We start from the raw sequence: 42712 nt of genomic DNA, 5'->3' as shown, positions 1-42712 counted from the left end.
TCGGCCCGATGCGCGCGGCCCGCCGCACGGCGCTGGAGGACCTCGGCCTCACGGACCGGCGGAACGGTTACCCCCTCCAGATGGTGGTACGCGCCGCCGACGCCGGCTGGCGCGTCACCGAACGCGCCGTCCCCTACCTCCCGCGCACCGGCGCCTCGAAGGTCACCGGCACCTGGCGCGGCACCTGGCACGCCGTCCGCGACATGCGCGCCGTCCTCCGCGAACCCGCGCCGGCGCGCACCGCGCACGCCCCTCGCGACCGGTTCCCCACCTCGGAGGACAGGACGACCCCATGACCGACCCGCAGCCGGCGCACCCCCTCCCCGACGCTCCCCCTTCGGGCCCCACCACGCTCCTCGTCCTCGCCAAGGAGCCCGTGCCCGGCCGCGTCAAGACCCGCCTCACCCCGCCGTTCACACCCGAGCAGGCCGCCGTGCTCGCCCGAGCCGCTCTCGTCGACACCCTCCGCATCGCGCTCGCGGTCCCCGCCCGCCGACGCGTCCTCGTCCTCGAAGGAGAGCCGGGACGCTGGCCCGGCATCCCCGCCCCCCGGAGCGAACGCCCGCCGTCCCAGCCGCTGTTCGACGTCGTCCCGCAGTCCGAGGGCCGACTCGACGAACGCATCGCCGCCGCCTTCGCCTCCTGCACCGGGCCCGCGCTGCTGATCGGCATGGACACCCCGCAACTCACCGCGCCCCTCCTCGCCCCCGCCCTCAGCGACGACGCCTGGCGCCAGCACGACGCGTGGTTCGGACCGGCGCTCGACGGCGGCTTCTGGGCGCTCGGCCTCGCACGCCCGGACCCGGCCCTGCTGCTCGGCGTCCCCATGTCGAGCCCGCACACCGGTGCCGAACAACTGCGCCGGCTCGCCGAGTCCGAGCTGCGCACCGGCCGCCTCCCCCTGCTGCGGGACGTCGACACCGCAGCCGACGCGCGCTTCGTCGCGACCCAGTCCCCGCACAGCCGCTTCGCCCGCACCCTCGCGCGCCTCAACACCCCCCAGGGCACGGCCCGATGAGCACCACGGCCCCGCCCACGACGACGCACCCGTGGAGCGCCGACCCCTACGCCACCGCGCTGCGCACCGGCACGGGCCCCCTCTACCTCAGACGCTCCGACGGCTGGCTCCTCCCGCTGGAGGTCGAGCGCTGGTGCGGCGTCCCCGACCCCGCGGACCTCAGTGCACTCCGCCGCTGCGAGGGGCCCGTCCTCGACGTCGGCTGCGGCCCCGGCCGCCTCGCGCGCGCCCTCTCGACGTCCGGGACGTACGCGCTCGGCATCGACGTCAACGAGGCAGCCGTCGCCCACGCCTCCGGCCGCGGCGCCCACGCGCTGCACCGCTCCGTCTTCGACTCCCTGCCGTACGAGGGGAGTTGGCGCACCGGCCTCCTCCTCGACGGCAACATCGGTATCTCGGGCGACGCCGCCGCGCTCCTCGCCCGCCTCGCCTGCCTCGTGGCGCCCGGCGGTCTGCTGCTGGTGGAGACGGCCACCGTCGAGGTCGACGAGCGCGTGCTGGTCCGCTTCGACGACGGCCGCGGCGGCTGCGGAACGCCCTTCCCCTGGGCGCGCGTCGGGCCCCGTGCGCTCCATGCGTACGCAGGCGCAGCCGACTGGTCGGCCGTCGAGCAGTGGACTGCCTCGGGCCGTGCGTTCACCGCGCTGCGCCGCACCTGAACCGGCCGAACCGCGATGCCCGCCCGCTCCGAGGCCCGTGAGGCCCACCGCAGATGACCACCACAGGAACGACGCCCCCGGACCAGCGCCCGCAACCGCGGCGCACCTCGCCCCCACGCCCACGCCCGGGCGCACGCGACCTGTACGCCGTCGCAGCGGCCGCCGCCCTCGTACTCGCCGCGGCCCTCATCGGCGCCGAGATCCAGCGCCACGGCCAGATCCTCTACGTCGACGCGCCCCCGCTCTATGCCGAGTGGCTGCCCCACGTCGGCCCGGGGACCCCTGCCGCCCTCCTCGTCGCGGCGGCCGTCGTCGCCTACGGGCCGCCGCTCGCCGACCGACTCGGGCCGCGCGCCCTGCCGTTGGCGGTATGGGCGGCCTCCGCGGCGTGGTGCTGGTCGCTCGCGCTCGTCGACGGCTGGCAGCGGGGCGTGGCCGGGCGCCTCCTCCAGCGCCACGAGTACCTCCTCGGCACCGACAGGTTCGACCCTCTTCTCCCGGCCCTGCGCACCTTCACCGACCACATCCTCATCGACTCGGTCGACCACTGGCCCGCCCACATCGCCGGCCACCCGCCGGGCGCCGTCCTCACCTTCGTCGGCCTCGACAGGATCGGGCTCGGCGGAGGGGTCTGGGCCGCCGCCTGGTGCCTCACCGTGGGGAGTTCCGCCGCGGCCGCCGTCCTCTGCACCCTCCGCACCCTCGGCAGCGACGCGCTCGCCCGCCGCGCGGCGCCCTTCCTCGTCCTCACGCCGGCCGCCGTGTGGATCGGCGTCTCGGCCGACGGGTACTTCGCCGCCGTCGGCGCCTGGGCGCTCGCCCTCCTGGCCCGCGCCGCCACGGGCAGCACTCGGAGGCCGCGCCTCACGGCCGCAGCCTCGGGCATCCTTTTCGGCATCCTCTGCCATCTTTCATACGGACTCGTCCTCTTCGCCCTCCCCGCGCTCGCGGTGCTCCTCCTGGCACGCTCCGCGCGGCCGCTCGCGCCCGCGCTCGCCGGGGTCTGCGCCGTGGCACTGCCCTTCGCGCTCTGCGGGTTCAACTGGTGGGAGGCGTACCACCTCTTGACGGCCCGCTACTACCAGGGCGTCGCGGCCACCCGCCCGTACGCCTACTGGGTCTGGGCCAATCTCGCGTGCACCGTCCTCGCCACCGGGCCGGCCGCGGCGGCGGGCGTACGGAGGCTTCTGGCGCGCGCACCCCGCGCGGCGACGAGGCTCCGCGCCCGTCGCACGCGCGGCGCCGACCGCGCAACGCTCCTGGTCGCCGCGCTCCTCGTCGCACTCCTCCTCGCCGACGCCTCGGGCATGAGCAAGGGCGAGACGGAGCGCATCTGGCTGCCGTTCATGGTCTGGCTCCCCGCGGCCTGCGCCGCGCTCCACCGCAACCGGAGCTGGCTCGCCGCCCAGGCCGCGCTGGCGCTCCTCCTCAACCACCTGCTGCTGACCGGCTGGTGAACCGGAGCGGGTCGGACACTCTCGACCCTCTCGACGCAAAGCACCCATAAGCGTCATTCAGCAATCCGGAATCAAACGGCGCACCCCACCGGTTCTTTACCTGTACGCCCGTCCTCGCCGTGCGCCAACTCCCCTGGGCGGCCGGCTTGTTGTGATTCGTCCCGCACTGCCGTCCACGCAGGTACTGCTTTGGTAAACTAACTATTAACGTTTCTTTGATATCCCCTTGACCTAACCGTTCTTCCACGTCCCCTGGAAGCGCCCGGAGGAGACATCCGCTTGCCGCCGCACCCCCCTACAGCCCCAGCCCCCGACAACCGACGTCGCTTCGCCGCCGAGAGGGAGTGGTAACCCATGGGACACGCAGACACGTTGATCGCCATGGGCGGAGCGTTCGTCGCCGCCGCGATCCTCGCGCGGCTCGGCAACCGCATCGGCCTGCCCACCATCCCGCTCTTCATCCTCGCCGGCATCCTCCTGGGCTCCAACACCCCCGGCTTCGTCCTCCTCGACGACCCGCACGACCTGGAGATGCTCTCCGCGCTCGGCCTCGTGCTGCTGCTGTTCTACCTGGGTCTCGAGTTCCACATGGACGACCTCAAGAACGGCGGCAGGAAGATGGCCGCTGCCGGGGGCCTCTACCTCGCGCTCAACGTCGGCGCCGGTCTCGCCTTCGGCTTCCTCCTCGGCTGGGGCACCTCCGAGGCGCTCGTCCTCGCGGGAGTGCTCGGCATCTCCTCCTCGGCGATCGTGACGAAGACGCTCGTCGACCTCGGCCGCATCGGCAACGGGGAGACCAAGCCGATCCTCGGCATCATCGTCGTCGAGGACATCTTCCTCGCGCTCTACCTCGCAGCCCTCCAGCCGGTCCTCTCCGGCGCCGACGACCTCGCCGCCGCCTCGCTCCAGATCGGCAAGGCGTTCGCCTTCCTCCTCGTACTGGCGCTCCTCGCGCGGTTCGGCACCCGGATCGTCGGCCGCGTCTTCGCCATCAAGGACAACGAGTTGCTGGTGATCTCCTTCCTCGGCGCCGCCGTCCTCGTCGCGGGGATCGCCGAGGAGTTCGGGGTCGCCGACGCGATCGGCGCCTTCATGGTCGGCCTGATGCTGGGCAATACGGCCTCCGGGGAACGCATCAGGGAGCTCGTCCACCCGCTGCGCGACGCCTTCGCCGCGATCTTCTTCTTCGGCTTCGGGCTCTCCATCGACCCGGGCGACCTCCCGAGCGTCGTCTGGCCCGTGCTCGTCGCGGTGGCGCTCACCGTCGTCATGAACGTCCTCGCCGGCCTCGTCGCCGGACGTCTGTACGGCTTCGGTCGTCAGCAGGCGGCGAACGTCGCCACCACCCTGCTCGCCCGCGGCGAGTTCGCCCTGATCCTCGCGACCATGGCCGCGTCGGCCGGGCTCGACGACCGGCTCTCGCCGTTCATCGCCGGGTACGTCCTCATCCTCGCGATCGTCGCACCGCTCATGGCAGGGCGCTCGCACTGGCTCGCCAAGGTGCTCCCCACGAGTGCCGAGGCCACCGGCTCGCACGACGCCCTCCCGGCCCCCGAACCGGAGCCGGCCGAACGCTGATCCGTCGCACACGCTTCGGGCCCCGGCAGCTGCCGGGGCCCGAAGCGTTCTCCTGCGTCGTCAGCGCCGCGCGTGCCGCCCGCGCCCGTTGCGGTGCGGCGGAGGCGGCTCGGCCGGGGCGCCGCCGGCCTCCTGCGGCAGGGGCGCGGCGCCCTCGACGGCATCGACGGTCGGCACCGCTGACGCCTCCTTCTTGCCGGCCTTGCGCGCGCGCAGGTACTCGATGACGATCGGCAGGATCGAGAGCAGCACGATGCCGACGAGCATCAGCTCGATGTTCTCCCGCACCGCCTCGATCTGCCCGAGCGCCGCCCCGAGGAGCGTCACGCCCGCCCCCCAGAGCACACCGCCGATGATGTTGAAGATGACGAAGGAGCGGTACCGCATCCGGCTCACACCGGCGATGATCGGCGTGAAGGTCCGCACGACCGGCACGAACCGCGCGAGCACCAGCGACTTGGGGCCGTGCTTCTCGAAGAAGACGTGCGCCTTCTCGACGTTCTCCTGCTTGAAGAGCTTCGAGTCGGGTCGCTTGAAGAGCGCGGGCCCGACCTTCCGTCCGAAGAGGTAGCCGACCTGGTCGCCGACGACCGCCGCGACGACGATCAGCAGGCACACGAGCCAGAGCGGGAAGTGGAGGTACTGGTCGGTGGCGACGAGCAGCCCCGTGGTGAAGAGCAGCGAGTCACCCGGGAGGAAGAAGCCGATCAACAGGCCGGATTCGGCGAAGACGATCGTCAGAATCCCGATCAGCCCGAACTGCTGGATCAGATAGTCCGGGTCCAGCCAGCTGGGACCGAGGGCGAGATCAACCACGGAGTGCTCCTGATCAGGGATGCGGCGAGACGGCATGTCCACCGCAGCCACGGGCGGACGTCACACGCTACCAACGCCCTTGCTCACCTCCACCGTTCCCGTTCCGACGCGACGCCTACGGAGCAAGCCGGGACCGAGCGCTCCGCATGCACACCCGCACCCCGTGTCACCCCCTTCCCGCCCGGAGGTGAACGGCCGTCCGTTCACTGCTGTTTTGCGAGGGTTCCACTCCGACCGCGAGGCTGCATCCCCCGCTCGCGGCCCGGTAGGCTTTCCGTGTGATCTTCAAGCGAGTCGGAAACGGACGGCCGTACCCCGACCACGGCCGGGAGAGCACCCGGCAGTGGGCGGACGTCGCCCCACGCCCGGTGCGCCTGGATCAGCTCGTCACCACCAAGGGCCAGCTCGATCTGGAGACCCTCCTCGCGGAGGACTCCACCTTCTACGGCGACCTCTTCGCGCACGTCGTGAAGTGGCAGGGCGACCTCTACCTGGAGGACGGGCTCCACCGGGCCGTCCGGGCAGCGCTGCAGCAACGCCAGGTGCTCCACGCCCGCGTCCTCGAACTCGACTGAGTCCGGCCACCGCACAACCCCCGTGCGGCGCACCGCCGTTGAGCCTTTCGGGGACGGCGCGCTCCGGCCATTGATCATCTAGTACGCAGGCGCGGTCTTCGGCACTACGCTCTGCATATGAGCATGCTCACTCCCCCAGGCATGGGCGGGAAGTACCGCATCAAGGGCGACCGCTATCCGCGTATGCGCCGGCCGCGTGGGCGCCGCAGGCTGGTCCTCGGCACCGTCGCGGGGTTGGCTGCCGCCGGACTGCTGGGGTGGGGGACGCTCCAGCTCGTCGACGTCTTCTCCGGCGACGGCACTCCGGCCTCGGCCTCCGACTCCGACTCGCGGGCCTGTGCGACGCCGGCCGCCGCGAAGAACGGCGCCCCTTCCTCCGCCGCCCCCGCCGCTCCGCCGGGGAAGGGCGCGGCGGCGCCGAAGCCGAAGTCGATCACCGTCAACGTTCTCAACGCCACCGAGCGCAGCGGGCTCGCCCGTTCCACCGCCGACGAGTTGGAGAAGCGCGGCTTCAAGGTCGGCAAGGTGGGCAACGCGCCCGCGAGCCTCGACAAGAAGGTGAAGGCGGAGGGTGTCCTGCTCGCCGCCCCGGGCGCGGAGAACACCACGCGGCTCGAGGTCCTCGGCACGCAGCTCGAGGGCGCCGACACCAAGTACGACGACCGCGACGGCGACGAGGTCGACCTGGTACTCGGCGACGGCTTCAAGAAGCTGACGCCGCAGAAGGACGCGAAGGACGCCCTCGCCGCGCTCAGCGGTGCCGGGCCCACCGCCTCCGCCTCACCGCGCTGCTGAGCGGCGCGGCGCATGGCGTCAGGCGACGGTCCCGTACATCCGGTCCCCGGCGTCACCGAGGCCGGGAACGATGAACCCCTGCTCGTTGAGGTGCTCGTCGACGGAGGCGGTGACGACGGTGACCGGCGTCCCCGCCAGCTCGCGCTCCATCACCTCGACGCCCTCGGGCGCGGCGAGCAGGCAGATCGCGGTGACGTCGTCCGCACCGCGGCGGATCAGCTCGCGGATCCCGGCGACGAGGGTGCCGCCGGTCGCCAGCATCGGGTCGAGCACGTAGACCTGGCGGCCGGAGAGGTCGTCGGGCATCCGGTTCGCGTAGGTCGACGCCTGGAGGGTCTCCTCGTCGCGGATCATGCCGAGGAAGCCGACCTCCGCCGTGGGCAGGAGGCGGACCATGCCCTCGAGCATCCCGAGCCCGGCGCGGATGATCGGGACCACCAGCGGGCGCGGGTGCGAGAGCCGCACGCCGACCGTCTCCGTGACCGGAGTGCGGACGCCGACCTCCTCGACGCGGACGTCCCTCGTCGCCTCGTAGGCGAGGAGTGTCACCAGCTCGTCCGCGAGCCTGCGGAAGGTGGGGGAGTCGGTGCGCTCGTCGCGCAGCGTGGTGAGTTTGTGGGCCACCAGCGGGTGGTCGACGACGTGGGTCCGCATGGCTCGACCGTACCGTGACGGGCCGCCGCCACTCGCACTGGCGTACTGCCCCGGATCGGGGGAAGGACCCGAGTACGCCCGGAGGTGTGCGTATGCCAGAGCCGAAGAAGCCCGAACCGCCCGCGCGCGGGCAGGACTCCCGCAGCGACGAGCGCTTCGACGCGGACAGCGAGAGGCTGCGTCGCCGCGCCCGGTTTCTCCGAGAGCTGAACGAGGCGAAGGAGCTCCGCAACCGCGTCCAACCGCGGCGGGCACGCGCGGCACGGATGCGCGAAGCGATGCGGATGCGCACCTTCCGTTGGTGAGCGCACCGCACTGAGCCGAACGGGCCCCGCAACGGGACGTCACACGGCGTCACACCGGAACGCGCTGCCCTCACGGTGAGTTGCGTACCAGCGAGTTCGCGCCAAAGACGTGCCAAAGAGCTGCCCGACGCACTACCGAAGACTCTCCCCGGGCCGCCGGTATCTGCCACGATTCCGGTTGGGGCGGGGCGCGGACCCCGTCATCACTCGGGCACGTCTGGAACAAGTGGGAGAGTCACGGTGTATTTCGCCGCACTGCTCGCGCGCACCGAAGACGGGTGGGAAGCGAGCGACACAGAGCTCGACGATGTGGAGACCCTGGCCGATCTGGCCGACCTGGCCCGGGAGGCCGCAACCGACGACGAGACCGTGCTGGTCTGCATCGAGCAGGAAGGGGTGTGGTTCGGACTCGTCCGCGTCGACGGCGAGGACGATCCGCGCGTCTACGTCTCGGACGGGGCGGCCGCGATGCGCAGCTCCTACGGGGAGGTCCTCCTCTCCGACGAGCTCCTCGGACGCGAACCCGAGGACCTCGCCGCGCTCGACCAGCTCGTCGACCTCGACGGCACGGAGGAAGGCGAACCCGATCGCGAAGCGACCGAGGAAGCCCCGGAGGGCGAGGCGGAGGAGGACACCGCGCCGTCCGGGCCGCTCGGGGACGCGCAACTCCTCGCGGACCTCGGCCTGGAGGCCGCCGAACTCTTCTCGCTCACCCCCCAGGACGCCCTGAGCGAGGTCGCCGAAGCCCTCGGCGCCACCGACGTCCTGGAATCCGTCCGCTGAACGGGGCCCCGCGCGGGAGCCCTCTCCTCGCGCGGGGAGAGACTGTCCGCATGGAGAGCGAGCACACCGACCCGGTCCGCGACCCCTGGCGCGCCTCCATGCGCCTGGCGCTGGCCGAGGCCGTGCGCGCCCCCGCCGGTGGCGACGTACCGATCGGGGCCGTCCTCCTCGACCGCGACGGCACCGTCCTCGCCCGTGGCCACAACACCCGCGAGGCGACGGGTGATCCGACGGCGCACGCCGAACTCCTCGCCCTCCGCTCGGGCTCCGCGCTCCTCAACGACCGCCGCACGCCCCCGGACTGGCGACTCACCGGCTGCACCCTCGTCGCCACCCTCGAGCCCTGCACCATGTGCGCGGGCGCCGCCGTCCTCGCCCGGGTCGACCGCGTCGTCTACGGCGCCGCCGACCCGAAGGCCGGAGCCGCCGGCTCGCTCTGGGACGTCGTACGCGACCGCCGGCTCAACCACCGCCCCGAGGTGGTGCCCGGCGTCCTCGCCGAGGAGTGCGCCACCGTCCTCACGTCCTTCTTCCGCGACGCCGCCCAGTCGCCTGCTCCGGGACGTGGCACACCTCATGGGACCGCCCCCGGTACGGATTTCGACGCAGCGGGGGGTGTGGGCTAGAGTTCCTCTCGGTAGCGTGTCCGAGCGGCCGAAGGAGCTCGCCTCGAAAGCGAGTGAGGGGAAACTCTCCGTGGGTTCAAATCCCACCGCTACCGCAGGTGAATGAAGGGCCGGACCCCGCGGGGTCCGGCCCTTCGTCGTGCCCCGGGGACCGGCCGACCGCCGTCCACGCCTGATGCCACCTCAGCCTTGCACTTTCACGCCCCGGCGCCGCGCCCCGGGCGTCGTCCGGCAAGCGCTAACTGCCGTCGTTGTCAGACCCCTTGGCTACCGTCATGGGATGCGTCCGGTTTGACGCGTCCCGCCCGATGATCACCGAGGAGTCCCGTTGGCACAGGTTCGCGGTCACTACCGCAAGAACGGAAGTTACGTCCGCCCGCACACCCGCCGCAGCCGTCCTGCCGGCGTCCCGCCGGCCCGCTCGGTTCTCCGATCCCACCCGGCTCCCGCTCGGCGCTCCACCGGCCCGACGACGCACGTACGCGGGCACTACCGCAGCAACGGCTCCCGCGTACGACCGCACCGCCGCCGCCTCGGCAGCTCCGTCACGGCAAAGGCGGGAGGCAGCGCACTGGTGCTGTTCCTCTTGGCCCTGGCTCTCCTGAGCGTCTCCCGATAGCACTGGCGGCCCCGCGCCCTCACGTTCGGCTCCGCAGGGGCCAGGACGCGGAGCGGCGCGGAACTCGCCCGCGCGGCCCCGGCGTCCCGCGCTCAGCGGCGTCGGAGCACGCCCTTGACGTAGGCGGCCTGGCCCGCGTGCTCGAGGTCGTCGCCGAGGACGCTGACGAGGCGGACGCCGAGTGTGGTCGGCGGGTCCCAGGACTCGTCGACGACGCGGTCGAGGGAGGCGTCGTCGAGGCCCTGGAGGAAGGCCGTGGTGCGGGCGTGGACCGCGTCGTAGTAGTCGCGGAGGAGCGAGGGTCCGGCGAGGTGGACCTTCGCGACGTCGCGTGACGAGTGGCCGAAGCCGGTGGAGCCGGCGGGGAGGTCGAGAGCGAAGCGGTCGTCGAACGCCTCGCTCGTCCACACCTGTTCGTGGCCGGCGGCTTCGGCGAGGTGGTCGTCCTGGACGCGGGTGAGGTGCCAGACGAGCCAGGCGATCGAGTTGGCCCCGCTGTCCAGGCGCGCGTTGAGCTCCTCCTCGGTGAGGCCGTCGAGGACCTCGTGCACCTCCTCGCGGATGCGCTCGTAGCCGTCGAGAAGGAGTGCGCTGGTGTCCATGGGTGCTCCTCGCGTGCAGGGGGATGCCGTCGGGCACATCGTTCCGGGTAACCGCGCCCACGGGGCGCGAAACGGAGGACGGAGGGCGGACGGCCGTCCCGTCGTCCCCCGTGCGGCGCCAACGGCCGTCCCCCGTCTGCCGGTTCGGGCGCACCGGACTCGGCGAGAGCCCGGACGGGCGGCGGCGAGTACCCGTAAGGCCGCGCGCGCACTGCGGCGGCGTGGGCGTCGTCGTACGTTGGTCCAGCCGCCGTGTGCGGACCCGTACTTCCGGCGGGGGGAGCGAGGAGCAGCCTGATGCGAGCTGTGGCCGTGGCGGAGCTGAAGGCACCGCCCCAACTGATCGACGCACCCCGACCGGCCCCCGGCCGCAACGAGGTCCTGGTCAAGGTGGAGGCGGCCGGCCTCAACCCGCTCGACTGGCGCATCGCCGACGGCATGCTCGACGGCACCGTTCCGCACGAGTTCCCGTTGATCATGGGCGTGGACTTCGCCGGCCGCGTCGAGGAGGCGGGGCCGGGGGTGACGCGCTTCGCCGTCGAGGACGCCGTGTACGGGCAGCGGCTGAGCTCCCCCGTGGGCTCCGGGACGTACGCGGAGTACGTCGTCGTACCGCAGGACGCACCGATCGCGAAGGCGCCCGACTCGGTCCCCCTCGCTACCTCTGCGGGAGCGCCGACCGCGGGCATGACCGCACTGGAGATCATCGACGCCGCCGGCCTCCGCGAGTACGAGAGCCTCCTCGTGGTCGGGGCCGCCGGCGGCGTGGGCACCTTCCTCACCCAGCTCGCAGCCGCCCACGACCTGCGCGTCCTCGCCGCGACGCGGGGCCACGACCAGCGGCGCATGGGCACGTACGGCGCCGCCCTCGCGATCGACGTCCAGGAGCACCCGCTCGCCGAGCGGGTCCGCGACGAGTACCCGGACGGGGTCGACGCCCTCGTCGACCTCGCCTCGGGCCCCGAGGAGTTCGGCTCCCACGCCGAGCTCGTCCGCAACGGCGGCGTCGCGCTGAGCACGCTCCGCGCCGCGGACAAGGACGCCGTCTACGCCCGCACGGTCGAGGCGATCAACTTCGCGCACACCTCGACACCGGAGGTTCTGGAGAAGCTCGCCGCCGAGATCGACAGCGGACGCGTGATCGTCCCGATCACCACCGAGGTGCCCCTCGACCAGGCACCCGACGCAGTGGCCCGGAGCAAGGCCGGGGACGCCCGGGGGAAGACGGTCATCCTCGCCTGACGCGTCGCGCCCGCGCGGAGGCGGCTCATGGCGGGCGGGGGAAGCGGGCCGCGGGGAGCGCTCCGCCTCCCCCGGGACGACGCCGCCGGCCGGGCGCGGCCGGGGGTACCACGCTCTCGGCGCCGAGGACACGGCGCGTCCTGGGCGGGCGAACGTTCCTGCCGTTCCGCGGCCGCCCGACCCCGAGTGTGCATTTCCGGACATGCTCCGGTCACGGTCAAAAGACCCTGATCGTCGGGCCTTTGGTCCATCGCGGGCTGCCGTGAACCTCGATCACGGACGGCGCCTGCCGGATAGACTCGCACGCCTGCACAGGGGCAGGGCGCGAAGCAGTACGCGCACGCCGGGGGAGAGGCCGGACGATGGTGCAAGCAAAGAAGATCGCGCTGTACCTGCTGATCGTCTTCGTCCTCTACACGATCATCGCCTCCCCCGAGCGCGCCGCGGACCTGGTCCTGATCGGCTTCGAGGGGATATCCGACGCAGCACAGGCGGTCGGCCAGTTCATGACGGAGCTCGTCAACTGACGCCCGACGCCCGCCCGTCGAGCGCTTCCCGTCCACAGCCTGTGTCCTTCCTGCACCCCTCGCCCCTCACCGCCCTCAGCGACACCCCCTCTTTTCAGCCAACTTGAACTGAGCGATTTGCCCCAACTAGCAAGCAACACGGTGTTATACGGTGCTTGCACACGGTGCGCATGTCTTGTGATGCTATGACCGCTTTGGGTGGAGGAACGATCCACTCCCAGACGGCACGGAACCCGGCATCGCGAAGGGGTGGTGGCTGAGTGGACGGGGCCCAGACGCTCCCCCAGGCTTCGACGGAGACGGAACCTCCGCCCGAGCAAGCGGACCCCGAGCCCGCACCCGAGGCGCACAGAAGACGCGCGCCCCAGCCTCCCGCCACCCGCGACCCGGCGCACAGCACCCCGCCGAAGAGCGAGGCGGAAGGCAGCGGACGCACCCAGGACGCGCAGAAGGAGCGCGCGGCGCGCACCCGGGCACTCACCCAGTCCCTCTTCGACCAACTCGGGCGCCAGCAGCCCGGATCGGCGGAGCACGGACGGGTGCGTGCAGCCCTGATCGAGGCGAACCTCCCCCTTGTGCGGTACGTGGCGGCGCGCTTCCGGAGCCGAAACGAACCGATGGAGGACGTCGTCCAGGTCGGCACGATCGGCTTGATCAACGCGATCGACCGCTTCGACGCGTCACGCGGAGTACAGTTCCCGACCTTCGCCATGCCGACGATCGTCGGCGAGATCCGCCGGTACTTCCGCGACAACGTGCGCACCGTGCACGTACCGCGACGCCTCCACGAGCTGTGGGTCCAGGTCAGCGGCGCGACGGAGGACCTCACCACGCTCTACGGGCGCTCCCCGACGACAGCCGAGATCGCCGAGCGCCTGAAGATCACGGAGGAGGAGGTGCTCGCCTGCATCGAGGCGGGCCGCGCCTACCGCGCCACCTCCCTGGAGGCGGCCCAGGAGCGCGACGACGGGATGCCGGGCCTCCTCGACCGGCTCGGCTACGAGGACCCCGAACTCGACGGCGTGGAGCACCGCGACCTCGTACGCCACCTGCTCGTCCAACTGCCCGAGCGGGAGCAGCGCATCCTGCTGCTGCGCTACTACCGGAACCTGACGCAGTCGCAGATCAGCGCCGAGTTGGGCGTCTCCCAGATGCACGTCTCGCGACTGCTCTCCAGGAGCTTCGCGCGACTGCGGGCCGCCAACCCCATCGAGGCGTGAGGGTCGGCTGACGCGGCCTCAACTCGTTGCGCACGGTTGCGGAAACAGTTCGACAAGCCATCAGTTCAAGCCACCCTGTCCACCTTGCGCCATCCTCAGCAGTGCAGTTTTATCGATATGAGGCTACGTCGCGTTGCTGACTTGTGACATTCTGCAAGAGCTGCGTTTGCCGCTGCTGCGCGCCCGGTATGGAGGGGGAGGTGCCTCCCTCGCCGAGGGCGCCGCTGCGAACCGTCCGCGACCTCAAGGGGGTGGCATGTCCGTACAACTGGGCAGCTCGAAGGTGCTCACCGGAAACACTGCTGCGGAGACGCTTCCGGGAGCTCCGGAGTCGCCAGGGCTTCTCCCGGAGCCCACAGGGACCGCCGAAGCTGCCGAGGTCCCCGCACCGACCGAGGGCGCCGTCGACGGCGCGCTCGACACCCGCACCCTCTCGCGCTCGCTCTTCCTCCGGCTCGCCGCGCTCGACCGCGCGACGGAGTCGGGCCGTCCGGCCTCCTCGGCCGAGCGGACCTATGTGCGTGACACCCTCATCGAGCTGAACCTCCCGCTGGTGCGGTACGCGGCCGCGCGCTTCCGCAGCCGCAACGAGCCGATGGAGGACATCGTCCAGGTCGGCACGATCGGCCTGATCAAGGCGATCGACCGCTTCGACTGCGAACGCGGCGTCGAGTTCCCGACATTCGCGATGCCGACCGTGGTCGGGGAGATCAAGCGGTTCTTCCGCGACACCTCCTGGTCGGTCCGGGTGCCGCGACGGCTCCAGGAGCTCCGTCTCGCCCTCACCAAGGCGAGCGACGAGCTCTCCCAGACCCTCGACCGCTCCCCCACCGTCACCGAGCTCGCGACCTGCCTCGGCGTCTCGGAGGAGGACGTCGTCGACGGCCTCGCCGTCGGCAACGCGTACACCGCCTCCTCCCTCGACTCCCCCTCGCTGGAGGAGGACGGCGGCGAGGGCTCGCTCGCGGACCGCCTCGGCTACGAGGACACGGCGCTCGAGGGCGTGGAGTACCGCGAGTCGCTCAAGCCGCTGCTCGCCAAACTCCCGCCCAGGGAGCGGCAGATCATCATGCTCCGCTTCTTCGGCAACATGACCCAGTCGCAGATCGGCGAGGAGGTCGGCATCTCCCAGATGCACGTCTCACGCCTGCTGACCCGCACGCTCGCGCAGCTGCGGGAGGGTCTGATCGCCGAGGAGTGAGCAGCGGGGACGACGTGCGGAGGAAAGAGTGCCACGGGGGATACGCACCACGGGACCGACGGCCTTCGGGCCAGATCGGCGACGAAAGCGTCGCGGGCGCCGAGTAGCGCCCGAGGCGGAAGGCGGCGGAGCCGCCGGAGCGGGATGAGTCCGCTCCGGCGGCTCCTTGACTGCGCGGCTCGTGCCCGCTGAGCCGGGCTCGCTTCGCCGGGTGTCGGGTATGCGCCACAGGGTGGTGCCGCGTCCCCTGGGCGTCGGTCGGACGGTCGGTCGCGCCTCCGGCGAGGCGCGGACGGGCCTCAGGAAAAGGCGAGCCAGCCGGCGGCGGCGAGCACCACGATCACGGCGACGACGCCGACGATCAGGCCGACCCTGGGACCCGAGGAGGTCTGCGCCGGGGTCTGGCGCTGCGGTCCGGCCTCGTCCACGAAGGCGCGGAACATCTGAGTGTTGCCGGCAGGGTCGGGCTGCCCCTCGGGGCCCTGCGGTGCTTGGGGGTTGTGAGCCATGGGGCAGGACGATAGCGAACCCTGTGAGGCCCGGCACAGCCCCGGTCCCGGCTCTCTCCGCAACCGGCACTTGGTGCCCGGCACACCCAGGCTTTGACGATTGTTTGCCGCGCATGCCCGATATCAACTTGCCTGCAGCAATCAACAGTGTCTATGGTTGCCCTAAGCAACAAAAGTATGAGGTGCTCGATGGCTGATCGCAGTCAGTTCGAGGAGCTGGCCAGGCAACTCAGCGCCATCGGTACCGTCAAGCGCGAATTGGCACGCCACCTGCCGGGGGATTGCGCCCCGGGTTCCGCCGCCGTCCTCGCGCTCCTCGGCAAGTTCGGGGAGATGCGACTGAGCAGACTCGCGGAGCTCATGGGGATCGACCTCTCGGTGACCAGCCGCCACGTGGCCCACGTGGCGGAGCGCGGCTGGATCGAGCGGTATCCCGACCCGCAGGACGGGCGCTCCCGGCTGCTGCGGGTCAGCCCGGCGGGCCAGGAACTGCTGACGGAAATGAGTGCGCGCACGGCCGAGGTGCTCCAGACCTACCTGCACGACTGGACCGACGACGACGTCGCCCAACTCGTCACCCTCTTCGCTCGCCTCCGCGCGAGCTTCGGGGACTGCCGCGCCCACGGCGCACGAGCGACAGCTCATGCAGTCGCCGAGACAGACGCAACGCAAGAACGACTCTGAGTACTGCTCAAGTAAGGAAGGCGCATGGCCACCACCCGTCCCCAGTCTCCGGCCGCGGAGACTGACGTCCGGCCTCCGGTCGGGCAGGGCGTCCCGCAGGGGGCCGATGCCGGAGGCGGAGGAGCCAAGCACGCGCAGGGCGCGCGCTCCGCCTCGGGCGACGCTCCGCGCATGACGCACCGCCAGATCATGGAGGCGTTCTCCGGGCTGCTGCTCGCGATGTTCGTCGCGATCCTGTCGTCCACGATCGTCGCCAACGCGATGCCGCGGATCGTCAGCGATCTCGGCGGCGGACAGAGCTCGTACACCTGGGTCGTCACCGCCTCACTGCTCACCATGACGGCGACCACCCCGCTCTGGGGCAAGCTCGCCGACCTGACGAGCAAGAAGATCCTGATCCAGACCGCGATCGTGATCTTCGTCCTCGCCTCCGCGAGCGCCGGTCTCGCACAGAACCCCGGGATGCTCATCGCGTCCCGAGCTGTGCAGGGCATAGGAATGGGCGGTATCACCGCCCTGGTGCAGATCGTGATAGGAGCCCTGATCTCGCCGCGTGAGCGCGGCAAGTACATGGGCTACATCGGCGCCGTCTTCGCCGTCTCCACCGTCGGCGGCCCGCTGCTCGGTGGCGTCATCACCGACGCGGACTTCCTCGGCTGGCGCTGGTGCTTCTACGCGGGCATCCCGTTCGCCGTGATCGCCCTCGTGACGCTGCAGAAGACGCTGAAGCTGCCCGTCGTCAAGCGGGACGTGAAGGTCGACTGGTTCGGTGCCTTCCTCGTCGCCGCGGCGGTCTCGCTGCTGCTGGTCTGGGTCACCTTCGCCGGTGACAAGTACGACTGGGCCTCCTGGCAGACCTACACGATGGTCGGCGGCTCGCTCGTGCTCGGACTGCTCTTCGTGCTCGTCGAGTCGAAGGTCCGCGAGCCGATCATGCCGCTGCGCCTCTTCCGCAACAGCACCATCACGCTGACGTCGCTGGCCTCGCTCTTCGTGGGTATCGCGATGTTCGGCGCGACCGTCTACCTGAGCCAGTACTTCCAGCTGGCCAAGGGCAAGTCGCCGACGATGGCCGGTGTCATGACGATCCCGATGATCGGCGGGCTCTTCCTGTCCACCACGATCTCCGGGCGGGTCATCTCGCACACCGGTCGGTGGAAGGTGTGGCTGTGCTCGGGCGGCGTCCTGATGACCGCGGCCCTCGGGCTGCTCGGCTCCCTGCGTGCCGACACCGAGTACTGGCACATGGCGATCTTCATGGCGCTGCTCGGCCTCGGCGTCGGCAGCATGATGCAGAACCTGGTGCTCGCCACCCAGAACCAGGTGGACCCGAACGATCTGGGTGCCGCCAGTTCGATGGTGAACTTCTTCCGTTCGCTCGGTGGTGCGGTCGGCGTCTCGGTGCTCGGCGCGGTGCTCTCGCACCGGATCACGCACTACGTCGAGGAAGGGATGGCGAAGCTCGGCATCGACAACGCCGGCGGTGCGACCGGCGGCAACGGCAGCGCGATCCCGAACCTGGACGAGCTGCCCGGACCGATCCGCGGCGTGATCGAGAACGCCTACGGGCACGGCATCGGCGATGTTTACCTCTACGCGAGCCCGCTGGCGTTCGTCGCGCTGCTGCTGGTGCTCTTCGTCAAGGAGGTGCCGTTGAAGACCAAGTCCGCGCTCGAGCAGGACGCGACCGGTGACACCGAGCTGCCGTCCGAGGAGGTCGAGCAGCAGGTGCCGGCGGCCGTGGCGGCGGAGACCGCTCCGGCCCAGGCCGCGGCCGCGCCGTCCGGCCTCGCGTCCACCGCGCCGCTGCCGACGGCGGCCGAGGCGACGGTGCCGGGGATCGCCATCCAGGGCACCGTGCGCACCGGGGACGGCACCGGCATCGCCGGCGCCGCCGTGACGCTGATCTCGCCGAGCGGACGGCAGTTGGGCCGGGCGACGGCGCACGGCGACGGCACCTACCGGCTCGACGCTCCCGAGGCGGGCGCGTACGTGCTCATCGCGGCGGCCGACGGCCACCAGCCGCAGGCGTCGACGGTCACGGTCGGGGAGCAACCGCTCGGCCACGACCTGCTGCTCTCGGGCACCAGCGGCCTCGCGGGCGTGGTCCGCGACGCCGGGGAGAAGACCCCCCTCGCGGAGGCGACGGTCGTCGTCACCGATGCGCGGGGCGAGGTCGTCGCCTCGGGGCAGACCGGCGCCGAAGGCCAGTTCCGGTTCGACGAACTCGTCGGCAGCGGCGGGGAGTCGACGGTGCCGGTCTTCACCGTGGCCGTCAACGCGCCCGGCTTCCGGCCGACCGCGACTCCGGTCGAGGTCCACGGGCAGGGCGTGACGCGGATGGAGGTCGAGCTCTCGGCCGGTGCGCAGGTCCAGGGGACCGTGCGTGCCGGTACCGACCGCAGGCCGCTCGGCGACGCCCGGGTCACCCTCGTCGACGCGGCGGGGAACGTCGTCGGGACCTCGACGACGGGGGCGGACGGCGTGTACGCCTTCACCGACCTCGACGCGGGCGAGTACACGGTGATCGCGAGCGGGTACCCGCCGGTCGCCAACGCACTGCTCGTCCAGGGGCAGGGCGTCGAGGGTTACGACGTCGAGCTGCACCACCCGGACGAGTGAGCGGCGGCTGAGCCGACGCTCAGCCGCACCGGCACCCGGGCCCGGGCGCACACGAGTCGAGCGGAGCGTGTGCGCCCCCTGCGGGCTCGGGGAACAGGGCCCCGGCCACCGCGGCGGCACAGACGGGCAGGGGACGGCCCGCCGCCACGGTGGGCCGGGGCCCACGTATGCGAGAAGGAGCTGAACATGGCAGGCGTACGGGCGCAGGTCAAGACCCGGGACGGGTGGGCCGTGCAGCACGCCGTGCTGACCGTCACCGACATGACGGGCGCGCAGGTGCTGCGCGCCGAGGCGGGGGAGGACGGCGTCGTCGCGGCGGAGGCCGAACTGGCGCCGGGCGCGTACACGGTGATCGCAACGGCGCCGGGGTACGCACCCGTCGCCACCACCGCGATGGTGACGGCTTCCGGCCGCGCCGACCTCGGTGCGTTGACGATGGCGCGGCAGGGCGGGACGGAGCTGCCGCCGCCCGGGCCGTGGTCGATCGACCCGATGCACTCGATGGTCGGCACGGCAGCGCAGCACCTCGGGATGACCAGCGTGCACGGCAGGTTCACCGAATTCGGCGGGCGCATCGTCGTCGGCGAGCGGGCCGAGGAGTCGACCGTCGAGGCGTACATCAAGGCGGCCAGCATCGACACGGGCAACAGCATGCGCGACGACCACCTGCGCTCGTCCGACTTCCTCGACGTCGAGCGCTTTCCCGAGATCCGGTACTCGGGAGGCAACCCGCAGCCCGCGGGGGCCGACCGGTGGACGGTCCACGGCACCCTCGACCTCCACGGGGTGGCACGGCCTGTCGACCTCGCGCTGACCTACCTCGGCAAGGGCCCGGACCCGTGGGGCGGCGTGCGTGCGGCGTTCCGCGCGGAGGCCGAACTGCGGCGCGGCGACTTCGAGATGGACTACAACCAGATCGTGGCGGCCGGTATCGCCGCGATCGGCACCACGCTCAAGGTGGATCTCGACATCCAGGCCGTGCAGGGGGAAGCGTTGCCCTTCGGCTGACGCGTCGTCGTTCAACCGTGGCCCGCGAGGGCGCCCGGCAGGGCGGCCTCGCGGGCCGTTGCCGTGGGCTCCGGTGGTGCGCCGGGCGCGTGCTCGCCGGCAGGTGCGTGTGCGGCGAGCGTTTCCACGCCGGCGAGGAGGAACGTCAGCGCGGCGTCGAACTCCGCGGGTGGCGCCTGGGGTGCGGAGCGCGCTTCCGGCGAGGCGGGGCCGTAGCCGTGGACGAAAGAGAGGAGGGCGCGGGTCGCCGCTTCGGCCTGCTCGGGGGCGAGCCCGGCCTCGCGCACCGTGTCGCGGACCTGCCGGCGCAGGGCGGTGGCGCGCGGGCCGATGTCGGGGTGGCGCGCGAGGAGAGTGGGAACCCAGGGGTGCGCCGTGTAGCGGACGGCGCTCGCGTGCGCCAGGCGCGTGAGCCGCTCGCGCCAGGCCTCCGAGTGCGCTGCCTCCTCGCCCGGCGCGTCCTCCTCCGGCGCCTCGAAGGCTGCGTCCAGGGCGAGTTCGAGGAGGTCCTCCTTGCACTCGACGTACCAGTAGACGGACATCGCCGTGACGCCCAGTTCGCCGGCGAGGCGCCGCATCGAGAACGCGTCGAGCCCGTCGGCGTCGAGGAGCCGCACCGCCGCGGCCGTCACCTGCTCCAGGTCGAGCGGCGCGCGGCGGCCGCGGATGGCGCCCCTGCGGCGCGTGGTCCGCGGCTCACGCAGCCAGATGCTTCCGGGGCGCTTACGAACAGAACCGGTGCCGTGTGCCATGAGCGCGCTCCTTCGCGAGCCACCGAACGGGCGGACCGCAAAGATAACGGATCGGTCAATTTCACCGCGTCCACCGGGCCGACGTCCCAACCGGTCGCCGTACGACGGAGGTTGGGGCCCCCGCCGCACGGCCGCGTGCGGCGGGGGCGCGGGTCACTCGACGGTCGGCAGGTAGACGCGGTGGCCCGACTCCGCGAACTCGCGGGATTTCGCCAGCATGCCTGCCCTGATCTGCTCCTCCGTGAGGGCTTCCCCCTCCCCCTCCGAGGGTCCGAACCGCTGGCCGATCTCATGGCTGATCTTCATCGAGCAGAACTTCGGACCGCACATCGAGCAGAAGTGGGCGGTCTTCGCCGGCTCGGCGGGGAGGGTCTCGTCGTGGAAGGCGCGTGCCGTCTCCGGGTCGAGCGACAGGTTGAACTGGTCCTCCCAGCGGAACTCGAAGCGCGCGTCCGAGAGGGCGTCGTCCCACGCTTGGGCGCCCGGATGGCCCTTGGCGACGTCGGCGGCGTGCGCGGCGATCTTGTAGGTGAGCACGCCGGTGCGCACGTCGTCGCGGTCGGGGAGGCCGAGGTGCTCCTTCGGCGTGACGTAGCAGAGCATCGCGGTACCCCACCAGCCGATCATCGCGGCGCCGATGCCGCTGGTGAAGTGGTCCCAGCCGGGCGCGACGTCGGTGGTGAGCGGGCCGAGAGTGTAGAACGGGGCGCCGCCGCAGAGCTCCTGCTGGCGGTCGACGTTCTCCTTGATCTTGTGCATCGGTACGTGCCCCGGACCCTCGACCATCGTCTGCACACCGTGGTCGCCCGCAATGGCGCAGAGCTCGCCGAGCGTCTCCAACTCGGCGAACTGCGCTGCGTCGTTGGCGTCGGCGACGGAGCCGGGGCGCAGCCCGTCGCCGAGCGAGAAGGTGACGTCGTAGGCGGCGAGGAGTTCGCAGAGCTCGGTGAAGTGCGTGTAGAGGAAGCTCTCCCGGTGGTGGGCGAGGCACCAGGCGGCCATGATCGAGCCGCCGCGCGAGACGATCCCGGTCTTGCGACGCGCGGTGAGCGGAACGTACTCCAGGAGCACGCCGGCGTGGACCGTCATGTAGTCCACGCCCTGCTCGCACTGCTCCACGACGGTGTCCCTGTAGACCTCCCAACTCAGCTCCTCAGCCCGGCCGTCGACCTTCTCCAGCGCCTGGTAGAGCGGCACGGTGCCGATCGGGACGGGGGAGTTGCGGAGCACCCACTCCCTGGTGGTGTGGATGTTGCGGCCGGTGGAGAGGTCCATCACGGTGTCGGCGCCCCAGCGGGTCGCCCAGACCATCTTCTCCACCTCCTCCTCGATCGAGGAGGTGACGGCCGAGTTGCCGATGTTCGCGTTCACCTTCACGAGGAAGTCCCGGCCGATCACCATCGGTTCGGACTCCGGATGGTTGACGTTCGCCGGAAGCACCGCGCGGCCCTCGGCGAGGGCGAGGCGCACGGTCTCCGGCGTGCACCCTTCGCGGAGGGCCGCGAATTCCATCTCCGGTGTGATCAGATTCCGCCTGGCGTACGCGAGTTGGGTCGCGCTGCCGCTCCGGGAGCGGCGCGGACGGCGCGCACGCCCGGGGAAGACGGCGTCGAGGTTGCGGAGCCCGCCGCGGGGCGCGGTGTGGCGTACGCCGTCGTCCTCGGGTTTCGGTGCGCGCCCGGTGTACTCCTCGGTGTCGCCCCGCTCCACGATCCACTGCTCCCGGACGGGCGCGAGGCCCCGGCGCACGTCGGTCTCGACGGCCGGGTCGGTGTACGGACCCGAGGAGTCGTAGAGCGCCAACTCCTCCCCGTTGGTGAGGTGTACGCGACGGACGGGGACGCGCACGTCGGGCCGGGACCCTGCGAGGTGGTCCTTGTGCCAGCCGACGGGGCGGCCGTCGTTCTCCGCGGAGGTGCCCGCGGGCGTGCGTGGTTGCTGCGTGGTCATGAGATCCACTCCCTACGCCGGCATTACCCGGTAACAGGTTCAGCGGTCGGCGCAGCGGCCCGCCCTGCCGGCGGAGTCAGCGCCCTCTCAGCCCCGTGCTCGGAGCTCCCGCGATGGCGAGTCCGGGCCGAGGCCCGAACCGCGCACCACGCTAGCGGCACACCGCGCAGCCTGAACAGACCGCACTCGGGCGCTCTTGCGATGATCGGCCGGTGACCCCGACGCCAGAGGTACCCCACGACGGCCGACAACCGGACTCCCCCGAGGCCCCGCACGGCCACTCGCACGCACACGCGCACGGCCCCGCCGCACCGGTCTCGCGGCACCTGCGCAAGGTGATCGCCGCGGTGCTGATCCCCTTCGCGCTCCTCGTCGCGGCGGGACTCGTCGCCTTGTGGCCGGGAGGCGCCCCCGAGCACTCGGGCTCCGAGGGCGTCGGGATGGACCGGCCCACGGTGGCCGCGAAGGTGGTGAAGGTCGCCGAGGTCGACTGCGAGGACGTCAACGCGCAGCCCACCCAGCCGGAGACCGGCGGCGGCGGAGCCGGCACCGGGAGCGGGCCCGCGCCGGGTGCGGACACCTCGGACGCCACGTGCCAGAAGGCCACCGTCGAGATCACCGAGGGCGAGAACGCAGGGCACACCTTCACGGAGGTGGTGACGCCGGACGCGACACGTACCCTCTCCGTCGGCCAGCAGGTCGTCGCCGCGTACGCCGAGAAGGCACCGCCGCAGTTGCGTTACAGCGTGATCGACAGCCAGCGTGACGTGCCGCTGTGGCTGCTCGGACTCGTCTTCGCCGCCGTGGTGGTGCTCGTGGGGCGGCTGCGCGGGGCGCTCGCGCTCGTCGGCCTGGTGATCAGCTTCGCGGTGCTGACGCTCTTCATCCTGCCGGCGATACTCCAGGGCTCCAACCCGCTCGTCGTCGCCGTCGTCGGCGGAAGCGCGATCATGCTCGCGACGCTCTATCTGTGCCACGGACTCTCGGCGCGCACCTCGGTCGCGGTGCTGGGGACGCTGGTCTCGCTCCTCCTCATCGGGCTGCTCGGCTCGCTCTTCATCGGCTGGGCCCGCCTCACGGGCAACACCGACGACCAGACGAGCCTCGTACACGGCCTCTACCCCGGCATCGAGATCCAGGGGCTGCTCCTCGCCGGGGTGCTCATCGGCTCGCTCGGCGTCCTCGACGACGTCACCGTGACGCAGACCTCGGCCGTCTGGGAGCTCAAGGAGGCCGATCCCGGGGCGGGCTGGCGGCAGATCTACCGCTCGGCGATGCGGATCGGGCGCGACCACATCGCCTCCGTCGTCAACACGTTGGTGCTGGCGTACGCGGGCGCCTCGCTGCCGCTGCTGCTGCTCTTCTCGATCGCGGACAGCGGCATCTCGACGGTGGCGACGAGCGAGGTCGTCGCCGAGGAGATCGTCCGCACGCTCGTCGGCTCCATCGGGCTCGTCGCCTCGGTCCCGGTGACGACGCTGCTCGCGGCGCTCGTCGTCTCCGCCGACCGCGGCAAGGGGCCGGCGGGGGCCCAGGGGCGGCCTCCGGCGGCCCGCGCGCCGCTCGCGCCGGAGCAGGCCCCGTACACGCAGGGCGCGTTCACCGACCCGTCCGCGCCCGCCGAGCCGCAGCCCGGCACACACGTGCCCGGGGCTCAGCAGGCCCCGGGCAGGCGCGCGGGTGGGCTCACCAGTCCCCGCGGGAGGAGGAGGAAGCCGAAGTGAACTTCCGCACAAGGAAGATGACGGCGCCGACGATCAGCACAAAAAGCAGCACCTTGAAGAGCACCCCGACGAGGAAGCCGATGACGCTCGCGATCAGGCCGCCGAAGAGGGCGAGCGCGACCACGGGGATCACGACCCACTTCACCCACCAGGGCAGCCCTTCGAAAAAGCCTTTCGCATCCATGCCCATACTCCGTTTCCGGCCCTGCAAGCCGGGCCCCGCCTCTTCGTCCTGCCCCAACGGCCCGTCCGTCGACCGCTGCCCGCGCGTCGCCCGCTACACGACCGCTGCCCCCGATGCTAGGCGGCGGACCCGCCCGGCGGGAGGCCAGTCGTCCCCGGTCCTCCCCTGAACCATCCCCGACGCCGACCCTGAGACGCCGCTTCACCGGCCTCAGCCCTCGGGCGGGGAGAAGACGACGAGCACCCGCAGATCTTCCGAGATGTGGTGGAACTTGTGCGCCACCCCGGCCGGTACGTAGACCACGCTGCCCCTCGCCACGTGCGTCGTCTCCTCTCCGACGGTCACCGACGCGCGGCCACTGGCGACGAAGTAGACCTCGTCCTGCCGGTGCGGCTGCTGCGGGTCCGGCTCGCCCGCGTCAAGGGCGTAGAGCCCGACGGACATGTTCCGCTCGTGGAGGAAACGCAGGTACGCGCCGCCGCCCGCGGCGCGCTCCGCCTCGAGCTCCTCCAACCGAAAGGACTTCACTCAGCCCTCACCGCCACCGGCTCTCCTTGGATTTCGTCCGTCGTCTTCTGCAACCATCCGACCATGACCAACTTCCTCATCAAGACGCTCGCCAACGCCGCCGCGCTCGCGGTTGCCACCATGCTGCTGAGCGACATCTCCCTCCAGGGCGGCGGTACGGGCCGGAAGACGCTCACGCTCATCCTGGTCGCACTGATCTTCGGCGTGGTCAACTTCCTGGTCAAGCCGGTGGTCAAGCTCTTCTCCCTGCCGGTGCTGATCCTGACGCTCGGGCTGTTCACGCTCGTCATCAACGCGCTGATGCTGCTGCTCACCTCCTGGATCGCCGGCAAGCTCGACCTCAGCTTCCACGTCGACGGGTTCTTCACCGCGGTCCTCGGCGGCCTCATCATCTCGCTCGTCTCCTGGGCGCTGAACATGCTCCTCCCCGACCGGGACTGAACTTCCGGTTCCGGTTACCGTGTCCACCGACCAGCCACCGCACCCGCACGCTCACCGGGGAGCCACCATGAACAGCGACTCCGGCGCCCCCGGAGGCCGTACGGAAGAGCGGGACGCCTCCGGCACCCGCGTCGTGCGCGCCGGACTCCCCGAGGAGGAGCCGTACGCGCCGCCGCTGCCGGGCCCCGTCTTCGCCGCGCACTACCACCTCCCCGGAGACGTCGCGGACGCCCCCTACGCCTACGGGCGCGACGCCAACCCCACCTGGTCGGCCCTCGAGGAGGCGATCGGCGCCCTGGAGTCGCCCGGCGACGACCAGGTCCGCACCACCGTCTTCTCGTCCGGCATGGGCGCCATCTCGGCCGCCCTCTTCTCGCTGCTCTCGCCGGGCGACGCCGTGGTCCTCCCGTCCGACGGCTACAACCTGCTCAACGCCGTGGCCGAACGCCTCGAAGCACTCGGCATCGACGTGCGGAGGGCCCCCACGGCGGACGGCGCCCAGCGCCAACTCCTCGACGGCGCCCGGCTGCTGTGGATCGAGAGTCCCTCCAACCCCGGCCTCGACGTCTGCGACATCCGCGAACTCGCCGCCGAGGCGCACCGCAGGGGCGCGCTCGTCGCCGTCGACAACACCCTCGCCACGCCGCTCGGCCAGCGCCCGCTCGCGCTCGGCGCCGACCTCGCGGTCGCCAGCGGCACCAAGGCCCTCACCGGCCACGGGGACGTCCTGCTCGGCTACGTCGCCTGCCGCGACGCCGCGCTCGCCGACCGCGTCCGGCACTGGCGGAAGATCGTCGGTGCCATCCCAGGACCGATGGAGGCGTGGCTCGCGCACCGCTCCCTCGCCACGCTCGACGTACGCACCGCCCGCCAGGCCGACAACGCCCTCGCCCTCGCAGAGGCCCTCGCCGCCCGCCCCGAGGTCCGCGACGTCCGCCACCCCGGTCGCAGCGAGGACCCGGCACACCGGCTCGCCGCAGCGCAGATGGAACGCTTCGGCTGCGTCGTCTCCTTTACGCTGCCGGACCGGGCCTTCGCCGACCGCTTCCTCTCCGGGCTGCGGCTGACGAGCCAGGCGACCAGCTTCGGCGGGGTGCGCTCCACCGCGGAGCGCCGCGGCAGGTGGGGCGGGGACGCCGTGCCCGAGGGGTTCGTCCGCGTCTCCTGCGGGGTCGAGGACGCGGAGGACCTCGTCGCCGACTTCCGCCAGGCGCTCGACGCCGCGGCGCACGCCGGTAGTTGACGCCAACGCGACCCTGACGGCTCCCGTACGCGCCCGCCGCGCACCGCTGGACCTACGGGTTCTCCGGTCCGCCGTACTCCGGGCTGGAGAAGTCGGGGCTGGAGAACCGCGGGCCCGCCGACCGTTCCTCGCCTTCCGCCGACTCCGTCGCCGGGCTGCTGGAGAAGTCCGGGTTGGCGAACGAGGGGCCCGAGTAGCCGAGTCGGGCCGTGCGCGGCTCGCTCGGTGCGCGGGTCCGGGAGGCGGGCGCCTCCGCTCCGGTACCGCGGGCGGCGACGCTCTCGTCGAGGAAGGGGAGTATGCCGCGCTCCAGCAGCGCCTCGGACCAGACCTGGCGCGCGCGCTCGACCTCCTCGGCCAGCGGAGCCGAACGCCTCCCGGGTGCGCCGCCGTTGCGGTGCGCCATGAGCAGCATCGTCGTCATTCCGACGAGCCCGCCCGCAGCCGCGAGGACGGCGAAGACCCAGCCGACGGAGCGCATCGGCGCCGCCAGCCCGGGCTCGGGCGTCAGGAGGCGCAGGGTGTACCCGAGGAGCAGGAAGATCACCGCGGCCACCCCTGCGAGGACGGGCGCCAGCGCCGAGACGACGGCCGCCAGGCCCGCGCCCTGCGCCGTCGGCCGCCGCACGGGGGGCTCGTAGCGCGCCTCCGCGTCGGCTCTCAACTCCTCGCGCAGACGCACGAATTGCTGGTACTCCTCGGCCGCGCACGCGGCTATCGCCGCGACCGCGCCCATCGCCGTGGCACGGAGCTGCTCCGCAGTGGGGCGACTCGCCCCCGCCGCGGGCTCGGGTCCGTGGGGCGCCGTGCGCAGCGCCTCGTCAAGAATCCGCTCGAACTCGGGTCGGTCCTCGCGCAGCAGGTGCGGAGCGCTGTTCATGTACATCCCCCGATGCTCCGTAGGGCCAAGACGACCGGGAGGGCGCCTCCGGATCGGCTCCGGAGGGCGGCGGTTGGCCTTCTCGGCGGGAGAAGGCGGTGCGGCAGGAGAACGCGGTACGGCGAAAACGATGGTAGACGGGGTTCGGTCAGCAGTGACAGAGAGTTTCAGGAATTCGCCTCACCGCGCACGGGACTCGGCTCACTCCTCCCCTGCCCGCACTCCCGTCGATCGTCTTCCCATCTGCGCCCGTACGAACCGTCACCGCCGCACGGCGAACAGGCGACCGAAACGTGCCGGCCACCGCCGGTCCGGGTCCCGGAGCCGGGCGGCAACTACGTGTGCACGAGCGGAAGTTGGGCGATGAGCAGTCGGCCGCGCATGGTGACGCCGCCGTCCATCGCGACGGCGAGGCCCTCCGCGTAGACGTGCGGCCCGTTGACCTCGGGAGCCTCCTCGTCCTCCTCGCTGCCGACCTCGCCGAGGAGGTACGGGATCGGGCTGTGCCCGTGGACGATGCGGGTGCCGCCGTAGGTGTCGAGCATCTCGCGCGCCGCCCGCGGACCCGCGCCCTCCTCGCGGAACGCGAAGCGCTTGGTGAACTTGCGGAACAGCTCCCAGGTCTCGTCGGCGTCCTGGCGCTGGAGCGCCTGGTGGACGGCGTCGTTGACGTCCTCGATCGTGCGGCCGTAGTCGAGGTAGCAGGAGGCGTCGGAGTGGACGAGGAGGTGCCCGTCGGCGAGGGCGACCGCGTCGAGGCGGGACATCCACTGGATGTGGCGCTCCTCCAGGCGCTCCATGTCGTTCCGCTGGCCGCCGTTGAGCAACCAGGCGGCCTGGAACGACGCGGTCCCCGCACCGGAATTGACGGGCGTCTCGCCGAACCGCTTGGCGCCGAGCAGGAGCAGCTCGTGGTTGCCCATCAGCGCCTTGCAGTACCCGCCGGCGGCGGCGGCCTCGGCGGAAAGCTGGATGACGAGCTCGATGACGCCGACGCCGTCGGGTCCCCGGTCGGTGAAGTCGCCCAAGAACCACAGCCGGGCGTTCCCCCCGATCCAGTGGTCGTCCGCGTCGGTGATCCCGGCCGACTGGAGCGCGGCACGCAACTCCGCGAGGTAACCGTGGACATCGCCGACGACGTAGAGCGGGCCCTCCCCGTCGTTCTCGCCCGCGGGCGTCGGGGCGTCGGTCCGCGCGGGGTCGTACGGCTCGGCTTCCCCGCCGACGACGGGGAGGTCGCGCTGCGTCGGGGTGTACTCCTCGGCAGGGGCGCCTTCGCCCGGCTGGGGAACGGCCGCCGGCGACGGCACGGGCGCGGGGGTGCCGGGCAACTGCTGCGCCTGGACCGGCGGCTGCACGGCGGGCGGCGGGGGAGGCGGCGGTACGGCCTGCGGGAGCGGCGGCACCGGCTGCGCGGGGGCAGGCGGCTGCGCGGACGGAGGCTGACGGTCGGCGTTGCCGACCGAAGACCGACCGCCGGTGTCGCCGTCCTGCGCCTGCGCCCCGCCGTGCCAAACGTCGGGTCCCTGACCGGCCCCCTGAGTCATCGACCCCTCCACCATCGCGCCGCCGTGCACCTGCTGGACCGGCCCTGGTCGGGAGCCCGTCCCGGTGTCGTTCGCCCATCATAGGAATGCCGCTCGCACCTTGTGACGCACCTGGGGGGTGGGATTCGGTGCGCGGGGGCGGTACCTCGCGCCTTCCGCCGGTTTCCTCCCCGCTCGTACCCCGGGTGTGCGGCAACAGTACGCGCATCGCGCGGGATGCGTCGCGCCACCCGCCCCGGGCCGCGGGCTCAACCCTGCACGGGTCCGCGGGGTGCGACGACGCCGCGACGGCCCCCGCGGGGGCGGCGCGAGGAGGTGCGCACGATGAGGTCGGTCGGCATCACCTGGTGCACGGGGCTCTCCTTCTGCACCCCTTCGATGGCGTCGATGAGGAGTTGGACGACGGTGTTGCCGATCCGGCGCGGCTTCAACGACAGCGTCGTCACGGGCGGTTCGGTGGTGGCGTAGACGGTGGACTCGCTGCAGCAGACGAGGAGCAGGTCCTCGGGGACGCGCAGCCGGTAGCGCCGTGCGGCGGCGAGGAGGTCGGTGCCGTTCGGGTCGTAGAGGCCGTAGACGGCGTCCGGACGGTCGGGCCTGGCGAGCAGCCGGTCGGCGGCGACGGCGCCGGCGCAGGGGTCGTGCGCGGGGTAGCTCTCGTAGACCGGGTCCTGTCCTGTGCGGGAGCACCAGTCGAGGTAGGCGGAGGTGGAGAGCCGGGTGTAGGCGTCGGTGCCCGTGCCGGTGAGCAGGCCGATGCGGCGGGCGCCGCCCTCGGCGAGGTGGTCGAGGAGGCCGCGCACGGCGTCCTCGTGGTCGTTGTCCACCCAGGCGGTGACGGGGAGGCTGCCCGAGGGCCGGCCGTCGGAGACGACGGGCAGGCCCGAGCGGACGAGGTCGGCGACGACCGGGTCCTCGTCCGAGGGGTCGATGACGACGGTGCCGTCGAGCGCGACGCTCGACCAGACGTCGAAGGCGCTGTGCCGGGACGCGGCGGGGAGGATCACGAGGGCGTAGCCGCGGGCGAGCGCGGCCGAGGTGGCGGAGCGCGCCATCTCGGCGAAGTAGGCGAACTCCGTGAAGGTGAACGGTTCTTCGCCGTAGGTCGTGACGGTGAGGCCGAGCAGCCCCGACTTGCCCGTCCGCAGCGTCCGCGCGGCCGCCGAGGGGCGGTACCCGAGGCGGTCGGCGACCTCCCGGACGTGGCGCCTCGTGGTGTCGGGGAGGCGCCCCTTGCCGTTGAGCGCGTCGGAGACAGTGGTGATGGAGACGCCGGCCGCGGCGGCGACATCCCGGATGCCGGCCCGGCCGTTCAGCCGGCTGCCCCTGCGGGGCCGACGGGCGGCGCCGCCTGGTTCGCGGCTCGACTGATGCTTCTCTGCTGCTGTCATGGCGACCCGATCGTAGGCCCGCGAACTCCCTCCGCACCGGCCTTGTCGACCCCCGGGAGCCGGCACGATTCTGCAAGTCCGGTCCCTCAAACGACCTTGGAACACCGGGTGTTCGCGCGTCACCTGCGGGGATCGTGTGGCGCACGCCACTGCAGACCGAAAAAGACCGCCCCCGTCGCCTCCCGGTCGCTCACACCCACGGGGGATGCGCGCCACCGCGTCCGCCACCAGCGCGTGTCAGCGCGTGTGTGCTGCGCGATACCGCGTACGCGCCCCTTGGCATTCCTCTTAGAGTGAGGAGTAATGGTTCGGTCGGTACCGTCCGGGAAGTCCCGGACGGCGGTCCGCCGCGCGGCGACCCGCCGCGTACGGTCCTGCGCGCACCCGCGCATCCGACCGACGGCATCACGGGACACGGTTCCGGCAGCCGCAGCCGGCGGACGCCCACCACAGGGCCCTCCCCGCAGCCGGACCGCGCCGGGCCGCAGAGGTCAGGAGGACCTGGTGAGCGAGACCAACCCCAAGCTCCGAGCCGCGCTCGACGGCATCCCCGCCTACACGCCGGGGCGCCCGGCAGCGGGAGGGGCGGTCTCGTACAAGCTCTCCTCGAACGAGAACCCCTACCCTCCGCTCCCCGGCGTCCTGGAGTCCGTCGCCTCGACCGCGCAGGTCCTCAACCGCTACCCCGACATGGCGTGCACCGCGCTCACGGCCGCCCTCGCCGAGCGGTTCGGGGTGCCGGCGAGCCACGTCGCCACCGGCACCGGCTCCGTCGGAGTCGCGCAGCAGCTCCTCCAGTCGACCTCGGGCCCCGGCGACGAAGTGATCTACGCCTGGCGCTCGTTCGAGGCGTACCCGATCATCACCCGCGTCTCGGGGGCGACGCCCGTGGAGGTCCCGCTCGCCCCGGGAGAGGACCACGACCTCGACGCGATGGCCGCAGCGATCAGCGACCGCACCCGGATGATCCTCGTCTGCAACCCCAACAACCCCACGGGCAACGCGATCCCGCGCGAGGAACTGGAGCGCTTCCTCGACCGGGTGCCGCCCGAGGTCCTCGTCGTCCTCGACGAGGCGTACACCGAGTTCGTCCGGGACCCGCGCGTGCCGAACGGCCTGGAGCTCTACCGGGACCGCCCCAACGTCTGCGTGCTGCGCACCTTCTCCAAGGCGTACGGACTCGCCGGACTCCGCGTCGGCTTCGCCGTCGCCCACGAGCCCGTCGCCGCCGCGCTCCGCAAGACCGCCGTGCCCTTCGGTGTGAGCCAGCTCGCACAGGACGCCGCCATAGCCTCGCTGGGGAGCGAGGACGCGCTGCTGGAGCGGGTCGACGCGATCGTCGCGGAGCGGGCGCGGGTGCAGGACGAGCTGGCGGGACAGGGGTGGCAACTCCCCGTTTCGCAGGCGAACTTCGTGTGGCTGCGGCTGGGGGGACGCACCGCCGGGTTCGCCGAGCGATGCGAGCAGGCGGGGGTGGTCGTCCGGCCGTTCGCGGGCGAGGGCGTCCGGGTCTCGATCGGGGAGACCGAGGCGAACGACCTCTTCCTCAAGGCCGCCGCCGACTTCCGCAGGGGCTGACGCCCCGCCGTCGAGGCCCCCGTCCGCCCTTCGCGCAACGGCGGACGGGGGCCTCGTCGTGCTCCGGAGGGCCCGGACGGCCCGTGGCCAAACTTTCAGGGTAGAACCGACGGGTTGCCCGCTCCTCACCCACCCCCACGGCTTTGTCCGTTAGGTCCGAGTGCATAATTGCTTGTGAATGTGAACGCATTCACGAGCCCCGTGGCCAAGCCCGCAACCACCCACAGAAACCAGGGCGATACGGACGGATGCACGGAGCCGGAGGGCGCGATCTAAGGAGAGCCTCGTGGACCTAGCGCTGGCGCCGGAGACCCTGGCGCGATGGCAGTTCGGCATCACCACCGTCTACCACTTCCTCTTCGTCCCCCTGACGATCTCGCTCTCCACCCTCACCGCCGTCCTCCAGACGGCCTGGGCGCGCACCGGCAAGGAGAAGTACCTCAGGGCGACGAAGTTCTGGGGGAAGCTCTTCCTCATCAACATCGCCATGGGCGTCGTCACCGGCATCGTCCAGGAGTTCCAGTTCGGGCTGAACTGGTCGGACTACTCGCGGTTCGTCGGCGACGTCTTCGGGGCCCCGCTCGCCTTCGAGGCGCTCATCGCCTTCTTCCTCGAGTCGACGTTCATCGGGCTGTGGATCTTCGGTTGGGACAAGCTGCCGCAGCGGCTCCACCTCGCCACCGTCTGGCTCGTCGCGATCGGCACCGTCCTCTCCGCTTACTTCATCCTCGCCGCCAACTCCTGGATGCAGCACCCCGTCGGCTATCGAATGAACGAGGAGAGCGGGCGTGCCGAACTCACCGACTACTGGCAGGTGTTGACGCAGAACACGGCGCTCGCGCAGTTCTTCCACACGATGACGGCCGCGATGATCACCGGTGCCGCCTTCATGGTCGGCATAGCCGCCTGGCACCTTTTGCGGCGGCGGCACGTGGAGGTGATGCGCAGCTCGCTGCGGCTCGGGCTCGTCACGCTGGTGATCGGCGGGCTGCTCACCGTCGTCAGCGGGGACCGCCTCGGCAAGATCATGTACGAGCAGCAGCCGATGAAGATGGCGGCCGCCGAGGCGCTCTGGGACACCGAGGCGCCCGCACCGTTCTCCGTCTTCGCCTACGGCGACGTCGAGGCCGGGCACAACAAGGTCGCCATCGAGATACCCGGGCTTCTCTCCTTCCTCGCGCACGACAACTTCAGCGAGGAGGTGCCGGGCATCAACGACACCAACGAGAGGCTGCAGGAGAAGTACCGCGACACCATCGGGCTCGACGACTACCGGCCCAACATCCCCGTCGCGTACTGGGGGTTCAGGGCGATGATCGGGTTCGGCATGGCCTCCTTCGGCGTCGGCCTCGTCGGCCTCTACCTCACCCGCAACAGGTTCTGGCTCTCCGAGCGGCTGCGCACGGGGCCCGAGGAGGTGCCGCGCCTAGCGTTGCTCCGCGACACCGAGCTCTCCCCCGGGCTCAGCGGCTGGTACTGGCGGATCGCCGTACTCACGCTCGGGTTCCCGCTGATCGCCAACTCCTTCGGCTGGATCTTCACGGAGACGGGCCGCCAGCCCTGGGCCGTCTACGGACTGCTCCCCACGGCCTCCGCCGTCTCGCCGAGCGTCTCCCAGGGCGAGGTACTCACCTCGCTCATCGGATTCACGCTCCTCTACGCGATCCTCGCCGTGATCGAGGTGAAGCTCCTCGCCAAGGCCGTCAAGGCAGGGCCGCCCGAACTCACCGAGGCCGACCGGAACCCGCCGACGAAGATCGGCGGGGACCCGGACAAGCCCATGGCCTTCTCCTACTGACGTGCTCGTACCGACGTGTCTGCGGGGCCGGCCTCGGCCCCGGCAGCGGAAGGGGATCAGCGGTGCACCTGCATGACGTCTGGTTCGTACTCATCGCCGTCCTGTGGATCGGCTACTTCTTCCTCGAGGGGTTCGACTTCGGTGTCGGCGTCCTCACCCGGCTCCTGGCGCGGAACCGGCCCGAGCGCCGCGTCCTGATCAACACGATCGGGCCGGTCTGGGACGGGAACGAGGTCTGGCTGATCACCGCGGCGGGCGCCACCTTCGCGGCGTTCCCCGAGTGGTACGCCACTCTCTTCTCCGGGTTCTACCTGCCGCTGCTGGTGATCCTCGGGTGCCTGATCGTGCGCGGCGTCGCGTTCGAGTACCGGGCCAAGCGCGAGGAGGAGTACTGGCAGCGGAGGTGGGAGTGGGCGATCTTCTGGTGCTCGCTCGTGCCCGCCTTCGCGTGGGGCGTCCTCTTCGGCAACATCGTCCACGGGGTGCAGATCGACGCGGAGAAGGAGTACGTCGGCAACGTGCTCGACCTCTTCGGCCCGTACCCGCTGCTCGGCGGGGTGGTGACGCTGCTCCTCTTCACCTTCCACGGCGCCGTGTTCGTCGCGCTCAAGACCCTCGGCGACATACGCACGCGGGCGCGGCGGCTCGCGAGCCGGCTGGCGTTCGGGACGGCGGTCGCCGCCGGCGGCTTTCTCGTCTGGACGCAGCTCGACGGGGGCGGCCGGTGGTCGCTCCTCGCGCTCGTGCTCGCCGTCGCGGGGCTGGCCGCCGCGTTCGGCTGCAACCTCGCCGGGCGGGAGGGGTGGGCGTTCTCCTTCTCGGGCGTCGCCGTCGTCGCCTCCGTCGCGATGCTCTTCCTCGCGCTCTACCCGGACGTGATGCCCTCCTCGCTCGACCCCGCCTGGAACCTCACGGCCGAGAACGCGTCGTCCACGCCGTACACGCTGAAGATCATGACCTGGTGCGCCGCGCTGGCGACGCCCGTGGTCCTCGCCTACCAGGCGTGGACGTACTGGGTCTTCCGCAAGCGCATCGGAACCGACTCGCTCTCGACCGCAGGCGAGCACTGACCCCCCGCCAACTCTCCCTGCACACACCGGAGGTGGACCATGCGCCCCGTCGATCCGCGGCTGCTCGGGCACGCCCGTGCCGCCCGCCGCTTCCTCGGCGGCTCGGTGCTGCTCGGGCTCTGCGGCGCCCTCCTCGTCGTGGCCCAGGCGATGCTGATCGCCGAGGTGGTCGTGGGGGCGTTCGTCGACGGGGCCGGGGTCGGCGAGCTGCGGGGGCCGCTACTGTGGCTCGCGGGCGTCTCGGTGGGGCGCGGGCTCGTCTCGTGGCTCACCGAGCTGACTGCGCACCGGAGTTCTGCCTCGGTCAAGTCGGAGTTGCGGCTGCGGCTCGTGGAGCGGGCGGCGCGGCTGGGACCCGAGTGGCTCGCGGGGCACAGGTCGGGTGAGCTCTCGGCGCTCGTCACCCGCGGGATCGACGCGCTCGACGACTACTTCGCGCGGTACCTGCCGCAGCTCGCGCTCGCGGTGGTGGTGCCCGTCGCCGTGCTGTTGCGGATCGGCACGGCCGACTGGGTCTCGGCCGGCGTGATCCTCGTGACGCTGCCGCTCATCCCCGTCTTCATGGCGCTCATCGGCTGGGCCACGCAGGCGCACACCACTCGCCAGTGGCGGCTCCTCTCGCGACTGTCGGGCCACTTCCTCGACGTCGTCGAGGGCCTGCCGACGCTGCGGATCTTCGGGCGCGCCGGTGCGCAGACGGAGAAGATCGGCCGGATCACCGACCGGTACCGGCGCGCGACGCTGCGCACGCTGCGGCTCGCCTTCCTCTCCTCCTTCGCGCTGGAGCTGCTCTCCACGGTGTCGGTCGCGCTCGTCGCCGTGAGCATCGGGATGCGCCTCGTCAACGGCGAACTCGACCTGGAGACGGGGCTGATGGTGCTGGTCCTCGCACCGGAGGCGTACCTTCCGCTGCGCCAGGTGGGGGCGCGCTACCACGCGGCGGCCGAAGGGCTCTCCGCCGCGGAGGAGATCTTCGCCGTCCTGGAGACCGAACCAGCGGCCGGCGGCCGCGAGGCCGCCCCCGACCTGCGTCGCGCCACGCTCTCCCTCGAAGGAGCCGCGGTCCGCAGGGACGCGCGGGCCACCGACTCGCTCCCGCCGACGACGCTTTCGGTCGCGCCGGGCGAGCGGGTGGCGCTCGTCGGGCCCTCGGGCGCCGGCAAGTCGACGCTGCTCGCCGCGGTGCTGGGATTCGTGCGTCCGGACCGCGGGCGGGTACTCCTCGACGGGCGCGACGCAGCGGGCTTCGACGCACGGAGCCTCCACGCGCAGATCGCGTGGGTGCCGCAGGCGCCCCAGCTCTTCGCGGGCACGGTCGCGGAGAACGTCCGTCTCGCCCGTCCCGACGCCACGGACGCGGAGGTGGCGTCCGCGCTCCGCGACGCGGCGGCGGCCGAGCTGGCGCCGGGAACGCTCCTCGGCGAGCACGGCACCGGACTCTCGGCAGGGCAGCGCCAACGCGTCGCACTGGCAAGGGCGTTCCTCGCCGACCGTCCCCTCCTGCTCCTCGACGAACCCACCGCAGCGCTCGACGGCGAGACGGAGGCCGCGGTCGTCGAAGCGGTACGCAAGCTCGCCGAGGGCCGGACGGTGCTGCTCGTCGCACACCGGCCCGCGCTGCTGGCACTCGCGGACCGGGTGGTACGGCTGACGGACGCCGGCGCGGCCGACGGTGCGCGCGCGAACGCACCCGCGGAGGTGCGGCTGCCGGTTCCGGGTGAGCCGGGGGACGTGCGCGTGGGGCGCGGCGCAGTCGGTGGGGCGCGCGCCGGCGGGGGTGACTTCCCTGGCGCGGACGAAGAACCGGAGCGCATGCGCGAGGGGGCGCGGGCCGGCGCACCCGACGAGCCGAACACCGCCACCGTCCATGACGGCGGCGGCCGGGCCGACATCGTCGCCCCCGAAGCGGACGAAGAGCGGGCGCACGCGGGCGAAAGGGCGCGGGGCAGCGCACCCGCCGAGCCCCGCACCGCCACCGTCCACAAGGGCGGCGGAGAGGGTGTCGTCGCGCCGGAAATAGGAGAAGCGCCGGAGCACGCGCGCCGGAAGGCACGGCACGGCGCGCCCCACGGCCCCCGCACTCCCACCGTCGGCGAGGGCGACGGTCAGGCCGGTGCTGTCGCTCAGGAGGCGGACGGGGCAGGCGCGAACCCCTGGGAGGCGGGCGCCCGAACCGGTACGGGTGCGCCGGGAGTTGCGCGTACGGCGCTTGCGCGCGTGCGCGCTGCCGGGTTGCCCGAGCGCCGGCGCATGGGGCTCGCGCTGGTGCTCGGGGCGTTGGCGCTGGGGAGCGCGATCGGGCTGATGGCGACCTCGGGGTGGCTCATCTCGCGGGCCTTTCAACAGCCGCCGGTGCTCTACCTGATGGTCGCCGTCACGGCGACGCGGGCGTTCGGGATCGGACGGGCGGTCTTCCGGTACGCGGAGCGGCTCGTCTCGCACGACGCGGTGCTGCGGGTGCTGGCGCGGCTGCGCGTCGGCGTCTTCCGGCGGCTGACGACGCTCGCGCCTGCCGGACTCGGGCGCGCGCGCCGCGGCGACCTGCTCTCGCGGCTCGTCTCCGACGTCGACGCGCTCCAGGACTACTTCCTGCGGTGGCTGCAACCGGCCGCCGTCGCCACGCTCGTGTCGCTGGGGGCCACCGCGTTCACCTGGTGGCTGCTGCCAGGGGCCGGGGCGGTGCTCGCCGCGGGACTGCTCGTCGCGGGCGTCGGCGTGCCCGCGCTCACCGCGCTCGTCGCACGGCGCGTCGAGCAACGTCTCGCGCCGGCGCGCGGTGCGCTCACCACGCGTACGCTCGACGTCCTCACCGGCACGGGCGAACTCACCGTCGCCGGCGCCCTTCCGGGCCGGCTGAACCGGCTGCGCACCGCCGACACCGCGCTCACCCGGCTCACGGCACGTTCCGCCGCCGCGACGGCGCTCGCCACCGGACTCGGGTCGCTCACCACGGGGTTGACGGTCGCCGCGTCGGCCTGGGTCGGGGTCGCGGCCGTGGCGGACGGGAGGCTCGACGGGATCTGGCTCGCCGCCGTTGTGCTCGTCCCGCTCGCCGCCTTCGAGGCCGTGACGGACCTCCCGCTCGCCGTGCAGCACCGGTTGCGCACCAAGCAGGCGGCGGAGCGTGTCCAAGAGGTGCTCGACGCCCCCGAGCCGGTGCGCGACGAGGGGAGCGCGGCGCCGCCCGCACGCCCTTTCCCGCTCTCCGTACGGAAGTTGACCGTCCGCTACCCCGGAGCCGAGCGGGCCGCGCTCGACTCCTTTGACCTGGAACTCGGCGAGGGCCGCAGGGTCGCGGTGGTGGGCGTCTCGGGAGCGGGCAAGACGACGCTCGTCCACGCGCTGCTCCGCTTCCTCGACCCCGAGCACGGCAGCTACGCGCTCGGCGGCGTCCCCGCGCTGGGACGGGAAGGGCTCGCGGGGGACACCGTGCGCCGGTACGTGGGACTCTGCGCTCAGGACGCGCACCTCTTCGACTCGACGCTGCGCGAGAACCTCCTCCTCGCCCGCCCGGCGAGTTCCGACGCCGAACTCCGCGCCGCGCTCTCGGCCGCACGCCTCGACGACTGGGTCGCGACGCTGCCGCACGGCCTCGACACCTTCGTCGGCGAGCGCGGCACCCGCCTCTCGGGCGGGCAGCGCCAGCGCGTCGCGCTCGCCAGGGCGCTCCTCGCCGGCTTCCCCGTGCTCCTCCTCGACGAGCCCGCCGAGCACCTCGACCTGCCCACGGCCGACGCGCTCACCCGCGACCTCCTCACCGCGACCGAGGGCCGCACCACGCTCCTCATCACCCACAGGCTCCGCGGTCTCGACGCCGTCGACGAGGTGGTGGTCCTCGACGGCGGACGCGCGGTGCAGCGCGGCACGTACCGCGAACTCGCCGCCGCCGACGGGCCGTTCGCGCGGATGCTGGAGCGGGAGGAGTCCGCGGACGCGTGGCGCACGGCCGGGTGCGCGCCGCGTCAGCCGGCGGTGCGCTGAGGCAGCGTGCCCGGAAACCGCCTCCGGGTCCGCGCGGATCTCCCTCGCCGGGGACGGCGCCTCCGGCGTCGTCGTGACGGCTACGCCGCGAGGTAGGACTCGATGACGGCGGCCACCCCGTCGTCCTGGTTGGAGACGGTGGTGAAGCGCGTCGACGACAGGACGGCCGCGTGTGCGTTGGCCATGGCGTAGGAGGTGCCGGCCCAGTCGAGCATCTCCAGGTCGTTGGGCATGTCGCCGAAGGCGGCGACCTCTTCGGCGAGGATGCCGCGCCGCGCGCAGCAGCGGGCGAGCGTGCTCGCCTTGCTCACGCCCCTGCCGCTGATCTCCAGCAGCGCCGAGGGGCTGGAGCGGGTGAACTGCCCGTAAGAACCCGCTACTTCGCGGCCGAGCTTGAGGAAGGCGTCGGGGTCGAGGTCCGGGTGGTGGGCGAGGAGCTTCAGCACGGGGTCGATCGTGAAGCCGGCGCGGTCGTCGGCGAGGAGCTCCTCCGCGGGTGCGAAGGAGGCGCCCGGGTCGAACTGGAAGGGCGGGTACTCCGGCTCGTAGTGGATGCCCGTCGACTGCTCGACGGCGAAGGTCACGCCGGGCGCCGCCAGCCGCAGCGCACGCACCGTGCGGAGGGCGTCGGGGCGCTCCAGAGGGCGCACGTCGACAATGCGGGCGCCGTGGTGGAGGTCGACGACGGCGGCACCGTTGGCGCAGATGGCCAAGCCGTGCCCGTGCACGTACTCGCTGACGACGTCCATCCAGCGGGCCGGGCGGCCGGTGACGAAGAACACCTCGACCCCTGCGGCCTCGGCGGCCGCCAGTGCGCTGAGGGTCCGCGGAGAGACCGTCTTGTCGTCCCTGAGCAGCGTGCCGTCGAGGTCGGTCGCGATCAGGCGCGGAAGCGCCGTGCTGGTGGCCGGGGGAACCGGCAGCTCCGGGAGTGAAGTCACGAGGACCATCATCGCGCATATTCCAGGACAGGCGTGCGAGAAGCCGCCCGAATGAGCGTTGCCAAGAGTGGCTAATCGGCCACTACCGGACGCGTAGGCCCCGGACCCGTCCACCACCCACGCACAGCACCCGCACGACCCCGCTGAGCAGCGACGATGTGCCGACTCTCACACCGGTCCCGGCGCACTCTGCGTTCCTCCCGTTCGGAGGGAGAATCGAAAGGGACCGCTCCGGAGAGATTGCGAGGAGCCCATGGCCCGGACACGGTACGCACCCGACCACGGACTGACCCGCCGCATGGTGACGACGATGTTCTTCATCGGGCTGCTCTACGTCGTCTTCGTGGGGGTGCTGATCGTTGCGCTCGGCAGGGCCTGGCCGTTGGTCCTGATCATCGCGGGCGGAGTCTTCGTCGCGCAGTTCTGGTTCAGCGACAAGATCGCCGCCTTCAGCATGGGCGCCAAGGAGGTCACGCCGGAACAGGCGCCGGAGCTCCACGGAGCGGTCGACCGGCTCTGCGCGCTCGCCGACATGCCCAAGCCGCGGGTGGCCATCGCCGAGACCGACGTGCCCAACGCCTTCGCCACAGGACGCAACCAGAAGAACTCCATGGTCTGCGCGACCACCGGCCTGATGCGCCGGCTGGAGCCCGACGAGCTGGAAGGCGTCCTCTCCCACGAGCTCTCCCACGTCGCCCACCGGGACGTCGCGGTGATGACGATCGCCTCCTTCCTCGGCGTGCTCGCCGGGATCATGACGCGCATGGCGCTGTGGACCGGCATCGGACGGGCCGGACGCAGCAACAACAACAACGGCGCGCAGCTCCTGCTGCTGCTCATCCCCCTGATCAGCGCTCTCGTCTACGTGCTGAGCTTCCTCCTCACCCGTCTCCTCTCCCGCTACCGGGAGCTCTCCGCCGACCGCGCGGGCGCGCTCCTCACCGGGAAGCCCTCGGCGCTCTCCTCCGCGCTGACCAAGATCAGCGGAGAGATGTCCCGCATCCCGACGCGCGACCTCCGTCAGCAGGAGGCGTTCAATGCCTTCTACTTCGTCCCCGCGTTCTCCGGTGAGAGCCTTGCGGCACTGCTCTCCTCGCACCCGCCGCTGGAAAAGCGGCTCGACCAACTCGGCCGGATCTCGGCCCAACTCGGAAGGTGACGCACGCGTGGGTTTCCTCGACGCCCTCCTCGGACGCAGCAAACCCGTCCGGCCCGACCTCGACCAGCTCTTCGCGCTCCCGTCGGCCGCGGTGACGCTCCAGGCCGGCGCGGGGTTCGCGCCCACCGGGGTCGGCGCCGTCTGCTTCGCGAGCGTCGAGGGCGGGGCGTTCTCGCGGCTCCAGCAGGAGGTCCGCGCGCTCCTCGACGCCGACGCGGGCGAGGGCGGTACCGGCATCCCCGTCGAGTTCAGCCAGGACCAGTACGGCTACACCTGGCTCATCGCCCGCCACGGCCCCGAGGAGAGCGCCGAACTCGTCAACGACCTGCACGCCGTCAACACGCTTCTCGCGGACGCCGGGTTCGGGCCGCAGCTCCTCTGCTCACTCGTCGGCTTCCACGAGCAGGACGGGGAGCGCGGGCTCGGCCTCGTCTACCTCTACAAGCGCGGCACCTTCTACCCGTTCGCGCCGATGCCCGGCGCCGCCGAGCGACGTGACAACCCGCTGGAGCTCCAGGTCCGCGGGCTGCTCTCGGGAGAGCTGCCGATCGAGCAGGACCTCGGGCGCTGGTTTCCCGTGTGGGGCGCTCCGGGGCTGTGAGGGCCGAGGGGGCGCTTGCGTCGTGGTTGTGCCTTTGACTGCTGCGGGCGCGCGTGTGGCTGCCGTCCCGCCTGCCCCCTCGGTGGGGTCGGCGGCTCTCCCGCCATGCGCGCGCCTTTGACGGCTACCGGTGTGCGACGCCGCCCGTGTGCCGGGCAGCCTTGCCTTCGGCCGGTCGCTGCCGGTACCGGCTTTCGGTGTGCAGCCGTGCGGCTTCGTTCCGGTGGTGCCCTTCCCCTCGCCCGTCTCGTCCGCGCCTGTTTTGGTGGTGCTGGATGCGGGAGCCCGTCCGCGTGGTGGAGGGGGCGGGCGGAGCTCCTCGCATTGCGAATGCGCCGGCCGAGACGGCGCGTTGGCGGGCCTCGCTCTTGCGGAGAGCGGTAGGGCTGTGGCTTCTCGCTGCGAGGCGGCGTCGTCAGGCGAGTTGGGCCGGGGCCTCGGTGGCGATGCGTTCGAAGACGGCTGGGTCGGCCGCGAAGGGGGAGTCGGGGATCGGGGCGTGCACGACGATCTCGGTGAAGCCGAGGGAGGCGTGGCGCCCTGCGAAGTCGACGAACGCGTCGAGGGAGTCGAGGAACGTGGCGCGCTCCGGTGTGAACCCCGTGAGCAGGACCTTGCCCAACTCCTCCGGGTCGCGGCCGACTTCGGCACAGGCCGACCGGAGCCGGGACACCTGGCCGGCGACAGCGGCGAGGGATTCCTCGGGGCCGGCGTCGAAGGTCTTCGGGTCGCCTGTGGTGACCCACGCCTGGCCGTACCTCGCTGCCAGGCGCACGCCGCGCGGGCCGGTCGCCGCGACGGCGATGGGGAGGCGGGGGCGCTGGACGCAGCCAGGGATGTTCCGGGCCTCGTGGGCCGAGTAGAAGGACCCCTCGTGCGTGACCTCGTCCTCTGTGAGCAGGCGGTCGAGCAGCGGGACGAACTCGGTGAAGCGGTCGGCGCGCTCCCGTGCGGACCACGCCGCCTGGCCGAGCGCCGTGGCGTCGAAGCCGGTCCCGCCTGCGCCGATGCCGAGCGTGACGCGCCCCGCCGAGATGTCGTCGAGCGAGATCAACTCCTTGGCGAGGGTGACGGGGTGGCGGAAGTTGGGCGAGGTGACGAGGGTGCCGAGGCGCAGGCGGGCGGTGGCCGTCGCGGCGGCCGTGAGCGTGGGGAGGGCGCCGAACCACGGGCCGTCGCGGAAGCTTCGCCAGGAGAGGTGGTCGTAGGTGTACGCGGCGTGGAAACCCAGCTCCTCGGCGCGCGTCCATTCGTCGCGGCCCCCTTCCGACCAGCGGCGGACGGGCAGGATCACGGTGCTCAGGCGCGGCGTCATGGGAGGAGCCTATGCACCGGTTGCGCGTGGGCGAGCGGTGCGGTCGGGGTGCGGCACGACGAGGGGGCAGCGGGCGGGTGCGTGCGGCACGACGCGGGGACAGCGGGAGGGCGCGGCACGACGCGGGGA

At 72.1% G+C, this 42712-nt stretch carries 38 protein-coding genes, 1 tRNA gene and 1 pseudogene; 27 read left to right on the top strand and 13 right to left on the bottom strand.

What is annotated here, in order from left to right; translation table 11 throughout:
* The 5 genes and pseudogenes from UWG_RS0106290 to UWG_RS0106270 all read left to right on the top strand — a co-directional run.
* Positions 1 to 296, top strand: a pseudogene (locus UWG_RS0106290) (glycosyltransferase); the annotation flags it as partial.
* Positions 293 to 1018 carry a TIGR04282 family arsenosugar biosynthesis glycosyltransferase gene (locus UWG_RS0106285; RefSeq protein WP_016906351.1) on the top strand — a complete coding sequence of 242 codons (726 nt, stop codon included), beginning with the start codon at positions 293 to 295 and terminating at the stop codon, positions 1016 to 1018. The pseudogene UWG_RS0106290 and the gene UWG_RS0106285, both read left to right, overlap by 4 nt.
* Positions 1015 to 1677 (top strand): methyltransferase domain-containing protein, encoded by a 663-nt coding sequence (locus tag UWG_RS0106280; RefSeq protein WP_016906350.1) that lies wholly within the window; start codon positions 1015 to 1017, stop codon positions 1675 to 1677. The genes UWG_RS0106285 and UWG_RS0106280 overlap by 4 nt, the downstream gene beginning before the upstream one ends.
* A 53-nt stretch (positions 1678 to 1730) precedes the next feature.
* Positions 1731 to 3134, top strand: coding sequence for a hypothetical protein (locus tag UWG_RS0106275; protein ID WP_016906349.1), 1404 nt, complete (start codon positions 1731 to 1733; stop codon positions 3132 to 3134).
* 381 nt (positions 3135 to 3515) lie between these two features.
* Positions 3516 to 4712, top strand: a complete 1197-nt coding sequence (locus UWG_RS0106270) for a cation:proton antiporter (RefSeq protein ID WP_029391214.1) — start codon at positions 3516 to 3518, stop codon at positions 4710 to 4712.
* 60 nt (positions 4713 to 4772) lie between these two features.
* Here the strand turns inward: UWG_RS0106270 and UWG_RS0106265 are convergent, their stop codons facing one another.
* The gene (locus UWG_RS0106265) at positions 4773 to 5528 is read right to left on the bottom strand and encodes a DedA family protein (protein ID WP_016906347.1); all 756 of its coding nucleotides are present in this window, start codon (positions 5526 to 5528) and stop codon (positions 4773 to 4775) included.
* A 278-nt stretch (positions 5529 to 5806) separates the two neighbouring features.
* Between UWG_RS0106265 and UWG_RS0106260 the strand changes: the two genes are divergently transcribed.
* Entirely contained in the window at positions 5807 to 6103 is a 297-nt protein-coding gene (locus tag UWG_RS0106260; protein ID WP_016906346.1) for a type II toxin-antitoxin system VapB family antitoxin, read from the top strand.
* A 117-nt stretch (positions 6104 to 6220) separates the two neighbouring features.
* Positions 6221 to 6898, top strand: a complete 678-nt coding sequence (locus UWG_RS0106255) for a LytR C-terminal domain-containing protein (RefSeq protein ID WP_157838538.1) — start codon at positions 6221 to 6223, stop codon at positions 6896 to 6898.
* 18 nt (positions 6899 to 6916) lie between these two features.
* Here UWG_RS0106255 and upp read toward each other — a convergent pair whose 3' ends face one another.
* Positions 6917 to 7552: a uracil phosphoribosyltransferase gene (gene upp / locus UWG_RS0106250; RefSeq protein WP_016906344.1), complete on the bottom strand. Its 636-nt coding sequence runs from the start codon at positions 7550 to 7552 to the stop codon at positions 6917 to 6919.
* A gap of 92 nt (positions 7553 to 7644) precedes the next feature.
* Between upp and UWG_RS0106245 the strand changes: the two genes are divergently transcribed.
* The 4 genes from UWG_RS0106245 to UWG_RS0106230 all read left to right on the top strand — a co-directional run bounded on the left by UWG_RS0106245 (position 7645) and on the right by UWG_RS0106230 (position 9361).
* On the top strand, positions 7645 to 7857 hold the full coding sequence (locus UWG_RS0106245) for a hypothetical protein (RefSeq protein WP_016906343.1): 213 nt from the start codon (positions 7645 to 7647) through the stop codon (positions 7855 to 7857).
* A gap of 240 nt (positions 7858 to 8097) precedes the next feature.
* Entirely contained in the window at positions 8098 to 8640 is a 543-nt protein-coding gene (locus UWG_RS0106240; RefSeq protein WP_016906342.1) for a tRNA adenosine deaminase-associated protein, read from the top strand.
* 50 nt (positions 8641 to 8690) lie between these two features.
* Complete coding sequence (gene tadA / locus UWG_RS0106235) at positions 8691 to 9266, top strand: tRNA adenosine(34) deaminase TadA (protein WP_016906341.1); 576 nt, start codon at positions 8691 to 8693, stop codon at positions 9264 to 9266.
* Positions 9267 to 9276: 10 nt separating this feature from the next.
* Positions 9277 to 9361: transfer RNA gene (locus tag UWG_RS0106230), tRNA-Ser, on the top strand.
* A 616-nt stretch (positions 9362 to 9977) separates the two neighbouring features.
* On the opposite strand, the gene UWG_RS0106225 is transcribed toward UWG_RS0106230, so the two are convergent.
* A complete protein-coding gene (locus UWG_RS0106225; RefSeq protein WP_016906340.1) occupies positions 9978 to 10487 on the bottom strand; it encodes a mycothiol transferase in 510 nt (169 codons plus the stop codon).
* 297 nt (positions 10488 to 10784) lie between these two features.
* Between UWG_RS0106225 and UWG_RS0106220 the strand changes: the two genes are divergently transcribed.
* The 4 genes from UWG_RS0106220 (at position 10785) to UWG_RS0106205 (ending at position 14677) form a co-directional block, all read left to right on the top strand.
* Positions 10785 to 11729, top strand: a complete 945-nt coding sequence (locus UWG_RS0106220) for an NADP-dependent oxidoreductase (protein ID WP_029391213.1) — start codon at positions 10785 to 10787, stop codon at positions 11727 to 11729.
* A gap of 362 nt (positions 11730 to 12091) precedes the next feature.
* The gene (locus UWG_RS33335; RefSeq protein WP_016906338.1) at positions 12092 to 12256 is read left to right on the top strand and encodes a hypothetical protein; all 165 of its coding nucleotides are present in this window, start codon (positions 12092 to 12094) and stop codon (positions 12254 to 12256) included.
* A 260-nt stretch (positions 12257 to 12516) separates the two neighbouring features.
* Entirely contained in the window at positions 12517 to 13476 is a 960-nt protein-coding gene (locus UWG_RS0106210; protein WP_016906337.1) for an RNA polymerase sigma factor SigF, read from the top strand.
* 256 nt (positions 13477 to 13732) lie between these two features.
* Positions 13733 to 14677, top strand: coding sequence for an RNA polymerase sigma factor SigF (locus UWG_RS0106205; protein ID WP_016906336.1), 945 nt, complete (start codon positions 13733 to 13735; stop codon positions 14675 to 14677).
* Positions 14678 to 14976: 299 nt separating this feature from the next.
* Here the strand turns inward: UWG_RS0106205 and UWG_RS0106200 are convergent, their stop codons facing one another.
* On the bottom strand, positions 14977 to 15186 hold the full coding sequence (locus UWG_RS0106200; protein ID WP_019547792.1) for a hypothetical protein: 210 nt from the start codon (positions 15184 to 15186) through the stop codon (positions 14977 to 14979).
* Between the two features lie 189 nt (positions 15187 to 15375).
* Between UWG_RS0106200 and UWG_RS0106195 the strand changes: the two genes are divergently transcribed.
* The 3 genes from UWG_RS0106195 to UWG_RS0106185 all read left to right on the top strand — a co-directional run bounded on the left by UWG_RS0106195 (position 15376) and on the right by UWG_RS0106185 (position 19500).
* Positions 15376 to 15870 (top strand): MarR family winged helix-turn-helix transcriptional regulator, encoded by a 495-nt coding sequence (locus tag UWG_RS0106195; RefSeq protein ID WP_016906334.1) that lies wholly within the window; start codon positions 15376 to 15378, stop codon positions 15868 to 15870.
* A 171-nt stretch (positions 15871 to 16041) separates the two neighbouring features.
* The gene (locus UWG_RS0106190; RefSeq protein WP_474772997.1) at positions 16042 to 18492 is read left to right on the top strand and encodes an MFS transporter; all 2451 of its coding nucleotides are present in this window, start codon (positions 16042 to 16044) and stop codon (positions 18490 to 18492) included.
* 186 nt (positions 18493 to 18678) lie between these two features.
* Positions 18679 to 19500 carry a YceI family protein gene (locus UWG_RS0106185; RefSeq protein WP_016906332.1) on the top strand — a complete coding sequence of 274 codons (822 nt, stop codon included), beginning with the start codon at positions 18679 to 18681 and terminating at the stop codon, positions 19498 to 19500.
* Between the two features lie 11 nt (positions 19501 to 19511).
* Here the strand turns inward: UWG_RS0106185 and UWG_RS0106180 are convergent, their stop codons facing one another.
* Together UWG_RS0106180 and thiC are read right to left on the bottom strand one after the other, a co-directional pair.
* Positions 19512 to 20252, bottom strand: coding sequence for a TetR/AcrR family transcriptional regulator (locus tag UWG_RS0106180; RefSeq protein WP_016906331.1), 741 nt, complete (start codon positions 20250 to 20252; stop codon positions 19512 to 19514).
* Between the two features lie 153 nt (positions 20253 to 20405).
* Positions 20406 to 22202 carry a phosphomethylpyrimidine synthase ThiC gene (gene thiC, locus UWG_RS0106175; RefSeq protein ID WP_016906330.1) on the bottom strand — a complete coding sequence of 599 codons (1797 nt, stop codon included), beginning with the start codon at positions 22200 to 22202 and terminating at the stop codon, positions 20406 to 20408.
* Between the two features lie 212 nt (positions 22203 to 22414).
* On the opposite strand from thiC, the gene UWG_RS0106170 reads away from it, so the two are divergent.
* Positions 22415 to 23926, top strand: coding sequence for a YibE/F family protein (locus UWG_RS0106170; protein WP_029391212.1), 1512 nt, complete (start codon positions 22415 to 22417; stop codon positions 23924 to 23926).
* Here the strand turns inward: UWG_RS0106170 and UWG_RS0106165 are convergent.
* Both UWG_RS0106165 and UWG_RS0106160 read right to left on the bottom strand, forming a co-directional pair.
* Complete coding sequence (locus UWG_RS0106165; protein WP_016906329.1) at positions 23889 to 24110, bottom strand: DUF5326 family protein; 222 nt, start codon at positions 24108 to 24110, stop codon at positions 23889 to 23891. The genes UWG_RS0106170 and UWG_RS0106165 overlap by 38 nt on opposite strands.
* 210 nt (positions 24111 to 24320) lie before the next feature.
* The gene (locus tag UWG_RS0106160) at positions 24321 to 24638 is read right to left on the bottom strand and encodes a cupin domain-containing protein (protein WP_029391211.1); all 318 of its coding nucleotides are present in this window, start codon (positions 24636 to 24638) and stop codon (positions 24321 to 24323) included.
* A 63-nt stretch (positions 24639 to 24701) separates the two neighbouring features.
* Here UWG_RS0106160 and UWG_RS0106155 point away from each other — a divergent pair, with 63 nt between their 5' ends.
* Together UWG_RS0106155 and UWG_RS0106150 are read left to right on the top strand one after the other, a co-directional pair.
* Positions 24702 to 25079 carry a phage holin family protein gene (locus tag UWG_RS0106155; protein ID WP_029391210.1) on the top strand — a complete coding sequence of 126 codons (378 nt, stop codon included), beginning with the start codon at positions 24702 to 24704 and terminating at the stop codon, positions 25077 to 25079.
* Between the two features lie 67 nt (positions 25080 to 25146).
* The gene (locus tag UWG_RS0106150; protein WP_016906326.1) at positions 25147 to 26322 is read left to right on the top strand and encodes a cystathionine gamma-lyase; all 1176 of its coding nucleotides are present in this window, start codon (positions 25147 to 25149) and stop codon (positions 26320 to 26322) included.
* 52 nt (positions 26323 to 26374) lie between these two features.
* Here UWG_RS0106150 and UWG_RS0106145 read toward each other — a convergent pair whose 3' ends face one another.
* From UWG_RS0106145 to UWG_RS0106135, 3 genes are all read right to left on the bottom strand, one after another.
* Positions 26375 to 27208 carry a hypothetical protein gene (locus UWG_RS0106145; protein WP_016906325.1) on the bottom strand — a complete coding sequence of 278 codons (834 nt, stop codon included), beginning with the start codon at positions 27206 to 27208 and terminating at the stop codon, positions 26375 to 26377.
* Between the two features lie 329 nt (positions 27209 to 27537).
* Positions 27538 to 28764 (bottom strand): metallophosphoesterase, encoded by a 1227-nt coding sequence (locus UWG_RS0106140; protein ID WP_016906324.1) that lies wholly within the window; start codon positions 28762 to 28764, stop codon positions 27538 to 27540.
* Positions 28765 to 28997: 233 nt separating this feature from the next.
* Entirely contained in the window at positions 28998 to 30140 is a 1143-nt protein-coding gene (locus UWG_RS0106135; RefSeq protein WP_016906323.1) for a LacI family DNA-binding transcriptional regulator, read from the bottom strand.
* 504 nt (positions 30141 to 30644) lie between these two features.
* Here UWG_RS0106135 and hisC point away from each other — a divergent pair.
* The 4 genes from hisC (at position 30645) to cydD (ending at position 38567) form a co-directional block, all read left to right on the top strand.
* A complete protein-coding gene (hisC, locus tag UWG_RS0106130) occupies positions 30645 to 31718 on the top strand; it encodes a histidinol-phosphate transaminase (protein WP_016906322.1) in 1074 nt (357 codons plus the stop codon).
* A 286-nt stretch (positions 31719 to 32004) separates the two neighbouring features.
* Positions 32005 to 33516 (top strand): cytochrome ubiquinol oxidase subunit I, encoded by a 1512-nt coding sequence (locus UWG_RS0106125; protein WP_016906321.1) that lies wholly within the window; start codon positions 32005 to 32007, stop codon positions 33514 to 33516.
* 62 nt (positions 33517 to 33578) lie between these two features.
* Positions 33579 to 34586 (top strand): cytochrome d ubiquinol oxidase subunit II, encoded by a 1008-nt coding sequence (gene cydB, locus UWG_RS0106120; RefSeq protein WP_016906320.1) that lies wholly within the window; start codon positions 33579 to 33581, stop codon positions 34584 to 34586.
* Between the two features lie 39 nt (positions 34587 to 34625).
* On the top strand, positions 34626 to 38567 hold the full coding sequence (cydD, locus tag UWG_RS0106115; RefSeq protein ID WP_016906319.1) for a thiol reductant ABC exporter subunit CydD: 3942 nt from the start codon (positions 34626 to 34628) through the stop codon (positions 38565 to 38567).
* 80 nt (positions 38568 to 38647) lie between these two features.
* Here the strand turns inward: cydD and UWG_RS0106110 are convergent, their stop codons facing one another.
* Entirely contained in the window at positions 38648 to 39520 is an 873-nt protein-coding gene (locus tag UWG_RS0106110; RefSeq protein ID WP_016906318.1) for an HAD hydrolase family protein, read from the bottom strand.
* A 241-nt stretch (positions 39521 to 39761) separates the two neighbouring features.
* Here UWG_RS0106110 and htpX point away from each other — a divergent pair, with 241 nt between their 5' ends.
* Positions 39762 to 40667: a zinc metalloprotease HtpX gene (gene htpX / locus UWG_RS0106105; protein ID WP_016906317.1), complete on the top strand. Its 906-nt coding sequence runs from the start codon at positions 39762 to 39764 to the stop codon at positions 40665 to 40667.
* 7 nt (positions 40668 to 40674) lie between these two features.
* A complete protein-coding gene (gene pspAB, locus UWG_RS0106100) occupies positions 40675 to 41268 on the top strand; it encodes a PspA-associated protein PspAB (protein WP_016906316.1) in 594 nt (197 codons plus the stop codon).
* Between the two features lie 415 nt (positions 41269 to 41683).
* Here the strand turns inward: pspAB and UWG_RS0106095 are convergent, their stop codons facing one another.
* Positions 41684 to 42583 carry an LLM class flavin-dependent oxidoreductase gene (locus UWG_RS0106095; RefSeq protein ID WP_016906315.1) on the bottom strand — a complete coding sequence of 300 codons (900 nt, stop codon included), beginning with the start codon at positions 42581 to 42583 and terminating at the stop codon, positions 41684 to 41686.
* Between the last annotated feature and the right edge of the window lie 129 nt (positions 42584 to 42712).

This window comes from Streptomyces xiaopingdaonensis, assembly GCF_000262345.1.
Lineage (GTDB): Bacteria > Actinomycetota > Actinomycetes > Streptomycetales > Streptomycetaceae > Streptomyces > Streptomyces xiaopingdaonensis.
Note: the sequence above shows the minus strand (reverse complement) of the source record. Positions and strands in the feature narration are given on the sequence as shown.

What these genes read in the sequence shown, in the direction of transcription:
- UWG_RS0106205 (WP_016906336.1), top strand. Translation starts at nt 13,733, where the DNA reads ATGTCCGTACAACTGGGCAGCTCGAAGGTGCTCACCGGAAACACTGCT.
- UWG_RS0106185 (WP_016906332.1), top strand. Translation starts at nt 18,679, where the DNA reads ATGGCAGGCGTACGGGCGCAGGTCAAGACCCGGGACGGGTGGGCCGTG.
- UWG_RS0106270 (WP_029391214.1), top strand. Translation starts at nt 3,516, where the DNA reads ATGGGCGGAGCGTTCGTCGCCGCCGCGATCCTCGCGCGGCTCGGCAAC.
- UWG_RS0106220 (WP_029391213.1), top strand. Translation starts at nt 10,785, where the DNA reads ATGCGAGCTGTGGCCGTGGCGGAGCTGAAGGCACCGCCCCAACTGATC.
- UWG_RS0106155 (WP_029391210.1), top strand. Translation starts at nt 24,702, where the DNA reads ATGACCAACTTCCTCATCAAGACGCTCGCCAACGCCGCCGCGCTCGCG.
- UWG_RS0106180 (WP_016906331.1), bottom strand. Translation starts at nt 20,252, where the DNA reads ATGGCACACGGCACCGGTTCTGTTCGTAAGCGCCCCGGAAGCATCTGG.
- UWG_RS0106245 (WP_016906343.1), top strand. Translation starts at nt 7,645, where the DNA reads ATGCCAGAGCCGAAGAAGCCCGAACCGCCCGCGCGCGGGCAGGACTCC.
- UWG_RS0106135 (WP_016906323.1), bottom strand. Translation starts at nt 30,140, where the DNA reads ATGACAGCAGCAGAGAAGCATCAGTCGAGCCGCGAACCAGGCGGCGCC.
- UWG_RS33335 (WP_016906338.1), top strand. Translation starts at nt 12,092, where the DNA reads ATGGTGCAAGCAAAGAAGATCGCGCTGTACCTGCTGATCGTCTTCGTC.
- UWG_RS0106275 (WP_016906349.1), top strand. Translation starts at nt 1,731, where the DNA reads ATGACCACCACAGGAACGACGCCCCCGGACCAGCGCCCGCAACCGCGG.
- htpX (WP_016906317.1), top strand. Translation starts at nt 39,762, where the DNA reads ATGGCCCGGACACGGTACGCACCCGACCACGGACTGACCCGCCGCATG.
- UWG_RS0106285 (WP_016906351.1), top strand. Translation starts at nt 293, where the DNA reads ATGACCGACCCGCAGCCGGCGCACCCCCTCCCCGACGCTCCCCCTTCG.
- UWG_RS0106225 (WP_016906340.1), bottom strand. Translation starts at nt 10,487, where the DNA reads ATGGACACCAGCGCACTCCTTCTCGACGGCTACGAGCGCATCCGCGAG.
- UWG_RS0106200 (WP_019547792.1), bottom strand. Translation starts at nt 15,186, where the DNA reads ATGGCTCACAACCCCCAAGCACCGCAGGGCCCCGAGGGGCAGCCCGAC.
- UWG_RS0106140 (WP_016906324.1), bottom strand. Translation starts at nt 28,764, where the DNA reads ATGGTGGAGGGGTCGATGACTCAGGGGGCCGGTCAGGGACCCGACGTT.
- UWG_RS0106095 (WP_016906315.1), bottom strand. Translation starts at nt 42,583, where the DNA reads ATGACGCCGCGCCTGAGCACCGTGATCCTGCCCGTCCGCCGCTGGTCG.
- UWG_RS0106195 (WP_016906334.1), top strand. Translation starts at nt 15,376, where the DNA reads ATGGCTGATCGCAGTCAGTTCGAGGAGCTGGCCAGGCAACTCAGCGCC.
- UWG_RS0106110 (WP_016906318.1), bottom strand. Translation starts at nt 39,520, where the DNA reads ATGATGGTCCTCGTGACTTCACTCCCGGAGCTGCCGGTTCCCCCGGCC.
- cydD (WP_016906319.1), top strand. Translation starts at nt 34,626, where the DNA reads ATGCGCCCCGTCGATCCGCGGCTGCTCGGGCACGCCCGTGCCGCCCGC.
- UWG_RS0106165 (WP_016906329.1), bottom strand. Translation starts at nt 24,110, where the DNA reads ATGGATGCGAAAGGCTTTTTCGAAGGGCTGCCCTGGTGGGTGAAGTGG.
- thiC (WP_016906330.1), bottom strand. Translation starts at nt 22,202, where the DNA reads ATGACCACGCAGCAACCACGCACGCCCGCGGGCACCTCCGCGGAGAAC.
- UWG_RS0106280 (WP_016906350.1), top strand. Translation starts at nt 1,015, where the DNA reads ATGAGCACCACGGCCCCGCCCACGACGACGCACCCGTGGAGCGCCGAC.
- UWG_RS0106145 (WP_016906325.1), bottom strand. Translation starts at nt 27,208, where the DNA reads ATGTACATGAACAGCGCTCCGCACCTGCTGCGCGAGGACCGACCCGAG.
- UWG_RS0106255 (WP_157838538.1), top strand. Translation starts at nt 6,221, where the DNA reads ATGAGCATGCTCACTCCCCCAGGCATGGGCGGGAAGTACCGCATCAAG.
- UWG_RS0106190 (WP_474772997.1), top strand. Translation starts at nt 16,042, where the DNA reads ATGACGCACCGCCAGATCATGGAGGCGTTCTCCGGGCTGCTGCTCGCG.
- upp (WP_016906344.1), bottom strand. Translation starts at nt 7,552, where the DNA reads ATGCGGACCCACGTCGTCGACCACCCGCTGGTGGCCCACAAACTCACC.
- UWG_RS0106150 (WP_016906326.1), top strand. Translation starts at nt 25,147, where the DNA reads ATGAACAGCGACTCCGGCGCCCCCGGAGGCCGTACGGAAGAGCGGGAC.
- tadA (WP_016906341.1), top strand. Translation starts at nt 8,691, where the DNA reads ATGGAGAGCGAGCACACCGACCCGGTCCGCGACCCCTGGCGCGCCTCC.